46 protein-coding genes, 1 tRNA gene and 1 pseudogene (1 of these 48 running past the window's edge) are annotated in these 57,671 nt (G+C 36.5%); 28 read left to right on the forward strand and 20 right to left on the reverse strand.

From position 1 onward, the window contains the following. The 17 genes from HCJ50_RS05620 to dnaA all read right to left on the reverse strand — a co-directional run. Nucleotides 1–323 (reverse strand): helix-turn-helix domain-containing protein (locus HCJ50_RS05620; RefSeq protein ID WP_185395638.1); only part of this gene is annotated, 323 nt, incomplete at its 3' end. A gap of 87 nt (nt 324–410) precedes the next feature. Then, nucleotides 411–743 carry a cytochrome aa3 quinol oxidase subunit IV gene (qoxD, locus tag HCJ50_RS05625; protein WP_014091592.1) on the reverse strand — a complete coding sequence of 111 codons (333 nt, stop codon included), beginning with the start codon at nt 741–743 and terminating at the stop codon, nt 411–413. A 1-nt stretch (nt 744) separates the two neighbouring features. Further along, nucleotides 745–1,356 carry a cytochrome aa3 quinol oxidase subunit III gene (qoxC, locus tag HCJ50_RS05630; protein ID WP_185344328.1) on the reverse strand — a complete coding sequence of 204 codons (612 nt, stop codon included), beginning with the start codon at nt 1,354–1,356 and terminating at the stop codon, nt 745–747. Further along, nucleotides 1,344–3,323: a cytochrome aa3 quinol oxidase subunit I gene (gene qoxB, locus HCJ50_RS05635; protein ID WP_185380432.1), complete on the reverse strand. Its 1,980-nt coding sequence runs from the start codon at nt 3,321–3,323 to the stop codon at nt 1,344–1,346. The genes qoxC and qoxB overlap by 13 nt, the downstream gene beginning before the upstream one ends. Nucleotides 3,324–3,340: 17 nt before the next feature. Beyond that, nucleotides 3,341–4,447, reverse strand: a complete 1,107-nt coding sequence (gene qoxA / locus HCJ50_RS05640; protein WP_185344324.1) for a cytochrome aa3 quinol oxidase subunit II — start codon at nt 4,445–4,447, stop codon at nt 3,341–3,343. A 342-nt stretch (nt 4,448–4,789) separates the two neighbouring features. Further along, nucleotides 4,790–5,869, reverse strand: coding sequence for a phosphomevalonate kinase (locus tag HCJ50_RS05645; RefSeq protein WP_185380431.1), 1,080 nt, complete (start codon nt 5,867–5,869; stop codon nt 4,790–4,792). Further along, nucleotides 5,850–6,821, reverse strand: a complete 972-nt coding sequence (mvaD, locus tag HCJ50_RS05650) for a diphosphomevalonate decarboxylase (protein ID WP_185344320.1) — start codon at nt 6,819–6,821, stop codon at nt 5,850–5,852. Before mvaD ends, HCJ50_RS05645 begins: the two co-directional genes overlap by 20 nt. Beyond that, nucleotides 6,778–7,746, reverse strand: coding sequence for a mevalonate kinase (mvk, locus tag HCJ50_RS05655; RefSeq protein WP_185380492.1), 969 nt, complete (start codon nt 7,744–7,746; stop codon nt 6,778–6,780). The genes mvaD and mvk overlap by 44 nt, the downstream gene beginning before the upstream one ends. Before the next feature lie 143 nt (nt 7,747–7,889). Next, the gene (speG, locus tag HCJ50_RS05660; protein ID WP_185344318.1) at nt 7,890–8,408 is read right to left on the reverse strand and encodes a spermidine N1-acetyltransferase; all 519 of its coding nucleotides are present in this window, start codon (nt 8,406–8,408) and stop codon (nt 7,890–7,892) included. A 15-nt stretch (nt 8,409–8,423) separates the two neighbouring features. Continuing rightward, entirely contained in the window at nt 8,424–9,938 is a 1,515-nt protein-coding gene (gene cls / locus HCJ50_RS05665; protein WP_185380430.1) for a cardiolipin synthase, read from the reverse strand. Between the two features lie 132 nt (nt 9,939–10,070). After that, the gene (gyrA, locus tag HCJ50_RS05670; RefSeq protein ID WP_185344314.1) at nt 10,071–12,596 is read right to left on the reverse strand and encodes a DNA gyrase subunit A; all 2,526 of its coding nucleotides are present in this window, start codon (nt 12,594–12,596) and stop codon (nt 10,071–10,073) included. A gap of 95 nt (nt 12,597–12,691) precedes the next feature. Next, a complete protein-coding gene (gene gyrB / locus HCJ50_RS05675; protein ID WP_185344312.1) occupies nt 12,692–14,632 on the reverse strand; it encodes a DNA topoisomerase (ATP-hydrolyzing) subunit B in 1,941 nt (646 codons plus the stop codon). 48 nt (nt 14,633–14,680) lie between these two features. Further along, the gene (recF, locus tag HCJ50_RS05680) at nt 14,681–15,793 is read right to left on the reverse strand and encodes a DNA replication/repair protein RecF (RefSeq protein WP_185344310.1); all 1,113 of its coding nucleotides are present in this window, start codon (nt 15,791–15,793) and stop codon (nt 14,681–14,683) included. Nucleotides 15,794–15,796: 3 nt separating this feature from the next. Further along, nucleotides 15,797–16,018, reverse strand: coding sequence for a S4 domain-containing protein YaaA (gene yaaA, locus HCJ50_RS05685; RefSeq protein ID WP_185380429.1), 222 nt, complete (start codon nt 16,016–16,018; stop codon nt 15,797–15,799). Between the two features lie 179 nt (nt 16,019–16,197). After that, the gene (locus HCJ50_RS05690; RefSeq protein ID WP_185344308.1) at nt 16,198–17,541 is read right to left on the reverse strand and encodes an MATE family efflux transporter; all 1,344 of its coding nucleotides are present in this window, start codon (nt 17,539–17,541) and stop codon (nt 16,198–16,200) included. Between the two features lie 107 nt (nt 17,542–17,648). After that, nucleotides 17,649–18,794, reverse strand: coding sequence for a DNA polymerase III subunit beta (gene dnaN / locus HCJ50_RS05695; RefSeq protein WP_185344306.1), 1,146 nt, complete (start codon nt 18,792–18,794; stop codon nt 17,649–17,651). 193 nt (nt 18,795–18,987) lie between these two features. Continuing rightward, on the reverse strand, nt 18,988–20,343 hold the full coding sequence (gene dnaA / locus HCJ50_RS05700; protein WP_012984572.1) for a chromosomal replication initiator protein DnaA: 1,356 nt from the start codon (nt 20,341–20,343) through the stop codon (nt 18,988–18,990). A gap of 506 nt (nt 20,344–20,849) precedes the next feature. Here dnaA and HCJ50_RS05705 point away from each other — a divergent pair. The 8 genes and pseudogenes from HCJ50_RS05705 (at nt 20,850) to HCJ50_RS05740 (ending at nt 26,906) form a co-directional block, all read left to right on the forward strand. Then, complete coding sequence (locus HCJ50_RS05705) at nt 20,850–21,320, forward strand: hypothetical protein (protein ID WP_185344304.1); 471 nt, start codon at nt 20,850–20,852, stop codon at nt 21,318–21,320. 167 nt (nt 21,321–21,487) lie between these two features. Then, on the forward strand, nt 21,488–21,622 hold the full coding sequence (gene rpmH / locus HCJ50_RS05710) for a 50S ribosomal protein L34 (RefSeq protein ID WP_003718062.1): 135 nt from the start codon (nt 21,488–21,490) through the stop codon (nt 21,620–21,622). A gap of 97 nt (nt 21,623–21,719) precedes the next feature. Next, a complete protein-coding gene (gene rnpA, locus HCJ50_RS05715) occupies nt 21,720–22,079 on the forward strand; it encodes a ribonuclease P protein component (protein WP_185344302.1) in 360 nt (119 codons plus the stop codon). Between the two features lie 40 nt (nt 22,080–22,119). Continuing rightward, nucleotides 22,120–22,983, forward strand: a complete 864-nt coding sequence (gene yidC / locus HCJ50_RS05720) for a membrane protein insertase YidC (protein WP_185344300.1) — start codon at nt 22,120–22,122, stop codon at nt 22,981–22,983. Beyond that, nucleotides 22,980–23,600 carry an RNA-binding cell elongation regulator Jag/EloR gene (jag, locus tag HCJ50_RS05725; protein ID WP_185344298.1) on the forward strand — a complete coding sequence of 207 codons (621 nt, stop codon included), beginning with the start codon at nt 22,980–22,982 and terminating at the stop codon, nt 23,598–23,600. The genes yidC and jag overlap by 4 nt, the downstream gene beginning before the upstream one ends. A gap of 54 nt (nt 23,601–23,654) precedes the next feature. After that, complete coding sequence (locus HCJ50_RS05730; RefSeq protein WP_185344296.1) at nt 23,655–24,116, forward strand: ASCH domain-containing protein; 462 nt, start codon at nt 23,655–23,657, stop codon at nt 24,114–24,116. Nucleotides 24,117–24,193: 77 nt separating this feature from the next. After that, a pseudogene (locus HCJ50_RS05735) lies at nt 24,194–24,729 on the forward strand (GNAT family N-acetyltransferase). Nucleotides 24,730–24,911: 182 nt separating this feature from the next. Next, on the forward strand, nt 24,912–26,906 hold the full coding sequence (locus HCJ50_RS05740) for a transglutaminase family protein (RefSeq protein ID WP_185380428.1): 1,995 nt from the start codon (nt 24,912–24,914) through the stop codon (nt 26,904–26,906). A 55-nt stretch (nt 26,907–26,961) separates the two neighbouring features. On the opposite strand, the gene HCJ50_RS05745 is transcribed toward HCJ50_RS05740, so the two are convergent. Together HCJ50_RS05745 and HCJ50_RS05750 are read right to left on the reverse strand one after the other, a co-directional pair. Beyond that, nucleotides 26,962–27,034 (reverse strand) — tRNA-Val (locus HCJ50_RS05745). 24 nt (nt 27,035–27,058) lie between these two features. Next, nucleotides 27,059–28,084, reverse strand: coding sequence for a LacI family DNA-binding transcriptional regulator (locus HCJ50_RS05750; RefSeq protein ID WP_185380491.1), 1,026 nt, complete (start codon nt 28,082–28,084; stop codon nt 27,059–27,061). 225 nt (nt 28,085–28,309) lie between these two features. Between HCJ50_RS05750 and HCJ50_RS05755 the strand changes: the two genes are divergently transcribed. The 11 genes from HCJ50_RS05755 (at nt 28,310) to HCJ50_RS05805 (ending at nt 40,473) form a co-directional block, all read left to right on the forward strand. Further along, nucleotides 28,310–30,010, forward strand: coding sequence for a sugar phosphorylase (locus HCJ50_RS05755; protein WP_185380427.1), 1,701 nt, complete (start codon nt 28,310–28,312; stop codon nt 30,008–30,010). Then, nucleotides 30,007–31,308: an ABC transporter substrate-binding protein gene (locus tag HCJ50_RS05760; protein ID WP_185344288.1), complete on the forward strand. Its 1,302-nt coding sequence runs from the start codon at nt 30,007–30,009 to the stop codon at nt 31,306–31,308. The genes HCJ50_RS05755 and HCJ50_RS05760 overlap by 4 nt, the downstream gene beginning before the upstream one ends. 80 nt (nt 31,309–31,388) lie before the next feature. After that, on the forward strand, nt 31,389–32,270 hold the full coding sequence (locus HCJ50_RS05765) for a carbohydrate ABC transporter permease (protein WP_185344286.1): 882 nt from the start codon (nt 31,389–31,391) through the stop codon (nt 32,268–32,270). Next, on the forward strand, nt 32,257–33,108 hold the full coding sequence (locus tag HCJ50_RS05770) for a carbohydrate ABC transporter permease (RefSeq protein WP_185344284.1): 852 nt from the start codon (nt 32,257–32,259) through the stop codon (nt 33,106–33,108). The genes HCJ50_RS05765 and HCJ50_RS05770 overlap by 14 nt, the downstream gene beginning before the upstream one ends. Before the next feature lie 18 nt (nt 33,109–33,126). Then, a complete protein-coding gene (locus HCJ50_RS05775) occupies nt 33,127–34,179 on the forward strand; it encodes a zinc-dependent alcohol dehydrogenase (RefSeq protein WP_185344282.1) in 1,053 nt (350 codons plus the stop codon). A gap of 12 nt (nt 34,180–34,191) precedes the next feature. Further along, the gene (locus tag HCJ50_RS05780; protein WP_185344280.1) at nt 34,192–34,986 is read left to right on the forward strand and encodes a sugar phosphate isomerase/epimerase family protein; all 795 of its coding nucleotides are present in this window, start codon (nt 34,192–34,194) and stop codon (nt 34,984–34,986) included. A gap of 56 nt (nt 34,987–35,042) precedes the next feature. Then, nucleotides 35,043–36,074: a Gfo/Idh/MocA family protein gene (locus HCJ50_RS05785; protein WP_185344278.1), complete on the forward strand. Its 1,032-nt coding sequence runs from the start codon at nt 35,043–35,045 to the stop codon at nt 36,072–36,074. After that, nucleotides 36,071–38,248 carry a glycoside hydrolase family 65 protein gene (locus tag HCJ50_RS05790; protein WP_185344276.1) on the forward strand — a complete coding sequence of 726 codons (2,178 nt, stop codon included), beginning with the start codon at nt 36,071–36,073 and terminating at the stop codon, nt 38,246–38,248. Before HCJ50_RS05785 ends, HCJ50_RS05790 begins: the two co-directional genes overlap by 4 nt. Then, entirely contained in the window at nt 38,245–39,363 is a 1,119-nt protein-coding gene (locus tag HCJ50_RS05795) for a glycerate kinase (RefSeq protein ID WP_185344274.1), read from the forward strand. Before HCJ50_RS05790 ends, HCJ50_RS05795 begins: the two co-directional genes overlap by 4 nt. Then, nucleotides 39,363–40,025, forward strand: a complete 663-nt coding sequence (gene pgmB / locus HCJ50_RS05800) for a beta-phosphoglucomutase (protein ID WP_185344272.1) — start codon at nt 39,363–39,365, stop codon at nt 40,023–40,025. The genes HCJ50_RS05795 and pgmB overlap by 1 nt, the downstream gene beginning before the upstream one ends. A gap of 127 nt (nt 40,026–40,152) precedes the next feature. Further along, entirely contained in the window at nt 40,153–40,473 is a 321-nt protein-coding gene (locus HCJ50_RS05805; protein WP_185344270.1) for a thioredoxin family protein, read from the forward strand. A gap of 58 nt (nt 40,474–40,531) precedes the next feature. Here the strand turns inward: HCJ50_RS05805 and HCJ50_RS05810 are convergent, their stop codons facing one another. Next, complete coding sequence (locus HCJ50_RS05810; protein ID WP_185344268.1) at nt 40,532–41,131, reverse strand: nitroreductase family protein; 600 nt, start codon at nt 41,129–41,131, stop codon at nt 40,532–40,534. Nucleotides 41,132–41,323: 192 nt separating this feature from the next. Here HCJ50_RS05810 and HCJ50_RS05815 point away from each other — a divergent pair, with 192 nt between their 5' ends. From HCJ50_RS05815 to mnmE, 9 genes are all read left to right on the forward strand, one after another. Next, on the forward strand, nt 41,324–41,677 hold the full coding sequence (locus HCJ50_RS05815; RefSeq protein WP_003721123.1) for a hypothetical protein: 354 nt from the start codon (nt 41,324–41,326) through the stop codon (nt 41,675–41,677). A 106-nt stretch (nt 41,678–41,783) separates the two neighbouring features. After that, nucleotides 41,784–42,206 carry a MarR family winged helix-turn-helix transcriptional regulator gene (locus tag HCJ50_RS05820; RefSeq protein ID WP_038406312.1) on the forward strand — a complete coding sequence of 141 codons (423 nt, stop codon included), beginning with the start codon at nt 41,784–41,786 and terminating at the stop codon, nt 42,204–42,206. A gap of 14 nt (nt 42,207–42,220) precedes the next feature. Beyond that, a complete protein-coding gene (locus tag HCJ50_RS05825) occupies nt 42,221–43,369 on the forward strand; it encodes a lmo2826 family MFS transporter (protein ID WP_185344266.1) in 1,149 nt (382 codons plus the stop codon). 381 nt (nt 43,370–43,750) lie between these two features. Further along, nucleotides 43,751–44,842, forward strand: coding sequence for a 3-phosphoserine/phosphohydroxythreonine transaminase (gene serC / locus HCJ50_RS05830; RefSeq protein ID WP_185380419.1), 1,092 nt, complete (start codon nt 43,751–43,753; stop codon nt 44,840–44,842). Further along, nucleotides 44,835–46,022, forward strand: coding sequence for a phosphoglycerate dehydrogenase (locus tag HCJ50_RS05835; protein ID WP_185380418.1), 1,188 nt, complete (start codon nt 44,835–44,837; stop codon nt 46,020–46,022). Before serC ends, HCJ50_RS05835 begins: the two co-directional genes overlap by 8 nt. An 87-nt stretch (nt 46,023–46,109) precedes the next feature. After that, complete coding sequence (locus HCJ50_RS05840; protein ID WP_185380417.1) at nt 46,110–47,351, forward strand: DUF1015 domain-containing protein; 1,242 nt, start codon at nt 46,110–46,112, stop codon at nt 47,349–47,351. A 133-nt stretch (nt 47,352–47,484) separates the two neighbouring features. Further along, complete coding sequence (locus HCJ50_RS05845) at nt 47,485–52,128, forward strand: collagen binding domain-containing protein (protein WP_185380416.1); 4,644 nt, start codon at nt 47,485–47,487, stop codon at nt 52,126–52,128. A 313-nt stretch (nt 52,129–52,441) separates the two neighbouring features. Beyond that, complete coding sequence (locus HCJ50_RS05850; protein WP_185380415.1) at nt 52,442–56,263, forward strand: immunoglobulin-like domain-containing protein; 3,822 nt, start codon at nt 52,442–52,444, stop codon at nt 56,261–56,263. Between the two features lie 388 nt (nt 56,264–56,651). Beyond that, on the forward strand, nt 56,652–57,671 hold the 5' portion of the coding sequence (mnmE, locus tag HCJ50_RS05855; protein WP_185344254.1) for a tRNA uridine-5-carboxymethylaminomethyl(34) synthesis GTPase MnmE. 354 nt of this gene lie beyond the right edge of the window; 1,020 of the gene's 1,374 nt are visible here — the first part of the coding sequence; the start codon lies at nt 56,652–56,654; the stop codon falls past the right edge of the window.

Raw genomic sequence — 57,671 nt, forward strand, 5'->3', positions numbered from 1 at the left:
ATGCCTTCTCGCAGAAATTTTTGGTGCCAACTTTGAAGTAAATCCCCTGAAGGCAAACCATACTGCAAGGCAACATCTAGGTAAGAGTCACCGCTATTTAAGTAATAGTGTAGGATATTTTGCTTGAATTGGGAAGTGTAATGTTGTTTGGTTCTTCGCCTTTGTAATGCTTCAAACCCCCATGCCTCTACAATCTTCACCCATTTTCTAACCAGAGAAAAATGTGATATACCAAAGCGTTGAGCGAATGTGCCATAACCACCTTCGCCGTTTTGGTAAGCTTCCACTACTTTCCTCTTAAATCCATCATCATATTTAGCCAATTAAAATACGCCTCTAAAGTTAGATTTTTTGGTCTAACTTTAGGGGCGCACTACATGGACTTGGTTTTTTCCTCTTATTTAATTTTCCTACATTAAATGATTCATATGACCAATTTCCATTACCCAATAAGAACCAATAACAACGACAATTGCAATAAATGCTGCGAATAAAATATTTCCAATTTGAATTTTTCCATCGCGGCCTTCTGTCATATGCATGAACATTAGGAGCTGTAGAGCGGCCTGAATGAACGCAAAGATGAAAATGATTACTACCTTTACATTGGTGGTTAGTGTAGAGTAAAGAGCTACCCAGACAGCTAGTAGCGTTAAAATAATTGATAACGCAAAGCCAACAATGTGTTTCCACGGAATGCCACCTTCAGCATGAGCTGCATTTGATTTATTATTTTGCGCCATATTAATTCACCATCCCAAACAAGTAGACACCGGTGAAAATGAAAATCCACACAACATCAAGGAAATGCCAGTATAAACTGGAAATAAATACTTTTGATGCTGTTTTTGGCGTCAAACCATGCATTTTAATTTGAATTAAAATAAAACTAATCCAGAAAATCCCAACAGTTACGTGAAGTCCGTGTGTCCCTAGTAGAACGAAAAATGCTGACCAGTAAGAACCGATTTGCATTGTTACGCCTTCCGTTACATAGTGTGCAAATTCATAAAGTTCAAAACCAACAAAGCCTGCACCTAGAATCAGCGTAATAATTGAGTAAATCGTCAACATTTTCACATTGCCTTTACGCATCTCACCAATCGCGAGACCACAAGTAAAACTACTTGTTAAAAGTAAAAATGTCATAATTAATACTAACCACAGCTCAAACATTTCAGCTGGCGGATGACCCGCATTAGAACCAGCTTTTCTCATAACAAAGTAAGTAGCAAAAAGAGTGGCAAACAAAGCAATTTCGGCGCCAAGGAAAATCCAGAAACCAAGAATATTTAATCGACCTTGTTCTGACCTATATTCAATGGGCAGATTTTTATTTGTTTCTACAGATTCCATGGATTACCCTCCTTTACACCAGTCGCAAGTTCGCGCGCATTATGTTCTTCTGTTGCTTTAATTTCATCCACTTCAACGTGGTAACCATCATTATTTTGGAATGAACGATAAACCATACAACCTAAAATTCCAATCAGACCAATAATTGCTAACCAATACCAGTAGAATACTAAACCAAAGCCAGCAATGAAGAAGAAGACGGACATTACAAACCCGACCATTGTGTTGCTCGGCATATGAATTGGTTTATAATTTTTATCATTCACATATGGATCGCCTTTTTGTTTTCTATTCCAGAAATCATCCAAATCATTCCATTCTGGTAAAACAGCGAAGTTATATTTTGGCGGAACAGCAGAACTTGTAGCCCATTCAAGTGTACGTGCATTCCAAGGGTCACCAGTAACTTCTCGTTTCGAATTTTTATAACTGTAATAAATGTTATAACAAAGAACCAAGAATGCTACACCCATTAAGAAGCCACCGACTGTGGAAATAAAGTTAAGTGTTGTCCAGCCATCACCTTGTACGTAAGTGTAGATACGACGAGGCATACCATCAAGTCCTAGGAAATATTGCGGGAAGAAACAAACATTAAATCCAACAACGAAAATCCAGAAGAACCATTTACCAATTTTTTCATTTAATCTGTAACCGACCATTTTTGGATACCAGTATGTAAGCCCAGCAAAACAGGAGAACACGGTTCCAGCAATTAATACATAATGGAAATGCGAAACTAAGAAATACGTATTGTGATATTGATAGTCGGCCGCAGCCATCGCAAGCATAACCCCAGTTACCCCACCAACAACAAAGTTAGGGATAAAAGCAAGCGACCAAAGCATTGGGGTTGTGAAGGTTATTCGTCCTTTATACATCGTAAATAACCAGTTGAATATCTTAATCCCGGTTGGTATCGCAATCATCATCGTGGTAATAGAGAAGAAGGAGTTAACAAGCGCTCCTGATCCCATCGTGAAGAAGTGATGGACCCAAACCAGGAAACTTAGTAAAGAAATAACAGCCATCGCAGCAACCATCGCCGGATAACCAAATAGTTTTTTCCTGGAGAACGTAGAAATGATTTCGGAAAAAATACCAAATGCCGGTAAAATTACGATATACACTTCTGGATGCCCCCAAACCCAGAATAAATTGGCCCACATCATCGGGAGCCCTCCGTTCGTGAGTGTGAAGAATGCAGTCCCAAACAATCGGTCAAATGACATTAATGCAAGTGCCACTGTTAAAACTGGGAAAGCGAAAATAATAATTAAACTTGTAATTAATGAAGACCAAGTAAACATTGGCATTTTCATTAAAGTCATACCTTTTGTACGCATTCGTAAAATCGTAACGAAAAAGTTAATCCCCGTCATTAGTGTCCCAATACCCGCGATTTGAACCCCTAGAAGGTAGAAGTTAATTCCATATCCAGCACTAAAATCTGTGGCTAGTGGCGCATAGTTTGTCCAACCAGCGTCTGGCGAACCACCAATTACAAATGATAAGTTAAATAGCATCGCACCCATAAAGAATGTCCAAAAACTTAAGTTATTTAAAAACGGAAATGCCACATCACGTGCACCAATTTGAAGTGGTACTGCAATGTTCATAAGACCAATAATAAACGGCATTGCCATAAATAAAATCATAATAGTTCCGTGCGTAGAAAACACTTCATTGTAATGCTGTGCATCTAAAAATTTCATATCCGGTAAAGCGAGCTGGGTACGCATCATCAGCGCATCCACACCACCGCGGAAAAACATTAAAACCGCAGCAAGTAAATACATAATACCAATTTTTTTATGATCAACAGAGGAAATCCACTCTTTCATGAGCCATTTCCATTTTTTAGTGTAAGTTAGTAACACAACGATACCAACACTAGCAAGCACAATAGATATCTGTGCACCTAGGATCATCGGGTCGCCGGTTACGATAAACTCATTCCATTTCATGCCTTATGTCCCCCCTTTTAGTTCCCTGCGTCATCCGATTCTTTTTTATTGAATTCATTTGTTTGGATGTCTTCTTCCATTTTCTTCATTTCGTCCTCACGGTGTTTATCCTCGTGGTAACCCTCACCATTTTTAATAATTTGTGGCTCCATATCGTGGCGCTCAAATTGAGGATTAGTCACGGTAACAGGACGAACAGGTAGAAGCGGCTCATCAGAAATGGTTGATTTTGTATTTGGATTATGTGGATTTGTCATTTCATATCCAAAACGTTTATAAGCATAGAAAACGTACTCTGGATCAGCAGCAACATCAACAAATGCTAAATGCGTGCCAGAATAAGTTTTTTTCTTAGAGCTTTCAGGCATTAAAAGACGGTCATAGATGTCTTGTGTGATAACTGGTGAATTTGCTTTTGTTTCTTTTGCCCATTTTTTAAAGTCTGATTCAGATTGCGCCACTACATCAAAGCGCTGATCTGCAAAACCTTCACCATTGAAATTGGCATTACGCCCTTTGTATGTACCAACTTCATCCGCTTGTAAATATAAATTCATCGTCATTCCAGACATTGCATATTTTTGACCACCCAATTGAGGCACCCAAAAACTTGTCATTGTATCTGCGGAAGTTAATTTGAACAGTACTGGACGATCTGTTGGAATATTTACGTAGTTAACCGTTTCGATGGACTCATCTGGATAACTAAAAATCCATTTCCAGTCTGCACTTGTTGCATAAATAACAATTGGATCTTTATGCGAAGTCACTTTTGGCGCTTCTTCCCCTGCATAAATTGTTTTTACAGTCGGAATAGCCAGTGCAATAACGATAGCAACTGGAATTAATGTCCAAAAAATTTCCAGTTTTTTACTACCATGCATATCCGGCTCATAGTTTGAAATGTCTTTTCGTTCACGATATTTAACTAGCATAATCGTAAACAATACAAAAATCGTTAGTACAATAACCAGCATAAATATAATCGAATAAATAATTAAGTCCGACTGACCTTTTGCAACTGGTCCCTTTGGATTAAGTACTGTCAAATCGCCACAACCACTTATCAAGCCGGTAACCCCAAGCATTGCTGTGAGTAGCAAAGATTTAAGTAACTTTGACACTCGAATCCCCTCTTTTCCTTTTGATGTTTTCTAATGTGTATTTTTGCGCAAAAATACCATTCCTGGAGTGCTGAAAGAAGCTTTTTTACAACTCCTATGTAACTGAAAAAATGCTGTTATTTTATTGTTTCTTAAAAAAACTCACAAACTTTTTTAAAATTGGTTAGCATTTTTAGAATCACTATGTTCATACTCTAACTCATTATATCTGATTTAATACCTTAGTTCAAAAACTTGATATATTAAATATTTCACAAACTTTTATTCTATTCTCTATTCCCTTGATTGTGAAATTTAAAACAAAAAAACAGTAAACAAAATATCTTTGTCTACTGTCTTCATTTATTCCGTTATTTGCACTTTGCCTGTATGGAAAGGTAAATGCTTAATACCTAGTTTTTCCCAGTTATGAACGAGTTTTTCTGCTAATTCTGGTGTTTTTGAAAAAGCTATTCCGCAATCTCCGCCACCTGAACCAGAAGATTTTCCAGCTCCGCCATTTTTTTCAGCTGAATCGGCTAATTGTTCTAATAAGCTTGTTTCAATATTGACTCCTGCTTTTGTTCCCAAATCTTGAAGGATACGGCGATTTTCCTTTATAGCGGAATAAAGCAGTTCCTCATCTTTTGTATGAAAAGCTTGAATAATTTGTTTCATAATTTGGTTGTTTCTTGTTAAAAATTGCTGATAGTTTTTGTTATCTTCTTGTTTAAATGCATGAATTTGTGATACTAATTTTCCTGTGCTTACAGGTGTTCCAGTCCAACCAACTGAAAAAGTAGGTATTGGTTCTTCTAAAGTTTCAATTTCAAGAAGCGGCCAAGGTTCTTTCATAAACCATTCAAGTGATTTATAAGCTAACCGATGTTTCACCCATTCTTGATCAAAAGTTGTATAAGCAATCCATCCACCATACATACAGGAAGCAATATCACCACAAGAACCATTACCTTGAACAACTAAATGTGATAAGGCAGCTAATTTGAATTTTTTTAGCATGGATATTTCTGGGTGGAATTTTTTCATTAGTGCATTGATTACCGCCACGGTTGCTGCTGCACTTGAACCTAATCCATATTTAGCGCCTGACTTATCTATTAATTCTGTTTCAATCACCATTTTGACTGGTGTTAATTCTATTCCTTCTGATTTTAGAAAAGTAGTTGCAATATTGATGGCTTCCGCTGTAAAAGTCCAATGTTCTCCGTCTGGTTTAAGTTCCCCGCCAACTGGCCAAGAAACAGGATTTTCATAATGCGGAATCCATAATTCATTTCGCTCACTGTCCTCTAAAGTTAATGTTATATAACGATTAACAGCAGTCAAAATAGCCGTATGCCCCGATTCCACAACGGCATATTCGCCAGCAACATATAATTTTCCAGGTATTTTAACTTGTAGTTTAGTTTTCATCTGATACACCACTCGCTTCCTTACCGGCATGACAAATTAGAATGTTTTTGGCTAGTCCCGACAACTTTTCTGCAACGATTTTCTCATTTTGACGCTCACAAATAACCTTAACATTCGGCCCAGCATCCATAGTAAAATAGGCTGGTATACCTTCTGCTCGAAGTTCTCTAACAGCATCCATTACGTTAAGCGAAGACGGCTGAAAATAAGTGAATGGTGGTTCTGCTCCAAGTGTTGTCGCATGCATTTTCATCCCATTGCGCTCGGTAATTTCGCCTACTTTGATGAAGTCTTCGTCTAAAATAGCTTGTTTCATTTCTTTCAAATCTGTCTCAGCAGCGGCAACCCAATCATTAAAGAAAGGAGAAGTCTCAACAGTTAAGCGCATTCCGTCACGACTAGAAACTTTCTTCTCTTTGTCAGAAACTACAGCGATAACCATGGACATTTTATCACTTAATTTTTTTGTAAAAGGAACGGCAAAAGAATCACTACCATCTGCTAGTTCGCCTTTTTCCCAAATAACAAAATCGCCATAAACGGAGCGAGAAGCTGATCCAGAGCCGAAACGGGCTAATTTTGAAATATATTGTTGTGTGTCATTTCTGCCCGCAGCACTCGAACCAGCAAGCGCTAAAGCGGCAAATGCTGAAGCTGATGATGCAAGACCTGCTGCAGTTGGAACATGATTTTCAGAGGTTATCAATGCTTTTGCTGTCAAACCAAATTCTTCACGCATTTTATCAATAAAACGGGTTACTTTCGCGTCCGTTTTTTGTTCTCCATTTAAAATAAATCTATCTTGTTTTAAATTTTCGTCCCATTCTACTGTTGTTTTTGTATAAAATTTGTCTACAGTGAAGGATAAACTACTATTTGCAGGTAGAATCAGCTGTTCATCGCGTTTTCCCCAGTATTTAATTAGCGCCACATTCGTGTGTGCAATGGCTGTCGCTCTCATAACTACCTTCTCCTATCGTAAAAATCCATTCTTGTGCAGCACCAGCTTTATGAAGTGCTTTTGTTATTTTTTCAGCGATTTCTTGGTTTTTGGCTACAGCAATAATACAACCACCTCTGCCACCGCCAGTAAGTTTAGCTCCATCAGCTCCATTATTTCTAGCAACTTTAATTAAATTTTCTAAACTACTATCACTAACTGTTAAAGTCTCCAAATAATTTTGTGCTCGATTCATTGCATCACCAATTTTTATAGTATCCGCATTTCCTTCTAAATAAGTCTTTATTTCCCGGGAAATATTTCCGAGTGCACGAATTATTTGGCCAATCTCAGCTTGATTTTTTTGATATAGTTTCTGGACATCTGCAACAGCAGCTCTTGTTTCACTTGGAACTCCTGTATCAGCTACTACAAAGGTAATTTTTTTAGAAAAGTGCATAATTTCTAATTTTCTATCGCGTTCATACCAAACTGGCTTTTCACTAACAACAGTAATTGCATCTACACCACTTGCATTCCCGTGTGCAATTTTTTCCGCTGTGTTAACAATGGAAAGTAGTTTTTTACTTTCTAACTCTCTTTTGAAATATTTATATAGGCCACGTGCAATACTTGTTGCTACTGCTGCACTCGAACCTAAACCTCGACCAATTGGAACTCCCGAAGTCACATGAATAGATACATTTTCGCCTTGACCTATTTCTTTTAGAACATCCACAACTAGTGCTTTAATTCCCAATAAAAAATCAGGCATATCTTCTAAATCCCCTGAAAAAAATGCCGAAGAAAATTTAGTTTTTATAGAAGCTTCCACATTTGTAGTTACTACTGCTTGTGTAAATGGGACTGAAATCGCCGGTTCTCCGTATACAACTGCATGTTCTCCGCATAATATCATTTTAGCTGTCCCAATGCCTGTAGCCAATGTGCGCCAATCCTTTCTCCATCTAAATAATACTACTTTTAATACTTCATGATACCATAATTTTTTCACTAAAACCTTATTATAGAACTTTTTTAAAGCCAAAACAATGACTGGCACTAACTTTTCCAGTGCCAATCAATAATTTACTTATCCATTTCTTTATATTGGTGCTGAAACAGACACATCCGAATTGCATCATGGTAAGTTCCATCAACAAAAAATTCATCAATTAATTCGCCCTCACGAATAAAACCAACTTTTTCGTAAACATGAATTGCTTTTTCATTTACTTTATCGACAACTAAATATAATTTATGCATATTTAATACATAAAAAGCATATTTCATTGCAAGCTTTGTGGCGGATACTGCATAACCATGACCTTGAAACTTAGGATCAATAATAATTTGAAATTCCGTTCTTCGGTGAATATAATCAATTTCCATCAATTCGACTAATCCAACCATTTGACCATCTAATTCTAAAATAAAACGGCGCTCTGATTGATCGTGAATGTGCTTATCATATAGCTCTTGAAGTTCGACAAATGCTTCATATGGCTCTTCAAACCAGTAAGACATTATTTTCGCATCATTATTTAACCGATGAACAAATTTTAAATCTTCGCGTTCAAGCGGCCTAAGTTTTAAATCTCCACTCATTTTTCCACTCCTAAATTATAAAATTGGCGATAATAAACTGGAAAGCACTTCTTTTATTCGAGTTTTTAATGTTTTTTCTTCCATATCTTTCATTGTAAATAATCTACTATCATCAAAATCTTTCTTAAAATCACGTTTTAAATGATGAATTGCTTCACTTTCATCATATAAGAAAACCATTAATTCATGGTTTAATCTAAAACTCCGTACATCAAAATTGGCTGTTCCGACTGCTGCATGTGTTCCATCTACTAACATTGCTTTTGCATGAACAAAAGAGTCATCTTGATAAGCATACATTTTTGCCCCTGCTTCAATCATTGTTTTCACATATGCATTACTCCCGTGAAAAGATATTCCTCGATCACCTTTTCCTGGGATAATTACTCGTACATCAACACCACTCATTGCAACTCTACGAATAACTGCTAGCGACTCCTCGTCTGGTACAAAATAAGGCGATACTATCCAAACATATTCTTTTGCAGAGTCAATTAAATCAAGCATGGAATCACGAACCCATTTTTCTTTGTCATAAGGACCACCATAAATAACCTGAGCCCAATCATCTCCCATATCAACTGGTGAAAAATATTGCTTTAATCCTGTTTCACTAATAAATTTATCTGCTGCAGCTTTTTTATTTTCCATATAAACCCAGTCATTAAGGAAAGACTCTTGTAATTCAATAACTGCTTGTCCTGTAATTTTAATATGTGTATCACGCCAAACGCGAAAATCTGGTGTATTGGAGCGATATTCTTCTCCAATGTTAAGACCACCTGTAAAACCAATTTGTCCATCAATCACAACAATTTTTCGGTGATTTCTTAAATTCGCTGTCCGTACAATCCATGGTGAAGTAACTGGATCAAATGGATGTATCTCAACACCTGCATCTACTAAGGGTTTTAAAAAATCTTTTTTCAGTTTGCTTGAGCCCAGCCCATCAAACATAAACCGAACTTCAACGCCGGCTTTTGCTCTTTCTACTAAAATATCACGAATCTCTGTAGAAATCTCATCTGTTTTAAAAATATAGTATTGAATATGAATATGATCTTCTGCTTTTTTTAGTGCATCTAAAAGCACGGGAAAAGTTTCTTCACCATTTGTTAAGATTTCTATTTTATTTCCTTTGATTGGTTCAATAGATGTTAAATGTGCAATTCTTTTTGATAATCTCGGTAATTTCTCATCGATATTATTTGGAATTGCATGAATCGCTTCAATTAGTTTTTCTGTTTCTGTTATTTGAGCTGTGGTAAATATTCGTGTCGCAGGATTTCGACCAAATACTAGATAACTAATCGTTCCAAGCACTGGCAATACAAAAATAACAGCTATCCAAGCAACTTTTGAGCTAGTATTTCGTTGGTCAAATAACAACAATCTAATAGCAATAACAACCCCACACAATTGAATAAGTATACTCGAAATTAAAAATAGAGTAGCCGCTTGAGTAATTAAAAGATATTCCACTAATGTTAAAACAACTACTATAACAAGAAATTGAATCAGTTTGCGCATAGTTACAACTCTTCCTTTTTTAGACGTAATACAGATATTATACATAATTTATAATTAAATTGCGCTTTTAACCACTAAAAAAGCTGGAAAATCATTCTAATTCAAAAATTAGATTGTTTTCCAGCCTTATTTCTATTCTTCTATGTCACTTCCAGGAGCATCTTCAAAACTTTCATCAGGTACTTGTGTGATAAGTGTTTCGTCGATTTCTTCCTCATGTTCTAATTCTTCTTCTTTTGGTACTTTCGCTACAGTAGCAACTTTTTCATTTTCATCCAAACGAATTAGTTTTACGCCCATTGCGCTACGGCCAGTTTGTGATACGGTATCAATTTCAAAACGAATTAATACACCACTTACTGTCATCAGCATTAAATCTTCTTCACCTGTAACTGTCTTCATTGCTACAAGGTTTCCGTTTTTCTCTGTGATTGTAACGGTTTTAACACCCATACCACCACGATTACGAAGCGGATACTGAGAAGCTGGTGTTTGTTTTCCGTAACCTTTTTCAGTTACAACTAACACTTTTTCATTATCTTCTAGTACTTCCATACCGATAACTTCATCGTCTTCACGAAGTCTAATACCACGTACTCCGGCAGCTGTACGACCCATTACACGAATGTTTTCTTCTGAGAAATAGATTGATTGGCCATGTTTCGTTGCGATAATCATGTTTTTAGAGCCATCAGTCATTTGAACAGAAATCAATTCGTCATTTTCACGGAGTTCTACAGCACGCAGACCACTTTGACGAATTTTCGCAAATTGAGAAAGGGTTGTACGTTTCACGACACCATGTTTCGTTGTAAAGAAAAGGTAGCTATCATCTGTGAATTCAGATAGGTTAATAACTGCATTTACTTGTTCTTGACTTTCTATTCCAAGTAAGTTAATGATTGGAATACCTTTCGCTGTACGTCCATATTCAGGTACTTCATAACCTTTCGAACGGTAAACTTTCCCTGTATTTGTAAAGAATAGTAGTGTATCATGTGTGCTCGTTGCAACAAGATGTTCTACAAAATCATCTTCATGTGTAGACATACCTTGAATACCACGACCACCACGACGTTGACTACGATAAGTTGATAATGGTAAACGCTTGATATAACCACGTTTTGTCAAAGTAATCGCTACTTCTTCTTCTGGGATTAAATCTTCGTCTTCCAAGCTGACTAAATCTCCAGCTAAAATTTCTGTACGACGTTTATCCGCATATTTAAGTTTAATTTCTTCTAACTCTTCACGAATAATTTCAAGAATACGTTCATCATCAGCCAAAATAGCTTTTAAATCATTAATTAATGCTACTAAGTTTTGATATTCTTCTTCAATTTTTTCGCGTTCTAAACCAGTTAAACGTTGCAAACGCATATCTAAAATAGCTTGAGCTTGTTTATCTGAAAGCTTAAATTGTGTCATCAAACCTTCTTTTGCAATATCTGATGTTTTTGATCCACGAATTAATTTAATAATCGCATCAATGTTGTCAAGCGCAATTCGTAACCCTTCCAGGATATGAGCACGCGCTTCTGCTTTACGAAGTTCAAATTCCGTACGGCGACGTATAACTACTTTTTGATGTTCTAAATAATAATAAAGAATTTCTTTTAAATTCAGCACTTTTGGATGATTATCTACTAGTGCAAGCATATTAATCCCAAAAGTTGTTTGTAGTGCAGTCATTTTAAATAAATTATTGACGATAACACTAGCACTAATATCACGTCGAACTTCGATAGCAATACGCATTCCCGAACGGTCAGACTCGTCATTTAAAGATGTAATTCCATCAATTTTTTTCTCACGTGCAAGTTCTGCAATACGCTCAACTAGACGTGCTTTATTTACTTGATAGGGGATTTCTGTAATAACAATTGTTTCTTTACCATTTTTCTTTTCTTCAATATCCACACGACCACGAACTGTAATGGAACCACGTCCGCTTTCATAAGCTCGACGAATTCCGCTACGTCCCATAATCATTCCAGCAGTAGGGAAATCAGGTCCTGGAATATACTCCATTAATTCACGAATGCTTATATCTGGATCATTACTAAGTGCCAAAACACCGTCAATTACTTCACCAAGATGATGGGTAGGGATGTTTGTTGCCATACCAACTGCAATACCTGAAGATCCATTGACAAGTAAGTTTGGGAAACGTGCTGGTAAAATAATTGGCTCACGTTCTGAACCGTCATAGTTATCCGCATAGTCAATTGTATCTTTATTAATATCACGAAGTAGTTCCATTGAAATTTTAGACATCCGTGCTTCTGTATAACGCATTGCTGCTGCCATATCGCCATCGACCGAACCAAAGTTACCATGTCCGTCAACAAGCATATTCCGATAACTAAAATCTTGTGCCATCCGTACCATTGTAAAATAAACAGCTGTATCGCCGTGGGGGTGATACTTACCAATAACTTCCCCTACAATACGTGCTGATTTCTTATACGCTTTATCAGAAGTCATACCTAAGTCATTCATCGCATATAAAATACGACGATGAACTGGTTTTAATCCGTCACGAACATCTGGTAGAGCACGGGCAACAATTACACTCATCGCATAGTCTAAAAATGAAGTCCGCATTTCTTTATTTAAGTTTATCTCTGTTATTCGTTGATTTGGTGTTTCTGCCATTGTTAGAGAAACCTCCCTTTCAAAAGTAAGGCTGAAGCTAGTTCAAACCTTTTAAAAACAATCAATAACTAAATTTATTACCCGGGAAATATTTATTAAACATCCAAGTTTTTAACATATTGCGCATTTTCTTCAATGAACTTACGACGAGGTTCCACGCGGTCACCCATCAACATTTCAAAAGTTTCATCGGCATCAATAGCGTCTTTAATGTTTACCTGAAGCAATGTCCGATGCTCTGGATTCATTGTTGTATCCCAAAGTTGTTCTGGATTCATTTCTCCAAGACCTTTATAACGTTGAATGCTGAATTTAGTGTCTTTATCAAGCGATGCAAGATAATCTTCTAGCTGTCCATCACTATAGACATACTCCACTTGTTTACCATGTTTAATTTGATAAAGTGGTGGTTGAGCAATGTAAATATAACCAGCATCAAGAAGTGGACGCATATACCGATAAAATAATGTTAACAGCAATGTACGAATATGCGCACCATCAACATCAGCATCTGTCATAATAATTAGTTTGTGATAACGTGCTTTTGAAACATCAAAATCTCCACCAAAACCAGTACCCATAGCAGTAAAAATAGTTCGAATTTCTTCGTTAGCTAAAATACGGTCTAAACGTGCTTTTTCCACATTTAAAATCTTACCACGAATCGGCAAAATCGCTTGGAATAAACGATCACGACCTTGTTTAGCAGAACCACCGGCTGAGTCACCCTCAACAATGTAAAGTTCACTAATTTCAGGATTACGTGATGAACAATCTGCTAACTTACCAGGTAAACTAGAAATTTCAAGGCCACTACTTTTACGAGCAACTTCACGGGCACGCTTAGCAGCTAGACGCGCACGAGAAGCCACCACGCCTTTCTCAACGATTTTTCTAGCAACATCTGGGTTTTCCATCATAAATTTATTTAAAGCCTCAGAAAATAGCTTATCTGTGATAGAACGAGCTTCTGAATTTCCAAGTTTTGTTTTTGTTTGTCCTTCAAACTGTGGATCTGGATGTTTAATCGAAATAATTGCTGTTAGTCCTTCACGAACATCTTCACCTGAAAGATTATCATCACTATCTTTAAATACTTTATTACGACGTGCATAATCATTGATAACTCGAGTCAATGCTGTTTTAAAGCCAGATTCATGTGTTCCACCTTCATAGGTGTGAATATTGTTAGCAAATGAAATGATATTGCTTGAGAATCCAGTGTTATATTGCATTGAAATTTCAACCATAATGTCATCACGTTCACCTTCCAAATAAATAGGTGGCTCATGAATAACATCTTTTGCTTTATTTAAATGCTCGACGTATGAACGAATTCCGCCTTCATAATGAAATTCTTTACGAACTTTGTGTTCTTCACGTTTGTCCTCAATTGAAATAGTTAAACCACGATTTAGAAAAGCAAGTTCTCTAGTCCGCGTGCGAAGTGTATCAAAATCGAATTCCGTTGTTTCTGTGAAAATTTGTGGATCAGGAGTAAAATGCACTATTGTTCCACGGTAGTCTGTTTCACCTTGTTCTTCCATATCCATAGCAACATCACCACGTTCAAAACGTTGGTAATATTTTTGACCTTCACGGTGAACATATACTTCAAGCGATGTTGAAAGGGCATTAACTACTGATGCACCAACCCCGTGAAGCCCACCAGATACTTTATATCCGCCGCCACCAAATTTACCACCAGCGTGTAAAACTGTAAAAATAACTTCAACAGTTGGACGACCAATTTTTTCATTAATCCCAGTTGGAATTCCGCGTCCGTTATCGCGAACGGTAATGCTGTTATCAGCTTCAATAGTAATTTCAATTTCTGTACAAAAACCAGCAAGCGCTTCATCAATTGCATTATCTACAATTTCCCATACAAGGTGATGGAGTCCACGTTGACTAGTAGAACCAATGTACATACCAGGTCTTTTTCTAACAGCCTCTAAGCCTTCGAGTACTTGGATTTGATCTTCGTTATAATCTGAAGCATTTTCATGTACATTCGTAATATTTTCTTCTGACATTAATTATTCCACCGCACTTTCTTTTTCATCAAATTATATTAACCTAGTTTAGGATTTTTTTACTGTACCTTTTTCCACCTGAAAAGTGGTTGCTTGTTTAAGCGTATCATGATCAATTCCGCTGATACTTGTTGTTGTTACAAAGGTTTGTACTTTTCCTTCGATTGCTCCAAGTAAATGCGATTGACGATAATCATCTAGTTCACTTAAGACATCATCAAGAAGTAAGACTGGATATTCACCAGTTTCTTCATGAATAAGATCAATTTCAGCTAATTTTATTGAAAGAGCTGTCGTACGCTGCTGTCCTTGTGAACCGAAATCTTGCACATTTTGTCCATTAATATAAAACAGAGAATCATCCCGATGTGGTCCAATAAGCGTGACACCACGGTCGATTTCTCTTTGTTTAATTGATTCCATTTTTTGGAGTAGGTCAGCTTTCCATACTTCAGGATCATCACCATTAAGCGAAACGGAAGCTTTATACTCGATTTTAAGTGTTTCTAATCCTCGCGAAATTTTGGTATGAATAGGTGCCGCATAAGCTTCTAATTTTTTAATGAAATCAGCTCTTCTTTTTGTTAAATTAATAGCAACATCCGCAAATTGCTCCGTTAAAATATCAAGCAAAATTGGATCTACTTTACGTTTCATTTGTAACATCTTTAAATATTGATTTCGTTGTTGTAAAATCCGCTGATATTCACTTAGATTATGCAAATAAATTGGCTGCATTTGCCCTATTTCCATATTCAAAAAACGTCGTCTGACTCCTGGAGCACCTTTTACAAGAGATAAATCTTCTGGAGCGAAAATAACCACATTTAAATTACCAACATACTGGCTAAGTTTCTTTTGTTCCAAATGATTTACTTTTGCTCGCTTACCTTTTTGAGTAATGGCAAGTTCTAGTGGCACTGTCTGTCCGCGTTTCACTATCCGACCTTCCATCTTAGCTTCTTCTTTTTCCCACATAATAAAGTCTTTATCATTAGTTGTCCGATGTGATTTTGCAAGAGCTAACATTAACACAGCTTCTAAAAGGTTCGTCTTACCTTGTGCATTCTCTCCAAGAAAAACATTTACAGATGGGGAAAATTCTAGTTCTAAGTTTTCATAATTACGGAAATTTCTTAAAACAATGCTTTCTAAATGCATCAGCTATTTCCCTTGTTCAATTTTTACTTTGCCAATTCCAGGAACCAGGACTACATCGCCATTACGAAGCTTTTTCCCCCGACGATTATCTTGCTCTCCATTGACATAAATTGTATTTTCACTTAGGTACACTTTCGCCATTCCGCCAGTTGAAACTACATCAATCATTTGTAAAAGTTGACCAAGCGTTACGAACTCACTATTTATCTTTACTGTTTCAGCCAAAAATTTCACGCCCAATCTTTTTTTATCACTACCTTTTATTTTACTAAAGTTTTGCCAATAATACAAAGAATATTTTCATATATTCGTTTTTCAGCTTTTTTTAATAAAACTAATAGGGGGATATTATTTATTAAAAAAAATAAAATATGAGCTTCTGAGACGTTTTTGACTAAAATCAGCTATTTTCGCCGAATAACTGCTTTTTTCTTCCAAGCACCTGTTCTATATCTCCAAACACCAAGCATTGTTGCTGTAATCCACGCAACTGGTGTAGCCCACCAAAGACCAATATAACCAATATAAAGGGATAATATAAAACCAATGACCAATCTAGAAACAAGTTCAAAAATCCCCATGGCTAAAGGAACCATAGCATCTCCAGTACCGCGTAAAGTTTCCCGCACAACAAATAATACACCCACAACCACATAGAAAAGGGAGACTATTAACAGATAACTCACACCAATATCAATTACTTCTGTTTCTCCTGCATCCACAAACAACAATAAAAACTGCCGTGCAAAAAGTTGAACTAAAATAGTAATTACCACACTAATTATCGTTACAACCTTAATTCCTGACCAAAAACCTTCACGAACTCGGTCTATTTTTCCTGCTCCAATATTTTGACCAGCAAAAGTAGAGGAAGCCGCGCCAAAAGCAATTCCAGGTTGATATGTAAGAGAATCAATTCGACTTGCTGCAGTATAGGCTGCTACAACAGAAGAACCAAAACCATTAATTAAGCTTTGAAGTGCCATATTTCCAATAGATATAAATGATCCTTGCAAGCCAGAAGGAAGTCCAATTCGAACCATCTCTTTTAAAAGTGGCGGAGAAAGTTTGAATTTTTCTCGTTCTATTCGCATAAACGGCACATGACGATAGGCGTAATAAATAACTAAAACTGCGGCAACGGATTGGGATAGAACAGTAGCAATAGCAGCTCCCTGAACACCCATATGCATATGTACTACAAAAAGAAAATCAAGTGCAATATTCATTAAAGAAGATAAAATCAAAAAAAGCAGTGGGGTAATCGAATTTCCAAGTGCCCGAAGAATTGCTGCCATTCCGTTATATAAGCTCATTGGTAAAATGCCGATAAATAATGTAGTCAAAAATATAGAAGAATCATCCAAAATATTTGCTGGTGTTCTAAGTAAAATAAGTAGTGGTTTTGCTAAAAAAACACCCGCAATCGTTAAAATAATTGCCGAAAAAACCACCGCATAGGTTGCAGTAGCTATAACATCTTTTAAGCGATTGTAATCTTTAAAACCAAAATATTGAGCAACTACAACAGAAATTCCGCTCATAAGTCCAATTATCAAAGAAACCATAAAAAAATTGACTGAGTTTGTCGCTCCAACAGCTGCTAGTGCATCAACACTAACAAATTTACCAACAATAACCGCATCAATCATCGTATAAAATTGTTGGAATAAGTTTCCAATCAACATGGGCATCGCAAATAAAAAGATTAATTTTGTTGGATTACCTGTTGTCATATCCTTCATCATGTTAAGTACTACCTCCATTTGCATAAATATACATTGTTATTCAAAACCTGTACTATAACAAAAAAATCCGCCTTGAAACCAAGACGGATTTGCTTCTTTTTGCAAGATTAGTAAGTTCTAACCGGCGTGATTAGTTGTAAAATTTCATTTGGATTAGTAGCATCTTTCGGTCGAAGTACAAATGGTCTCATTGTACCTGAGAAGGAAATTTGAATATCATCACCTTCGAAAGCACGTAAAGCATCCATCATATATTTACCGTTAAAAGATATTTTAATTTCTTCTCCTGTGAAACTTTGACTGAAAACATTTTCTGAAACATTTCCAACTTCAGGGGAATTAGAAGAAACTTCCACTTGACCATTTTCAAGGGTCATTAATTTGATTACATTATTACGATTTTCGCGAGCAAGTAGGGAAGCACGATCAATCGCTTGTAAAAATGCTTTGGAATTAATAACTAATTCAGATTTCGTATCTGTAGGAATTAAACGCGATGTATCTGGATAACTACCTTCAAGTAAACGAGAATAGAATAATAAATCTTTTAATTTAAAAAGGATTTGATTATTAGCTAGTGTCATTTCAATAGATTCACTTGCATCATCTAAAATTTTATTTAGTTCTGCTAAGCTTTTTCCTGGAATAACAATGTTATATTCTTCATCAATGTCTGTTTCTAGAGGAATTTCACGTAATGCAAGGCGGTGACTATCTGTTGCAACTGCACTAAGTTTATTTTCTTTAATAATCCAGTTCACACCAGTAAGAACAGGGCGAACTTCAATAGCAGAAACTGCAAATACAGTTTGTCTAATAATATTTTTAAGTACATTAATTGGAATTTTAATATTTTTACCATCTGTTACTTCTGGTAACTTAGGATATTCCATTGGATCCAAACCATTTAGTGTAAAGGATGCTTGACCAGAACTAATGTTGGTTTGATAATTTGTTGTAACTTCAATTTCTACATTTTCTTCTGGCAAACGACGAACAATATCACCAAAGTATTTGGATTGAAGAACAATTCCTCCAAAACTTTCTACTTCTACAATTACTTCATCATTTTCAATTAATGGAATAAATGCTTCGATGGAAATATCGGAATCACTACCTGTTAATGTAACTCCTTCATCATTTACAACTATTTTTATCCCCGTTAGAATTGGAATCGTTGTTCTTGCAGAGATGGCACGAGTAACTTCATTGACTGCTTGGACAAGACGATCACGCTCAATAACAAATTTCATGAGTATCCCCCATTTTTATATATTTTGTAAATCCTCAAAAACCTTTAATTAATTAATAAAAAATCGTAGTAATAGTAATAGGCGCTGTGGATTTGTGGATAAGTAGGTTTTAAGCCATGCAACATAAAGTTTTCCACATGTTGATAACTTGTGGGTAAGTATGTTTCAGTTATCCACATTGTACACAGGTCTATTAAAACATATTTTGTGCTTTTCTTAAATTTTTTTCAATTTCAGCAAGGTCATTTTTCAACACTTGGTCGGTTTTTAGTAGTTGTGATATTTTTTCGTGTGCATGGATGACGGTTGTATGATCGCGCCCTCCAAATTCATCACCAATTTTTGGTAAAGAAGCATCGGTAAGCTCTCTGGAAAGATACATAGCAATTTGGCGCGGGAAAGCAATACTTTTCGTCCGTTTTTTTGCTTTAAAATCTTCCAAACGAACATGGAAATATTCGCCCACTGTTTCTTGTATACCACTAATTGTAATAACTTGTGATTTAGAAGAGGGAATAATATCTTTTAGTGCTTCCGCTGCAAGACCAGCAGTGATGTCTTTATTAACAAGTGAAGAATAAGCAACTACTCGAATAAGTGCGCCTTCTAGCTCGCGAATATTTGAATCAATTTGGTTTGCAATGTAAAGCATGACTTCATTTGGAATATCAAGGCCATCTGCTTTTGCTTTTTTACGCAAAATAGCAATCCGCGTTTCTAAGTCTGGTGGCGTAATATCAGTGATTAAGCCCCATTCAAAGCGAGATCTAAGTCGATCTTCCAATGTTGGAATTTCTTTTGGTGGTCGATCACTGGAGATAATAATTTGTTTTTGTTCATCATAAAGTGTATTAAAAGTATGGAAAAATTCTTCCTGTGTTCCTTCTTTACCAGCTAAAAATTGAATATCATCAATAAGTAAAACATCGACATTACGATATTTTGTACGAAATTCTTCGGTTTTATTATCTCGAATTGAGCTAATAAACTCATTGGTAAATTTTTCACTAGAAAGGTACATTACTTTAGCATTATCTTTATGTTGTTGAACATAGTGACCAACTGCGTGCATTAAATGTGTTTTTCCAAGACCTACTCCTCCATAAATGAAGAGTGGATTATATGCTTTTGCTGGTGCTTCGGCTACGGCAAGTGATGCTGCATGTGCAAACCTATTTCCAGAACCAATGACAAAAGTATCAAAAACATAACGCGGATTAAGCATATGTTTACCAATTTCAATACCATCTTCATCAAGTGCTGGACTCGGTTTTATCACAGTGTATTCAAAGTTCTCTTCCTGCTCCCCATCAATAAAGCGGACATCAAATAAGCGACCAGTTATTTCTTGTAAAATGTTAGCGATAAATTGTGTATAGCTTTTTTCTAGCCAATCGCGAACAAAATTATTGGGCGCTGAAATAATAAACGTGTTACCTTCTAATGAATGAGCCGTTGTTGATTTCATCCATGTATCGTAACTTGGTTTACTCATATTTTTTTTGACAATTTGCAGTGTTTCCTGCCAGATGTCTTCAATTGATTGCACCAGTATCCCCCCTTTGTTATGTAATGTAAATGGATGTTTTAAAGTTATCCACAGATAGAAAAAGCCGTGGATAAGGTTATCCAATGACTGTTAAAAAATTATCCACAAAGCGAAAATGTATTGTGGATAACTTTATTTTTCCCCAGCTAAATTTCTATTCGACAGGAATTATAATATCAGAAAATCACTCTGATAGCAAGGACTTACCAAATTTATCCACAAAATTGTCCAGATGTGAAAAACGGTTGTCCACAGCCAGTTAACTTGTGTATAACTTGTGTGTAAAGAAAACTGTAACGAAATTGTTAGATTTAATTATCCACAAGTCATTGTGTGTAAGTTACCACTTATTGTGTATAAAGTAGCACTCAAATATAGTGTTATCCACAATAAAAAGCCTAAAACAGGTAGTTATCCACACCTTCTAGGAAAAGATTTCATTGTGACAATGTGTTAAACTATGTAACAGAAAAGAAAAAAATGAGAAAAAGATGAGGTTGTGTAAAATGATATTTCAACGACTTTTGAAAACAAGAGATATAGAATTTTATCGTGTCATTCAAAACGACAATATTGAAGATGTATTTGGTTATTTGTTAATTTATGATAAACGCGGGCCAGCCAAAATTGATGATTTTACAGTATTTGCAAGAAGTAATATTGATAAAGAAGCTTTTGCAGTAAATATTAAGAAAAATCATATTCATACAATGTTTTTTCATTTTACAGATCTGGAAGAAGAAAGTGAGATTCCGAAATTCACCAAAGTAATTCGTTTTATAGAAGGGTTATTATCTTTTCAACCAGAAACAAGTCATTATGTAGATAACTATTTAATTGATAAAAAGTTAAAATTTGAATATCCAGCTGAGTTTGAGAAAATAGGGGAGTTTGCAAGGTATTTAGTAGAGGTTTCCGGAAGAAAAATTGTTATTCCGGATACTAGTAGAGAAAAATATCTTTATTTAACACAATAAATTTTGAAAAATAGTGTTTCTCGCTTTAAAAATATGATATGATAATGAGCGGAGTCTAAATAGCAATTCGTCTAAGTAGTATTGACAAAAAAGACTAGTTCACGTACAATATCTAAGACTGTCTAATAGATAAATTCGATTGGACCCTTTTATGGGAGGTGTAATTAATGAAAAGAACATATCAACCAAGTAAACGTAAAAGAAAAAAAGTACATGGTTTCCGTACGCGTATGAGTACTAAAAACGGACGTAGAGTTTTAGCAAGTCGTCGTCGTAAAGGAAGAAAAGTTTTATCTGCGTAGACCACTGAAAACGACTCAGTGGTTTTTTTTTTGAGATAGTAAGAAACGACTGAGTCAAACAGCCTGATATTAAGATATGTTAGAAGATGGAGAATATATGAAAAAAAAATATAGAATTAAAAAAAATGACGATTTTCAAAAAGTATTCCGAAGAGGAAAATCTTTTGCTAACCGTCAATTTGTTGTTTATACTTTAAAGCAAGAAGGCAAGGATCATTTTCGGATTGGTCTATCGGTTAGTAAAAAAATTGGAAACGCTGTCTGTCGCAATAGAATAAAACGTTACATAAGACAATCTTTTCATGAACTAGAAGAGCAGATTAACCCTGAAAATGAATATATTATCATCGCCAGAAAACCGGCGGCCAATATGGATTTTCATGAAGTAAAGAAAAGTTTGATACATGTTTTAAAAGTAGGACGTGTTTTAAAACAAAAAACAAACAATTCAAAATGAGTGGAAATTTGAAAAAGGCGAAATGGGAGGTTACATCAATTTGAAGAAGAAAAAGCGATTCAAACAGAAATTGCTCATCGCAAGTCTGGTAATTGGATTAATGGCTGTACTTTCGGGTTGTGGCTATTCAACGGATCCTATTACAAAAGATTCAACAGGATTTTGGAGTCATTATATTGTCTTTCCATTATCTTGGGTTATTACTTGGTTCTCTGATTTATTTGGGGGAAGTTATGCTGTCGGAATTATCGTTGTTACGATTTTAATTCGACTACTAATCATGCCTTTAATGGTGAAACAACTGAAGAGCCAAAAAGCCATGACCAACTTACAACCAAAAATCAAAGAGTTACAAACGAAATATGCATCTAAAGATAATGAAACAAAACAAAAATTACAACAAGAAACAATGCGTCTATATCAAGAAAATAGCGTAAATCCAATGATGGGTTGTTTACCATTACTAATTCAAATGCCTATTTTATTAGGTTTTTATCAAGCAATTAGTAGAACAGCAGAAATTAAGACAGATACCTTCTTATGGATGCAATTAGGTAGCCCGGATCCGTACTATATTTTACCAATTATCGCAGCATTAACAACCTTTGCATCATCAAAAATTTCAATGATGGGACAAACACAGCAAAATAAATCAATGGCAATGATTATTTACATTATGCCAGTAATGATTCTATTTATGGGTATCACTTTACCATCTGCACTTGCACTTTACTGGATTATCGGTAACATATTCACCGTATTCCAAACACTTTTAATTAATAATCCTTTTAAAAATAAACGCGAACAGGAGGCACTTGCTGCTGCTCAACTAGAAGAAGAACGTTTAAAGAAAAAAGCGGCGAACATGAAAGCTTCCAAAAAAGGAGGTAAGAAAAGAAAGTGAGAGATTTAACAGCACAAGGTTCAACGGTCGAAGAAGCCATTCAAAATGCCCTTACTAGTCTAGAAACGACACGTGATAAAGTGGAAGTAGAGATTCTTGATGAAGGTAAAAAAGGTATTTTCGGAATTGGCTCCAGATTAGCCATGGTAAAAGTAATTGAAAAAGAAGATGGAATTCAAGTAGCAATTGATTATCTTTTAGATGTTGCAACAAAAATGGGCGCTGAAATTACCATTGATGTAGAAGAAGCTGGTAAAGATGTGAAGTTACAAATTAAAGGAGAAAGCTTAGGTATGTTGATTGGGAAACACGGTCAAACACTTAATGCGCTTCAATATTTAACCCAATTAATTGCAAATAAAACTACTAGTCAATACAAAAATATTATTGTTAATGTTGGTGATTACCGAGAACGACGTCATGAAACTTTAGCACTTTTAGCTAATAAAATGGCAGATAAAGCTGTTAAAACGAAGCGTGCGGTTCATTTGGAGCCAATGCCTTCTTTTGAAAGAAAAATAATTCATGCTATTTTAAGTGAAAATGAACAAATTGAAACACATTCTGAAGGTCGAGATCCTTATCGTTATATTGTGATTAAACCCGTAAGAAAATAAAGTTTTAGACTGGGGTTTTCAGGAACCTCGGTCTTTTTTTAGGAGGAAATTTAGGTGGAAAAGTATAAAGATTCAGTAAATAAAATGTGGCAAGACTATCGAGCAAAAAATCGGGAAGTTTCAAATAAATTTGAGGCATGGGCATTTGGAGATTCAGCTGAAATGGCAAATGAACTTGGGGAACTTGTAATGGCGGGCACAAAAACAGGAACTAGCAGCTTGTTTTATTGGTATGACCAAGGTGGAGAAACAATGCCATCTGTTGGTTCTTATGTTGTTATTTTAGATGGCGAAGAAGAGGCGATGGGGATAATAAAACTAGTGGATGTAACAATTATGCCATTTAATGAAGTTTCTGAGAGATTTGCTTATTTAGAAGGTGAAGGGGACAGAACACTTGAATATTGGCGAAAAGTACATACTGATTTTTTCACAAATGAGTCGGTTGAACTTGGAATAGATTTTAACGAAGATGTTCTTGTTGTTTGTGAAGAGTTTGAGGTTGTTTATAAATAAAATGTTTCACGTGAAACATTTTACTTTAGCGATGGGATTTGATAAGCTCTTTTTATTAATTGGTCGGAGGTTATCCTATGGAAAATCGAAAGCAAATGGTAAAAACAGAACGACTTTTTTTAAGTGAAATGACTTTAGCAGATACGGAAATTTTATTTGGTTATTGGTCCGATGATTCAGTGACTAGATATATGAATATTGAGCCTTTCCAAAGTTTACAGCCAGTGGAAGAAATGATACGGATGCTTAGACAGTTAGAAATAGAAGGTAAAGCACTCCGTTGTTTATTATTTTACAAGCAACGGGAGAAATTATTGGTACTTGTGGTTTTAATTATATTGATCATGAGAACCAGCGTGCAGAAATTGCTTATGATTTGGGAATGCGTTTTTGGAAGCATGGTTATGCAACAGAAGCGGTACAATCCTTGATGAAATGGGGAATAGAATCATTTAATTTGCATCGAATGGAAGCAAAAGTGGACCCCCGAAATGAAGCATCCATTAGTTTGCTTGAAAAACTGGGTTTTCAAGAAGAAGGGCTACTTCAAGATTATGAGAAAATTGGGACTGAATACCAAGATGTAAAATTATTTTCTTGGTTAAATAAATAGCCTGAAAAAAGTAATCCTAGTTGAAAGGGATTGCTTTTTTAAAATGTGGCGAAATATTCACTAAAATATCAATAATTCAAGTAAGAAAACTATAAATTTGTCGTTATGTCCTTGTTTATGCCCCTTAATTATTGTTAAAATAAGAAGGTCAAAAGAAAAAATATCATATGAGGAGTCCTACTATGGAAAAAAATTATTATTTTGTGAATTCGGATTTAAGTTCTGATAAAACCAAACAAGAAAATATTGATGCTTGGTTAAAGACGCAACAAACAGATTTTTATCAAGCTCAAATTGCACAAGAACGAGATTATTGTTTTTGGTGTGATATGGTGGAAACAGCAAAACCAAATTCACGAACTAGCTATACATCAATGGCTTATACTTTAAATGATCCCAATATGTTAAATTCGGCAGCAAAATCTAATTTTATTTTAGCGGAAGATGAAGTGCTTTATATTCATACTTTATCTGTTGTTCGTGATGGGAAAGTAATTGATAAATTAAATGATATAAATGTGAAAGTGTTAGATTATGTACGCGATGAAAATCAAGCTAGTTTTAATGATGAAAAGAAAGTGACCGTTTTAATTCGCGATTTGCATTTAAATGATATTTTTATTATTGAAACATCAACCGAGCTGAAATATCAAGAAGATAGCATTCGTAATCAATTTTTCCGTTGGATTTATACGTATCCAAACTCGTACTGGGCGTATGGGAAATACCGTTTTGAGTTAAAAAATGAAACTGGGCAACAATTAGAGGTAAATTACAATTATTTCCGTGATGATGAAGGAAAAATTATAGAAAAAGAGCGAGAAATAGTTGAAAATCAAAAGTCATATGTTATTGAAAAAAATTCTTATATTGGAAAAGATCCAAATGAATTGGAACTTTTACCATTTATTGATTTTACGACACAAAAAACGTATCCAGAAATAACGAAAACTGTTAGTGATTTATATCAAAAATTCTATCAAGTGGATGTAACTGATTTTGCAGCTGATTTCATTGCTGAATTAGATGAATTACCTTCTTTACAACATAAAATCCGACATGCTATCGATTTTGTTCAAAAGGAAGTTTACTATTTATATAATGAAGCGGAAATGGATGGGCATGAACCTCAACCGGCAGAAGTTACTTACAATACGAAACAAGGTGATTGTAAGGCGAAAACCCTCTTATTAAAAGTATTATTAGATTATTTGGGAGTAGATTCAGAGTTTATTTTGGTTAGTTATGATAGAGATATCTTTTTACCTGTCTATGCGCCGTCCCCGTTCAATTTTAACCACGCGATTTTAAAAATTAATTATGAAAATCAAGTTTATTTTGTGGATGCGACAATCAATAATGACCAGGGATTTTTAGAAAACCGTCAGAAAAATAGCTTTATGTATTATTTAGAAATTAAAGAAGGTACGGAATTACAAAAACAAGAGCCATTTCAAGATCAAGTGCCATCTGTGGAAGAAATTGTTCGATGTGATGTCAAAGAAAACAAAGGGTATGTTACTTTTGAAAGAAAGTTACGCGGCAGAATGGCTAATGGCTCGCGTGAAATGTTTAAAAATGACTCAATTAAAGATATTATCAATCGTTATAATTTTGCCACATATAGCAATATGACTTTATACAAAAAATATGAAGAAAATGAGATTGATAAATATTTTAGCGATGAATCAATTAAAATAGTGGAAGATAATAAAGAATTAAATGAGCTTTCAATCATATATAAAGCGACTATTTCTGATCCTTATATTGTAGAAAATAAAAACCGTTTCTTACACTACTGGAATTGGGGTAATTTCATTGATGATGGAGCTGAAAAACATTTCCACAAAGATTTCCCGTACTGGGTGGATCGCAATGTTATTAAAATGGAGATTCATTTGACAACAGATAAGTCTATTGATCAGCAAGAATCATTTACGCGGCAAGAATGTGATATTAATTCTAAGTATCTGCAACATCGCGTTACGAAGAAAATCATGAAAAATGGTGCTTCTACTTATTTGGAGTATAAACCATATCATAACCTCACTATTTCAGGAGAAGTTTTGAAAGACTATGTGAAAGTGAATAAAGAGATTCTTAATAGCAATTGGGGTATTGGAATTGATATTATTGAGGATAGCATTTTTAAGAAAATTGGTAAGTTATTTAAATAAAAAAACCCGCATGATAATTGAATTTTTATCATGCGGGTTTTTTGCTGTTATAAAATGGTCCCGACTGGTCTCGAACCAGCGACCCCCACCATGTCAAGGTGATACTCTCCCAACTGAGCTACAGGACCACAAAGTAAATTCAGAAAATAACATTAGCTATTTATTTTCTGAATAGAGTCACGTTCTATCATTTCTGTTTTAATAATCGTTGTTTTTGGTACGTTTTTATCCTGATGAATAAGGCGGAATAGTAATGTAGTCGCTTTTTTTCCTAATTTATTTATGGGTATATCAATTGATGTAAGTGGCGGTGATAGAAATGATGACGCTACTTTATCATTATAACCGATAACAGAGAGATTTGTAGGAATTTGTAAGTCTCTGTCTGCAGCCATTTTGTAAATACTAAGCACTTTTAAATCATCTGTTGCAAAAACGGCGGTTGGTTTATCAGACCCTTCCATTAAGCGTAGTGCGGCGCTGTAACTGTCTTCAATACTATAACCACTATCAATAATCCAGTCATTACGAAGATCTAATTGATGATCAAAAAGACAACTGCGGAAACCAGCAAGGCGATCAATAGAAACATGATAGTTGAGCGGTGCATGAATACAAGCAATTTTTTTATGTCCTTGATTAATTAAATGTTTGGTTAGTGCATAGCTGTCACCAAAATTGTCGGTATCAACAGAGTAGATATTTTTATAACTCCCTTCTACTTTTCCAGTAACAACGATAGGAATGTTATAAGGATCTAATTGATGAAAAAAATCTTCGTCAGCGGGGGAACTAAGCATTATGATACCTTTAATCATTTTTTCTTGGATTTTAGAAAGGCATTTTTTAAGTTCATCTTCGCTATTTTTAGCTGTTTGAAGGATTAAATCAAAATTTTCCAACTCAGCTTGAGTGGAAATGGATTGAATTATTTCTGAAAAGAAAGGATTCCCAGTAGTTGTAGTAGTAGAGCGATTTGAAATAACCATAATAGCATCAAATCCAGAAGAAGTAAGGGCACGTGCCAATTTACTTGGTTGATAATTAAGTTCATCAATAGCTTCTAGTACTTTTCTTCGTGATTCTTTGGAAATGTTCGCTTGATTATTTAGTACTCTTGATACCGTTGATTTTGAAACTCCCGCGTGTTTTGCTATATCATAAATGGTTGCTGCCAAGGTCATCTTCCTTTCTCTATTTATCGTTCCGGTATCGGTTCCGGTCATTATTATCCCTGTTTATCTTACTCAATTTTTAAGAAAAAGTCCAACTAGAGGCTATAGTGCTTTCAAAACACTTCTATATCAACATATCAAAAAAACAATTTAAAATTGTGTTTGACAGAAAGCGCTTTCCATACTATAATTCTTTTTGTGGGAGCGCTCCCGGTTAGGAGGTATATAATGACAAATTTAAGAAAACGCCTTTCGCGATTATATCCGGAAGATGTGGTGGACAGTTTAGCAGTAAGAATCGAAGCGCGAGTAAATGAAACGAAAGAACAAAAGTTAACACGTAAAAACAAGTGGGATGAGAAAGATATTGTTTTAATTACATATGGAGACCAGTTTCAGGAAGAATCAAAAAAAACATTAACAAGTTTTAAGAAAATGTATGATGGTTATTTAAAATCTGTTTTTGAGTTAGTTCATTTTTTGCCATTTTACCCATACTCGTCGGATGATGGATTTTCAGTGATTGATTATAAGCAGGTAAATCCTAAACTTGGTGATTGGTCGGATATTCGTGAAATGGAAAAATCAGCGCGATTAATGTTTGATTTTGTTTGTAATCACATGTCAGCGAAAAGCGACTGGTTTAAGCGATATTTGGCAGATGATCCTGAATTTGCGAACTTTTTCGTGGAGATGGATCCAAAAACAGACCTTAGTTCGGTAACTCGGCCACGTGCCACGCCTGTACTTACTCCATTTAAGTTTGCATCTGGGGAAGAGAAGTACATTTGGACGACTTTTAGTGAAGATCAGATTGATTTAAATTTTGCAAATCCAGAAGTACTTTATAAGATGGTTGATGTGTTGTTGTTTTATTTGGAGCAGGGAGCAGAATATGTGCGGCTTGATGCAGTTGGTTTTATGTGGAAAGTGCCTGGAACTAGCTCGATTCATTTAGAAGAAACGCATGAAATTGTGAAATTATTTAGAGATTTGGTAGATATGGCGGCTCCCGGGACAATTATTATTACGGAAACCAATGTGCCACATGTAGATAATATTAGCTATTTTGGAAACGAAGAAAAAGAAGCGCACATGGTTTACCAATTTCCACTTCCGCCACTAGTATTACATGGGATTCATCATGGCAATGCAGAATTTTTAAGTAATTGGGCTAGAGAATTGGAATTGCCAGAGGGTAAGCGAACATTCTTTAATTTCCTTGCTTCTCATGATGGTATTGGTCTAAATCCAGTTCGCGGAATTATACCAGAAGCAGAAATTTTGGCATTAGTGAATGATCTTGAACAAGAAGGTGCATTAGTTTCATATAAACAGAATCCGGATGGTTCTAAAAGTCCTTATGAAATAAATGTGACATATATGGATGCGCTAAGTAAACAAACTGATAGTGATGCAACTAGATTACATCGTTTTGTAGTGGCACATGCAATATTAATGGCAATACCAGGTGTTCCAGCTGTTTATATTCAAAGTATTTTAGGTAGTAGAAATGATACTGCTGGAGCTTTAAAAACAGGTCAAAATCGTTCCATTAATAGAAAAAAATATGATTTAGCTGAAATTACAGCTGAATTAGAAGAGAATGGCTCTTTACGAAAAGAGACTTATGAAGCATTAACAAAACTGATTAATGTACGAAAAATGGAATCACTTTTCCATCCAGAAATTGAGATGGAAGTTATCGATTCTCCTGCAGAGTTGTTTGTTATCAAAAGATCGGCAGGAACAGAATCTCTTATATTGATTCATAATTTATCTGAGAAGGAAGTAGATTACTCACTAGACAGCGGCGTTTATACAAATATCTATACAAACTCCACTATAACTGGGAGCGATTCCATAAAACTTAGTGGCTACGAATTCTGCTGGCTAAAAACCAAAAATTACAGGGAGGAACAAAAATGAAGAAAAAGAGTCTTGGATTACTTGTTGTTGTGTTGGTTCTAAGTGCGATACTCGCTGCATGTGGAGGGAAAAGTTCTAGCGGTAGTAGTAGCGGTGAAGTAACGATTGAATTTATGCATTCATCTGTTGAAAAAGAACGTTTAGATGTTATTAAAAAATTAATTGCTGATTTTGAAAAAGAAAATCCAAAAATTAAAGTAAAACAAATTCCAGTAGAGGAAGATGCTTTTAATACAAAAGTAGTAACGCTTGCTCGTTCTGGTAAACTTCCAGCAGTAATGGAAGTAAGTCAAGATTTTGCTAAAGTAATGGATAAAGATGAACTAATTGATCAAGATGCAGTAAAAGATGTTATTAAATCCGTGGGAGAAGATAACTACTATGAAGGCGCAACTAACCTAGTTCGCTCTGAAGATGGTGACAGCTATATTGCAGTTCCTCTAAGTGGTTGGATTCAAGGTATTTGGTATAACAAAAAAGCACTTAGTGATGCTGGATTTGAAGAACCTAAAAGCTGGGCTGATGTTGAAAAAGTAGCAAAAAAATTCACAAACAAAGCAGATAAAAAATATGGCATTGCAATTCCAACTGCCGAAAGCACAATTAGTGAGCAAGCATTTTCACAGTTCGCCCTTTCTAACAAAGCAAACGTTTTAGATAAAAAAGGCGATATAACTATTGATACACCAGAAATGAAAGAAGCTTTGCAATACTATAAAGATCTATCAGCTTATACAATGCCCGGCTCTAATGACGTAACAGAAATTAAGGACGCGTTTATGAATGGAACGGTTCCAATGGCAATGTATTCTACGTATATTCTTCCGTCAGTCTATGAAGAAGGAGATCCATCTAATATTGGATTCGCCATTCCAGAAGAAAAAGAGAAAGCAGTTTATGGAACAGTTTCTGGCTTAACTATCTCAGCTGGTTTAGATGATGAACAGAAGAAAGCAACAAAGAAATTTATTGAATATCTATCAGAACCAAAAAATATGACAACTTGGGTACTTATGTCTCCAGGTGGCGCTCAACCAGTAAATAAAGAAGTAGTAGAACAAAAAGCTTACAAAGAAAATGAAGTAATTAAATCGTTTGGAGATCTTCCGAATGAAATTGCAGCTTCTTTCAATGACATCCAAGTTTTTGGGCTTGTTGACGGTAAAAACTTCACGAAAATGGGAGATATTACTAGTTCAGGAATTATTGCCCAAATGGTTAATAATGTAACTGTTGGCGGCGGGGATGTTTCAGATGATCTAAAAGCTGCGCAGAAAAAAGCCGAAGAAGGTAATTAATAAAATAGCGGGGAGAATATAGGTTTCTCCCCGTCTTTTTTGACAGTCTAGTACGTCGCTTTTTGATTTAAGGAGGCATTATGAAAACGAAAGTATATAAAAGATCAGACTTTAAGTTAGCAATGATTTTACTCGCACCAAGTTTTGTTTTACTGGCGGCACTGGTTTTATACCCGATGATTTCTAATATCCATATCAGTTTTTTAGATATGCCGCTTAACCCGAATATTAAATCAATCTTTATTGGTTTACAAAATTATATCGACATTTTAAAAGACCCAGAGTTTTATAAATCATTAGGATTGACAATAGCGTATACAGCGCTTGTAGTAGTCGGAAGCACTGGGATGGGACTGCTTGTGGCGATATTCTTTAACCGTGAATTTAGGTTTAGAAAGACAGCTCGATCGCTAATTATTTTATCTTATGTAACACCATCTATTTCCCTGATTTTTGCATGGAAATATATGTTTAACAATGGATATGGCGTGATTAATTTTATGACAGTGGACGTACTTCATCTATTTAAAGAAGCACCACTATGGTTTGATAATCCAGTTTCTAGTTTCTTTTTAGTAACATTTTTTGCGATATGGCGTTATTTTCCTTATGCATTTATTTCGTTTTTGGCAATTTTGCAAACGGTCGATAAGTCGCTTTATGAGGCGGCTGATATGGACGGAGCGAACATTTGGGATAAATTCAAAATCGTTACTTTGCCAGCAATTATGCCGGTTTTAGCAACAGTTATTACGCTTCGGGCGATTTGGATGTTCTATATGTTTACCGATGTATACTTACTCACGAATAAAGTAAATATCCTTGGAGTTTATTTATATAAAACAGCATTCGCATTCAATGATTTAGGAAAAGCAGCAGCGATTTCTGTGATATTATTTGTCATTATTTTTGTTGTGATTATTTTTGCAAGAAAGCGGGTGGATTTGAATGGCAGTAAGTAGTAAAAAGTCAAAAAGAACAAAGAAAATCGCCTTTTATGTGACGATGGTTGCATTTTTATGTATTACCTTGTTCCCATTTTTGATTATGTTAATGACTTCTTTTAAAAGCAGCAAAGAGGCCATTTCGACACATCCAACATTTTTTCCAAAGGATTTCACTTTCCAACACTATATAGATATTTTTAACCCGGATATTTTTCCGTTTGTAACCTATTTTAAAAACAGTTTAATCGTTTCGGTTTTTGCAGCCGGAATTGCGGTTGTTTTAGGGATTTTAGGCGCGTATGCCCTTTCAAAATTACGCTTTAAAGGGCGAATTACGATTAATGCAAGTTTTTATACAGTTTATATGTTTTCAGGGATTTTATTAATTGTTCCTTTATTTAAAATTATTTCAAGTTTAGGTTTATATGATACGGAAACAGCTTTAATTATCACGATGGTTGTACAAACACTTCCAACAGCAGTATTTATGTTGAAAAGTTATTTTGATACAATTCCAACTGATATTGAAGAAGCTGCAATGATGGACGGGCTGAACCGATTCCAGATAATTTTGCGGATTATTGTACCGCTAGCGATTTCAGGTATTGTATCAGTGTTTGTATATTGCTTTATGGTTGCTTGGAATGACTATCTGTTTGCTTCGATATTCTTATCAAGCTCAGAGAAATTCACATTACCAATTGGACTTAACACACTCTTTAGTACACCAGACTACATTTGGGGTAGAATGATGGCGGCATCGCTTGTTACGGCGCTACCAGTTGTTATTATGTACGCAATTTCAGAAAGATTTATTAAAGGAAACTTAACTGATGGCGGAGTTAAAGGATAAGAAAGGAAGTTTATATAAATGAAAAAATTAGTTGCAACTGCACCGCGCGTGGCAGAATTAGTAGAGTATTTTGACCGGGAAGTTTTAGAAGATGAAGTAAAAATTAAAGTGCAATTCGCTTCTCCAAAACATGGAACAGAAGTAGTGGATTTCCGTGGAATTAGTCCTTTTATTGATGAAGAGTTTTCACCAGAATGGAATCTATTTGTTCCACGTGAAACAAATAGCGCACGAGGTATTGTCTTTGGCGAGTTCCAGCTGGGGAATATGGTTGTTGGTGAAATTATAGAACTTGGTAGTAAAGTGACGGAATACGAGCTTGGAGATATTGTTTGTTCTTACGGGCCAATTATGGAAACGGTGATTGTAAAGGCAGTCGATAACTACAAACTACGTAAGTTGCCAGAAGGAGCGAATTGGAAAAATGCGGTTTGTTATGATCCGGCCCAATTTGCAATGAGCGGTGTACGTGATGCCCATGTTCGTGCGGGTGATTATGTTGTCGTTGTGGGGCTAGGAGCAATCGGGCAAATTGCGATTCAACTAGCAAAGAAAGCTGGAGCAAGTATTGTTATTGGCGTAGACCCACTTAGCCATCGCCGTGAAATTGCAGAGAAACACGGTGCAGACGCTACTTTTGATCCGATTAATACGGATGTTGGTTTAGAAGTGAAACGACTTACTGGTAAACTTGGTGCGGATTCTATTATCGAAACAAGTGGTAATTCTGCGGCACTTCAAGCAGCACTTCGCGGGATTGCTTATGGTGGGACGATTTCCTATGTCGCTTTTGCGAAACCTTTCCCAGATGGCTTTAATCTTGGTCGTGAAGCACATTTCAATAATGCAAAAATTGTCTTTTCACGTGCAGCAAGTGAACCTAACCCTGATTATCCGCGTTGGGACCGCAAGCGAATTGAAGAAACTTGTTGGGAACTGCTTATGAATGGTTACTTAGATTGTAGTGATTTAATTGATCCGGTAGTTCCATTTGCTGAATCAGCGGAAAGTTATATGAAATACGTGGATAGAGAACCCGATTTAAGTATTAAAATGGGTATTACTTTATAAGGAGTGGTGAAAATGAAATTAGGAACACAAAACCAAGCATTTTTCCCGGAAAATATTCAAGAAAAATTTGCTTATGTAAAAGAAATGGGCTTTGAAGGTTTTGAAATTGACGGTAAATTACTTGTTGAAAATTTGGAAGAAGTCAAAGCGGCAATTAAGAAAACCGGATTACCTGTTTCAACAGCGTGTGGCGGCTATGATGGTTGGATTGGTGACTTTATTGAAGAACGCCGATTGAATGGTTTGGAAGAAATTAAAACAATTCTTGAAGCTTTACAAGAGGTTGGCGGTCAAGGGATTGTTGTTCCAGCAGCGTGGGGGATGTTCACATATCGATTGCCACCAATGACTTCACCTCGATCTCAAGCAGGTGATTTTAAAGCAGTAAGTGAATCGCTTATGTACTTGGATAAAATTGCTTTAGAAACAGGGACAAAAGTTTATCTTGAACCACTTAATCGCTATCAAGATCATATGATTAATTTACTAAGTGATGCGCAGAAATATATTGATACAAACAAATTGAAGCATGTTGAAATCATTGCTGATTTTTATCATATGAATATTGAGGAAGACAGCATACCAGGAGCGCTTCGTACCTATAAAGATTCGATAGGTCACATTCATGTTGCGGATAATCATCGCTATCAACCAGGAAGCGGAAGCCTTGATTTTAAAACAAGTTTTGATCAATTGAAAAAGAATGGTTATAACGGATTTTTAACTTTTGAATGTCGAGTTCGTAGTGAGAATCCTGAGCAAGCTTATAAAGATGCATTAGCGCACTTAAAAAACTGTTTAATTTAAAATAGAAAATCCGCCCCAATTGAAGCGGGCGGATTTTTCTAAAAGGAGTTTCGAATATGAAAAAAAGAGTGGCAATTATCGGTGCAGGACAAGTCGCAGAGAAGGTTCATGCGGCATATTATAAAACAAGGGATGAGCTAGAACTAGTTGCTGTTTGCGACCCAAGTAAAGAACGTGCGGCAGAATTTCAAGTGAAAAATGGCTTTCAAAGTTATTATGCTACCGCAGAAGAAATGTTTGCTACCGAACAAGTAGATATTGTTAGTGTTTGTACGCCAAATCGGTTTCATTTTGATAATGTGATGTTGGCACTTGCGCATGGGGCGGCAGTTATGTGTGAAAAGCCACCCGCAATGAGTGCATCGGAAGCTAAAGCAATGTGGGATTTAGCAGAGCAGAAAAAAACTATTTTGGCCTATGATTTTCATCACCGTTTTTCAAGTGAAGCACGGTTTTTAAAGCAAAACGCGGCTCTTTTTGGAGAAATTTATTGTGTAAAAGCAACTGCGCTTAGACGTTCAGGGGTACCGGGATGGGGCACATTCACAAATAAAGAGATGCAAGGCGGCGGACCGTTGATTGATATGGGAATTCATATGCTCGATGCGGCGATGTTTGTACTTGGATTTCCAAAAGTAAAAAAAGTTACGGCAAAAAGTTTCCAAAAAATTGGCACGAAAAAAAGCCATGGCACATTTGGTTCATGGGATCCAACGAAGTATACAGTGGAAGATGCTTTATTTGGCTTTATTGAGCTGGAAAATGGTGGCTTAATTGAGTTAGATACTTCTTTTGCTTTACATATTAAGCCGGAGAGCATGCTGAATGTAGACTTTTTTGGCGACTTGGCGGGTGGTAGTTTTTATCCTGCTGAAATTTATACAGATAATGCAGGTGAGTTTCAGCTTTTGGAGCAACTAGGAGCACTTGAAGAGAATAAGCATGAAAATAGTATGAAGGCTTTTGTTGATAGCGTGCTCGGTTTGTCAGATGAACAACTTGCGGGTGCAGAACAAGGTTATAGAATTCAAAAAATTGTTGAAAGTTTATACGAATCGGCAGAAAAAGGTGAGAGTGTTTTTTTATGAAGAAAATAATCGAGAAGGAATTTGCAGTAGATTATCTAAATAAATATGGAAGCCAAATGACTATAGGGAATGGTTATTTGGGTATTCGCGGAGTATTGGAGGAAGACTATCCAGAGCAAGTTCGCGGGATGTATGTAGCAGGAATTTACAATCGACCAAGCGGATCAACAAGTTCTGAACTAGTGAACTTACCAGATATTATGCGGTTTCAGTTGACACTTGACGACGAGGTTTTCTCCATGCAAGCGGGAATAGTTCACCATTATGAACGTTATTTAGATATGAATACAGGAGAATTAGTCAGAAAGATCACATGGGAAAGTAGCTCACATAAAAAATATCAGATTAATTTTCGACGATTTGTTTCCAAAGTAGCGAAACACCTCATTGCAGCTAAAGTTGAAATTACCCCTTTAACGGATAATGCGGTAGTGAAAGTGCGAACTGGGATTGATGGGCAGCAAACAAATTTTGGCACACAACAGTTAGCAGAGTTGAGCATGCGGATTTTTGATGAAGAATTGATGGTTGGCGAATATGAGACGATAGAAAGTAAGCAACAAATTGTTGTGGCAACTAAAGTAAGTGCTAAAGGGATCTTCACTGCTAAAAACCGCCAGTTGATGACGGAAGTAAAACAACATGTGATGGCCAATGAAACATTTACTTTGGAAAAAATAAGTTCGGTTAATACAACACTTGGTAAATTGGATGAAGAAATTCCGAGTACCACTTATCATGAACTAAAAATGGCTTCAGATATAGCTTGGAACGATTTTTGGCAATCTGCTGGAGTTCAAGTGGACAGTGTAAATGTAGTGGATCAATTTGCGCTGGATTTTGCTACCTATCATTTAGAGATTATGACACCAAAAGATGACATTCGTTGTAGTGTCGGGGCGAAGGGGCTAACTGGAGAAGGTTATAAAGGTCATGTGTTCTGGGATACAGAAATATTTATTCTACCATTTTTCTTATATAATCAACCGAAAACTGCGAAACAATTGCTTCAATATCGTTATTTACATTTAAAAGAAGCAAAAGAAAAAGCAATTAAAAACGGCTACAAAGGGGCACTTTATCCATGGGAAAGCGCATTCTCTGGGGAAGAAGAAACGCCAGAATTTGCAGCAATTAATATTCGGACGGGAACACGCCAAAAGGTGGCTTCAGCAATTTCAGAGCATCATTTAGTAGCGGATATTGCCTTTGCAGTGTGTGAATATGAAGCAACAACAAAAGATGAGCAATTTATGCAAAATTATGGGGCCGAGATGCTCTTAGAAACAGCTGAATTTTGGATAAGTCGGGCTGTTAATCGTAATGGGCGCCTGGAAATACTCGATGTTATTGGACCTGATGAATACACAGAGCATATCGATAATAATACGTATACTAATTACATGGCGTACTATAATGTGAAAAAAGCTATGGACTGGAATAAAGCAAATAAAAACTTCCAAAAACGTGCGGAAGCGTTTTTAGCAAACTTGTATTTGCCAGTGGCGAGTGATACGGGGATAATTCCGCAAGATGATACATTTCTTCAAAAAGATTGGATAAATTTGGATAAATATAAGAAAAATCAAGGTACACAAGGAATTTTATTGGACTATTCTCGGCAAGAAGTGAATGAATTGCAAATCTTGAAGCAGGCTGATTTGGTCATGTTATTTTATCTTTTTCCAACAATTTTTAATATGGAAACAATGAAGAAAAACTTAGATTTTTATGAAAAGCGGACAATTCATGATTCTTCATTAAGTAAAGCAATCCATGCAATAGTAGCAAATCGGATAGGCGATAGACTACAGGCATATCAATTTTTCCAAGAGGCGTGTTTAATTGATCTTGGGCCAGAACCACATTCATCAGATGACGGACTCCACGCTGCCTCCCTTGGTGCTATTTGGCTGGCTGTGATTTTTGGATTTGCAGGTATTGATACAAGCGCTGAAATACTCCAAATTACGCCGAAATTACCAGATGCATGGAAATCGGTAGCCTTTGAATTTATCTGGAAAGGTGAAAAAATTAGTTTTAAAATTACATCAGAAACACTAGAACTTTCAAAAGCGACTAAAAGCGTGCTAGAATTAATTATCCTAGGGGAAAAGCAGCTATTAACGGATAAATTAATTATTAACTTTGAACAAAAGGACGTGTCTTTATGAAAATCGTTATCGCACCGGACTCTTTTAAAGAAAGTTTGACGGCGCAGGAGGTAGCAGAGTATATTAAAGAGGGCTTTCAAGAAGTTTATCCTGATGCAGATTATCATTTACTTCCAATTGGTGATGGTGGAGAAGGGACGTTAGCGATTTTAAGCGAGGCTTTCTTGGCAACAAAAATGAAAGTCAATGTTTCTGGTCCATTTGGAGATATTCTCCCGGCAGAAATTGCTTTTACTGATGGAAATAAAACCGCACTTATTGAAATGGCTGAAACTTGTGGTTTACATTTAGTTCCTTTAAGTCAAAGAAACCCGCTCCAAGTCAGTACTAGAGGAGTAGGTGAATTAATTCTCTATGCTATCCAAAAAGGCGCAACAGAGATTATTATTGGCATTGGTGGAAGCGCTTCAAATGATGGCGGAATTGGCATGGCAAGTGCGCTTGGCTATGAATTTCTGGATAAAGATGGGCAAAAGCTACAACCAATTGGCGCCAACCTAGCGAAAGTTGCAACAATCAACGCCAGAAACGTTCCAGCTGAGTTGCAAAACATCACCATTAATGTAGTTACTGATGTTGAAAACCCGTTATGTGGGGAAAAGGGAGCTACATTTGTTTTTGGTCCTCAAAAAGGTTTACCGAAATCTGATTTAGTAGAAGTGGATGCAGCAATGGCGCATTTTTATCAGCTGGCAAATCCAATGATGCTCACTATGCCTCGTGCTGGCGCTGGTGGCGGAATTGGCGCTGGTCTCATGACATTTTTACAAGCAAATTTACTCTCTGGAATCGATTTTGTTATTGAAGCTCTTCAAATGCAAGCGGTTTGTGAAGATGCTGATTTAGTTATCGTCGGGGAAGGAAAAATGGACGGGCAGACTGCGGAAGGAAAAGCACCAGTAGGCGTAGCAAAACAAGTGACATTAGGAACACCCGTTATTGCAATTTGTGGAAGCGTAGGGACAGGTTTAGATGCTGTTTATAAAGCTGGAATTACTGCTATTTTCCCATCTATTGCAGAACCAGCAACATTAGAAGAAATACTAAAAGAAACCCCTAATAATTTAAGAAGAACCGCGCGAAATGTGGCGGCAGTTTGGAAAGGAAGAGTTTAATGACAATAGCTTTAAAAGGAGTATTATTTGATTTAGATGGTGTTATCACAGATACTGCACATTATCATTACCTTGCTTGGAAAAAAACAGCAGAGAGTATTGGGATTGAATTTGATGAAGCATTTAATGAGAATTTAAAGGGAGTGAGTAGAATGGATTCGCTGCTACTCATTTTAAAGAAAGATAACCGTGAAAATGACTTTACAAAAGAAGAGCTCGAAACACTTGCTGCTGATAAAAATGAATTCTATGTTAGTTTACTTCAAGAAATTTCACCTGCAGATGTGCTACCAGGGATTAAAGAGTTGATTGCAGAACTAAAAATGCAAAACTTAAAATGTGCAATTGCTTCTGTATCTAAAAACGCACGTACAGTTTTAAGTGCATTAGGAATGGAACAAGATTTTGACTATATTGTTGATGCAGCAAAGATCACTAAATCAAAACCAAATCCTGAAATCTTTATTGAAGCAACTCGTGGGTTAGGACTTACTCCATCAGAAGTTGTTGGGATTGAAGATGCTCAAGCAGGCATTGAAGCAATAAATGCAGCAAATATTGTTAGTGTAGGTGTTGGTTCAGGTCTTCGTAATGCAGATATGACTGTAAAACACACTGGTTTGCTTGATTTACGTATTTTAGAAATATTACATAGTAAATAAAATGTTTCACGTGAAACATTTTAAATATGTCAAAAAATGAACAAAAAGCAAGATATATAGTTATTCTAGAACCCTTTACTTGACCACAATACAACTTTGGAATATTCTGAATGTGAGGTGGATATGAATGGCGATTATTTTTGCAAAAGAAGAGAATTTGGAAGAGATTGTTAGTAGCCATCCTAAAATATTGCTTAATTTTTGGGCAGAATGGTGTGCTCCTTGCCGTTGTTTTTGGCCTACACTTGAGCAGTTTTCTGAGGTGGAAGAAGGTAACATTCAAGTTGTAAAGATTAATGTAGATAGAGAACGAGCGTTAGCACAACAATTTGATGTAAAAGGAATACCTAATTCACTCGTTCTAGTGGATGGAGAAATCAAAGGTGCTATTGCTGGCATTGTTAGCTGTGAAGAGCTAAGAAGTAGATTTCGAAGTCTAGCAAAATAAAAATTCCGCGATACCAGTTAATGGTCGCGGAATTTTTTTGTTTCACGTGAAACATTTATTATTTGAAAACGCGGAAACGTTCTGCATCATCAATAAATTCTTTTTCCCCAGCTTCTTGAACGATATTACCAAACGGCATTTGAGCGCGTAAGTTCCAGCTTGCAGGAATATCCCATTCAGCTTTAACAGCATCGTCAATTAGAGGGTTATAATGTTGAAGAGAAGCACCAATACCAGCATTTGCAAGAGCAACCCATACAGAGTGTTGTGCAATACCTGTAGATTGTTCAGCCCAAACTGGGAAGTTATCTGCATATAAAGCAAAGTTTTCTTGTAAACCTTCAATAACAGCATTATCTTCAAAGAAAAGAACTGTTCCATATCCAGCGCGGAAAGAACCAACTTTTTCAGCAGTTGATGCAAAGTTTTCGGCAGGAACGATAGCGCGCAAAGTATCTTCTACAATGTTCCAAAGTTTATTGTGGTTTTCTCCTAAAAGAATAACCGCACGTGAACTTTGAGAATTGAAAGAAGAAGGGCTATATTTTACAGCATCTTTAACGATTTCTTCAATTTTGGAATCTTCTAATGAAACGTTTTTGTCTAGTGCATAAATGGAACGACGAACTTTAATGGAATCTAAAAATGTATTAGTCATAAAAATAAAACTCCTTTGTTAATGTTATTTACTTACATAAGTATAGCAACTATTTATTAATTTGCAAGTGTTTTTGTCGGAAATATTTTATGTAAGCGCTAAACCAGTTGCGACGCTTATTAAAAAACTTTTGAGTAAAATAATTGCTTTTTAGAACGTTTGTTCGTATAATAAATGTAAGAGGTGATTATTATGGTTACAGCCATTCGTAAAGAACAATTACCAATACAAAAGAATGCCGCATTTTTAACAAGTCGGCCAGAAGTAGATTATTTAGAACGAGAAAGTTTCTTTATCACATTAAATGATGCGAAAAAAAGAGCATGGCTTGTCCGACTAACCTATTTTCATGAAGCAGATGTTTCTTCTTTAAAGCTTGCATCTTTTGAATATCCTGCTGCATTTTTAGGTTTAGGAGAAATAGAAAAACTCGATTTGGTGCCAATAGAAATAGATATGTTAACAGAAGAAGTTATTTTAGAGGATGTAGTTGGGCGAGAGCATATTATTGAGTTTAGAGACATTCTTGCTGTGGAGCTATTATAGAAGGACAGTCATAAAAAAATGGTTGTTCTTCTTGCAATGTTGTAGATAATTATGTATAATAGTTGTTATGACAATTATTGTTATGACAATAGAAAAGAGGATAGAGATGCGCGGATACTATGACGAGGTTTCTTTTAGTGTAAATACTACGGCAAAGAAAATGCATTTATTTTTGATGAGAGCAATTGCAAGCTATGATGTAACACCAGAACAATGGTCTGTTTTGGAAGGAATTGAAGCTAATGAGCCAATTTCGCAAAAAGAGATAGCACTTTGGACGAAGAAAGATACACCAACCGTGAATCGGATTGTAGATGTACTCCTTAGGAAGGAACTTATTGTCCGAGAGGTAAGTACAGAAGACAGACGAATCTCGCTTTTGTCATTAACAGAAAAAGGGCGAATAGAAACGAATGAGCTGCGAGACATTGTGGAAGCTAGTTGTGAAAAAATATTTGCAGGCATTCCACAGAAAGATGTGGAGCAACTAACAGCTATTTTGAAAAGCGTTTCTGCTAATTTAGAGTAAAGAAGGAATATAATTTGGAAAACAAGACAAAACTTTGGACGAAGGACTATATATTTTTATTAATTGGAAGTGTAATGCTTTATATTGGGTTTATGGTTTTTATGCCCACATTACCTGCACGAATAATTGAACTTGGTGGAACTCAAATGGAAGCAAGCCTTGCAGTAGGGCTTTTTTCAGTTGTTGCATTGTTTATGCGTGCGATTGCAGGAAGTTGGAACGATAAATTTGGACCGAAAAAATTAATTATTATCGGATTTTTGATATTAATACTAACTACAGTGAATTTTTACTGGTCGACAGCGGTTGCCGCATTGCTAATATTGCGACTTTTCCATGGGGCTGGTTGGGGGATTGGAACAACGTCGATTGCGACTGGTGTTTCAAAGTTAGTACCACCTAGCAGAACAGGGGAAGGTATTGGTTTTTATGGGCTTACGACGGCACTTGGTATGTCGCTCGCACCGATTATTGCTATTTTAATTATGAATTACTTTTCTTTTAATGTACTTGTGACTTTTTCGCTTGTGTTGATGGTAATTATTTTGTTATTAATGATGCAATTAAAACTTCCAAAATCCGAAAATGTGGTTCATCAAAAAATGAAACTATTTGAAAAAACGGCTTTGCTACCTGCTGGACTTTGTTTACTTATGGCGATTCCGCTTGGTGGTATTCAAACATTTATGATGGTTTATGGTACAGAAATTGGTATTACTACAACTTGGGTTTATTTTATTGGACAAGCAATTATGGTACTTGTCAGCCGTATGTTTGCAGGAAGTCTATATGATACAAAGGGACACCGTTTTGTTATTATTCCGGGAGCGATTTCAATGATTGTGGGGATCTTAGTTCTTTCCTTTGCAACCGGAGCAATTAGTTTATTTATTGCTTCACTATTTTTTGGTTTAGGGTATGGGATGGCGCAACCGGCACTTCAAGCACTTGCTGTTGACCGAGCTGCACCACATAACAAAGGAACGGCAAATGGAACTTTTCTTTCAGGTATGGATATTGGCATGGCTGTCGGGAGTTTTGGTCTTAGTATTGTAGCTACTTATTATACCTATGCGATTATGTATCGAACTGCAATTATTGCGCTAGTAGTATTTTTTATAGTGTATTGGTTTACTTTAGGGAAAAAAGCACATAATAGCTAACATCTTTTGTGAACTGTTTTTCAAAAAAAGAAAGAGTGAGAATGGCTTTAAACAGCTGTTACTCACTCTTTTTTTATGTCAGAATCTTTAAACATCACATTTATTTAGAGTTTTAGTATAAATTTTCTGAAAAACAGTACTATTTCTGCTATAATATACAAAAGTACAAAAGGCAGTGTTTTCTTTTAAGTGCTGAAAAATCCGAATATTGTGTGGAATATCACAGATTCGCTTTTTTATTTCTTAAGAATAGAACTTCGAAAAAGCAACAAGTTTAACGAGGAAGGCTCATATCTGACTGGTAAAAATAGAATAATATCTATTGCTGGTGAAAATTTTTTGTAAGTATTGGGGAAATTTGATGGACAGGAGAGATGTTGAGTGGAACGTGTTTATAATTTTTCGGCAGGACCGGCTGTATTACCAGTATCGGTACTTGAAAAGGTTCAAAGAGAATTGCTCTCTTATAATGGGTCAGGAATGTCCGTTATGGAGCTGAGTCACAGATCAGAATTGTTTCAAAACATCATGGACGATGCGGAGCGCTTGATTCGAGAATTGATGGAGATTCCCGAGAATTACAAAGTGCTATTTTTGCAAGGTGGTGCAAGTTTACAATTTAATATGGTACCAATGAATCTAGCAAATGGGAAAAAAGCAGCTTATGTAAACTCTGGATCTTGGGCAAAAAAGGCCATTTCAGAAGCTAAAAAAATTCAAGGTGTTGAGGTGGAGGTGATTGCCTCTTCAGAAGATCGTAATTTTAGCTATATTCCTGAAATACCTGCTGTTTCTAGTGATGCAGCCTACTTACATGTAACTACAAACAACACCATTGAAGGAACAGCGATGTTTGATGTACCAGAATCAGCTGTACCAATTGTTGCCGACATGTCTTCAAACATTTTATCAAGTGTATATGATGTGAAAAAATTCGGTCTTATTTATGCAGGCGCTCAAAAAAATATTGGACCTGCTGGACTGACGCTAGTTATTGTTCGTGAAGATTTAATTGGACAAGTGGAAGGACTACCTTCAATGCTTGATTTAAAAGTGCAAGCGGACAATGAATCGATGTATAACACACCACCAACATTTGCTATATATGTGGCAAAACTTGTATTTGAATGGATAAAAGAGCAGGGTGGAGTTGCTGGAATAGAAGCATTGAATCGTAAAAAAGCAGCTTTATTATATGATTATATTGATGGATCAGATTTCTTTTCTTCACCAGTTGACCCTGTTGCTAGATCGCTTACGAATATTCCGTTTGTAACAGGCTCGGTAGATTTTGATAAAGCCTTTGTTAAAGAAGCAGAAGCAAATGGTTTTGTTAATTTAAAAGGTCATCGCTCAGTTGGCGGAATGCGTGCTAGCCTTTATAACGCATTTCCAATTGAAGGAGTTGAAGCACTAATTACCTTTATGGAAAAATTTGCGAATGCGCGAAAAGGGGGAGAAGTACGTGTTTAATATCCAAACGTTTAATGCGATTGCTAAAGAAGGATTAAAAACTTTCGATCTTGAAAAGTATGTGATTGATGCGAATCAAGCGGCAGACGGGATTTTACTACGTAGTTATAACCTACACGATTTTGACTTTCCAGATTCAGTGAAAGCAGTAGCAAGAGCGGGGGCTGGAGTAAATAACATTCCAGTAGAAAGTTGTTCGGAAAGAGGAGTTGTGGTATTTAATACACCTGGTGCAAATGCGAATGCAGTAAAAGAATTAGTGCTCGCTAGCTTGTTTGTTTCTGCAAGACCGATTTTGGAAGGTACTGAGTGGGTGAAAGAATTGCCTGCTGCAGACGATGTGGAGCAAAAAGTAGAAGCTGGCAAAAAAGCTTTTGCAGGAACAGAACTTGCGGGAAAAAAACTTGGAATTATCGGGTTAGGAGCAATTGGCGCATTGGTTGCGAATGACGCTTTAGCACTAGGAATGGATGTTGTAGGTTATGATCCTTTCGTTTCGGTGGATACAGCATGGAGAATATCTAAGGAAGTAGAACGAGCGATGACGATAGAAGAAGTACTTGCGACGTGTGATTATTTAACTGTTCATGTACCTTTAACTGATAAAACTCGTGGCATGTTTAATGCAGACACATTACAACTAGTGAAAGATAATGCAGTTTTATTAAATTTTTCTCGTGGTGAGTTAGTTGATACAACAGCAATCAAAGACGCTTTGAATATTGGACTTTTACGTTTATATATTACTGATTTTGCAACAAAAGAGCTGTTAGGGCATAAGAAAGTGCATGTTTTTCCTCACTTAGGCGCATCTACAGAAGAAGCAGAAACAAACTGTGCTAAAATGGCTGCGAAAGAGTTGCAAGCTTATCTAGAGACGGGAAGTATCAAGAACTCTGTCAATTATCCTAATGTGGAGATGCCATATAACGGGCATCCTCGAATTGGTATTTGTCACCAAAATATTCCTAATATGGTTGGGCAAATTACAACCGAATTAGGGAAATACTCCTTAAATATTTTGGATATGACTAATCGCAGCAAAAATGAATATGCTTATACATTAATTGATATTGATAAAGAAACACCAGCTAATTTAGAACAATTAAAAAACGATTTATTAGCAGTTCAAGGTGTTTTGCGTGTTCGTGTAATCGAACCTCTAGGCGTGACAGTCTAAAATTATTACCCGGGAAATAATAAGAGTATGAAACTTCATGGTGACGACCAGATGATTCATACTCTTTTACTAAAAAGGAGGATAATTATGGTAAAGATAAGACCATTTAAAGCAATTCGTCCGATTAAAAATTTGGCAGAAAAAGTGGCTTCACTACCTTATGATGTGCTAAATTCAGACGAAGCGCGTGAACTGGGAAATAACAACCAATATTCATTTTTACATATTGATAAGGCGGAAATTGATTTAAGTAAGGATATTTCCCCTTATGATCCAGCTGTTTATCAAAAAGCAGCTGATAATCTGGAACAATTTGAGCTGGACGGCTGGCTTGGAAGAGAAGCAAATCCAGCATTTTATATTTATCAATTAACAATGAACGGGCGACCGCAAACGGGACTTGTTGTTTGTACTTCGATTGATGATTATACAGAAGGAAAAATTAAAAAACATGAATTAACCCGTGAAGAAAAGGAGCTGGATCGAATTCGTCATGTTGATACATGTGATGCGAATACAAGTCCAATTTTCTTAACCTATCGTGGAAAAGAAGCGATTAATACGCTCATTAACTCTTGGGTGAAAGAAAATGAGCCTGAATACGATTTTAAGAGTTTTCATGGCGTGGAACATAAAGTTTGGGCTATTACAGATGCCTACATTCTAGAAGACCTATCAGCGGCGTTTTCAGAAGTACCAGCATTTTATATTGCTGATGGACATCACCGGACAGAATCAGCCGTAAAAGTCGGTTTAAAGCGCCGTGCGGAGTTTCCTGATGCTGGCCCGGAAGCAGAATTTAATTTCTTCTTATCTGTTGTTTTTCCAGAAGAGCAGTTGGAAATTTTAGATTATAATCGGGTTGTAAATGTGCCAGTAGAAGCAGATTTTCTAGATAAAGTGAAAGCGAGTTTTAATGTAGAAGAAATGGGCAAAGCGACTTTTAAACCAGAGAGTCCAAAACAAATTGGTATGTATCTAGATGGGGATTGGTATAAATTAGTTGCCAAAAGCGATGTGATTCCAAGCGATGTGATTGGAAAACTAGATGTTTCTATCTTGCAGGAACAAATTTTAACACCTATTTTTGGAATTGAAGATATTCGCCGTGATAATCGAATTGATTTTGTTGGTGGAATTCGTGGGCTTGGTGAACTAGAACGTCTAGTGAATAAGGGAAGCCATTCTGTTGCGTTTGCGATGTACCCGCCGACAATGGATGATTTACTTAGTGTCGCTGATGCATCAGAAATTATGCCTCCAAAATCAACCTGGTTTGAGCCGAAATTACTAAGTGGATTGTTTGTGCATGACCTAGAAAGTAAATAAGAATTAGGAACTTCTCTAAATAAACAGGGAAGTTCCTTTTTATATAGAAAATAGTGTTTGGTTATAGTGCAAAAGGGAAAAAGTAACTACTGACAATTGTAACAAATGCAAATGTTAATTTGGGGGGATTAATTTGAAAAAAACGTTGTACTTATTGTTTGTTGGCTTATTAATAGCACAAGTATTTTTCCCGTATCTTGCAAAAGCAGATGATTCTGCGGGGGGAACAGCTAGTGTAAAGCTTACTAAGGTAGAGAAAAAAGAGGAACAAGTAACAAAGGACAATCAATTTCGGTTTAAAGTGACAGCACAAGTCAAAAATGAAACATTAGAACCGCAAAAAACAAGTATTACTGTATCTAATAATGTTTCTCTACAGCTTGAAAATGAAGGAGAGATTTTAGACGAACAAAATAAGGAAGTTGGGAAATATAAGATTAATGGGAATGAGATCCAATTCGATGTTCCGGCAGGGCAGGATGGTACGATTAGCCTTGAAATCGCAACAACTTACTTAGAACAATCGAGCAAACTTGAAAAAGATAAGGTGGAATTTTCAACAGAGACAAATCAGTTAACTAGTGAAGTGACACTTTATCAAGAACCACAAGAACCACAAGAACCAAAAGAAACAGAGCCTCCTAAAGCTGACACTCCAACAGAATCAACTCCAACAGAATCAACAGAGGCAAACGGAGATAAACCAGTAGCTGATCAAAAAGAAGTCCAAAAAGCACCAGAAGAAAGAGCGGTCGCTGCAGATGAACCACAAGATGTAAAAGATATTTTTGCAAGCTTGGGATATTCAGAGGAAGACTCTACGATTTTAACTGGAATGGAATTAACTTATTTTGATGCAGACGGTAATCCGGTTGAGAATCCTACAGTGGACGATTATGTGCATTTCAAATTCACTTGGGCGATACCAAATGATGTTGGTGCAGAAATTCAAGCAGGTGATTATTATACTTTTAAATTGCCTGATACAGTGAAAGTTTCTCAAAATCAAACTATTCCACTTGATCCGTATGCAAATGTGGAAGTTAGTACAGACGGAACTGTAAAATTCATTTTTACAGATGAGGTTCAAACGCATTCCAATGTCCATGGGACGCTAGAATTTGATACACAACTTAATGCAGAGGACATTGACGGTCCAGGAGAAATTACTATTAAAATACCATTTGAAGATAATATTCCACCGGTAGATATTAATGTCAAGCCTGCTGTGGATAGTACTATCGAAAAAAGTGGGCATTTTGATAAAGAATTTAACCCGGATTATATTTATTGGCAAGTGGATATTAACAAATCATTAGATACGATTGACAATGCAGTCGTAAATGAGACTTTTCCACCTGGGACGACTTATCAATCAGTGGAAGTTTATAAGGTGAAGGTAGATTTATACGGCGAAGTGTATCCCGGAAGTGAGGAATTAGTGACTTCTGGCTATACGGTTGACGCAGCAGGGAACGTCACTTTTACAACACCTATTAGTGATGCTTATCGTTTAAAATATACGACTAAAATCGATGAAGATGCTAAACCAGAAGCAGGTGGAAGTAAAACTTTTGAAAATACAGCCGTTCTTAATGCCGATGGGACAGAGCTACCGGCAAAAGCTTCGGTAGTGGCTTCTTATGGGACACTTTTAAATAAACAATCTAGTAATTATGATCCGACTACTCAAACCTCAGAATGGACTATCAAATACAACTACGGAGAGAAATCGATTGCTGAGGAAGATGCAACACTTCATGATGTATTTGGAGATAGTAGCATGCAATTAGTTGATGGTTCAGTGCAAATGAATATTATTACTTTTGATGAGGATGGATCAGAAGTTCAAGGTAGGAAATTAATTGAGGGTGTAGATTATAAGATAGAGATGACAGAAAATGGCTTTGATATTGTCTTTTTACACGATATTGATTATGCAGTTAAGATAACATATAAGACTACTATTACGGGTACGGTTGATGACAATGTCACAATTAATAATACGGTCACAACTGATACAGGAGATAGTAGTAATTCTTCAGGAGGTATTGTTCAGCAAAATGTAGTTAAGACGGTCGGAGCAGCGGATTATGACGCTAAAGAAGTTTCTTGGCAAATTGACATTAATAAAAATCATTATATGATGACAAATTGGCAACTAACTGATCAACTGAGTCCGGGGCTAACTTTATTACCAGAAACTTTTGTTATGAAAGATATGGTAACTGGAGCAACCTTAGTGAAAGAACAGGATTATTCTTTAGTCTATGATGAAGCAAGTCGTCAATTTACAGTTCGATTTTTAAATACGTATGCAGCAGGGACAGACCATGACTTCCGTATCACTTATAAAACTACTTTTGATACAAGGGTAGATGGAGTAGATGATCCAGACCGAATTTTTCCAAACAATGCTTCTACTACATGGACAGATGAAAATGGAGATTCACATTCAAGCAGTGACGGAGCTACGTTCGATCCGAATGATGCGGCGAAATATAACGGATTTAAAAATGGTAGCTATAATGCAACTACTTCCAGAATCACATGGTCTATCGGTGTAAACTACGATTCAAAAGAACTAGAAGATGCAACATTAGTTGATCCAATACAAGGAAATCAACAATATGTTCCAAATTCCGTTAAGATTTACCATTATACTGTTAATCCAGATGGTAGCATTGAAAAAGGCGATGAAGTGAGCAATTATGGTGATTTCACGATAATTGAACCTTCTGAGGCTAACAATCAAACATTGACAGTTCGTTTTCCAGATGATCAATCAGCTGCTTATATTGTAGAATTTAAAACTACATTAAATGGTCAAGTTATCGAACCGACATATGATAATGATGCCACGTTTACAAATGGAGATACCCAACCGCATCATTTGACGGCCGAGGTATCTATTGATAATGGTGGCGATTTTGTTAACAAAAGTGGTTACCAGGATGAAGACGGCTTTGCCAATTGGTCCATCACCGTCAATCCTAGTGGTTCTACTTTAAATGACGTGGTTGTAACGGACCATCCTTCTTCCAATCAAGCAATAGATGAGAGCTCGATTGTCGTTTACCGGACAATAGTAAAACCAGATGGCAGTATAGTGAAAAACCCTTATTTGCCGCTCAAAGAAGGAACGGATTACTCAGTTTCTTTAACAACTAATGCTACAACAGGAGAGCAAGAATTAAAAATTGAATTTCTTCATCAAATCAAAGCTCCTTACATTATTGAGTATCGTTCATTTGTTTTTGTAAATAGTGAGCCTAATCAGAAATTGACAAATGATGTAACGGTATCTGGGAATAATGAAGTAGCGGTAAACGATGGGGACAATACAACGGTAGATGTGGTTGTCCTAAATGGCTCAGGTACTGCTGTTGGAGAAACAGGTGGTATTGTTTTCCAAAAAGTAAATGGCGATAATGAACCTCTTACAGGCGCCGAATTTAGGCTTTGGAATAAAGATAAGACGATTGTTCTCAGAGAAGCTACCGTTGATGCAAATGGAGAACTTTCTTTCGGAAACTTGCCTTATGGAGATTATATACTCCAAGAAACAAAGGCGCCAACTGGGTATACGATAAGTGATGAGTTGGCAGCTGGGAAACAAGTTACTATAAGTGAAGAAACTACTAATGCAACAGAACCAATCCCAGTTGTAAACAATCCCAATAAGGTTACGCTTAAAAAAGCAAACGAGTCAGGAGATCCTTTATCTGGTGCTGAATTCCAATTGGAACAAAATATTGGTGGTTCGTGGAATAAAATAAGAACGGACGAAACTTTTGCAACAGATTTAAATGGTGAAATCGAAATTGATGGTCTTTTACCGGGCGATTATCGATTAACGGAAGTCTTTGCTCCAGCTGGCTATATATTGAACACCGAGCCAATTCCATTTACAGTTTCTGAAGCAGAGGATGGCCAAATTCCAGATATTGTATTGGGACCATTTATTAACTACACTGGAAGCATTGAGGCTGTAAAACAGAGTGAATCTGGTGAAAAATTAGCGGGCGCTGTGTTTGAAGTAAGGGATGCAGACCAAAATGTGGTTAAACGTGTTATTTCAGGCAGAGAAGGACATATAGCTGTGAATAATTTGGCTCCGGGGACGTATAGTTTAGTAGAAATACGCGCACCTCGAGGATATATATTGAATACGAAGCCGGTTGAATTCACTATAGCTGATACAAATGAAGGCGATCCAGGAACGATTCAATTAGATTCACTTATTAATTATAAAGGCAGTGTAGAGCTCATTAAGAACAGTGATTCCGGCGCTACTCTTTCCGGTGTGTATTTTGACCTCTATACCGAAGATGGTACGCTAGTGAAACAAAATCTAACAACAAATAAAGCGGGAGAAATCCAAGTTGATAATTTGGCTCCAGGAAAATACTACTTTGTTGAAACAAAAGCAAAAGATGGTTATCAATTAAATTCGGCTAAGATTGAATTTGAAGTAACAACGGAATTTGCTGGAAAACCAACCCGCATTACAGTAACAGCTATAAATTATGAAAAAGATCACCCTAACACTCCGGGGACGGATGGAAAGAACGGAACAGATGGGACAAATGGGGGAAATGGGACAAACAACACAAATAATTCTAAGGTAAAAGAACAACCAAATGTGCGAATGGAACAATCGAACTTGCCAGAAACAGGCGATACAGATAATGCAATATGGTGGGCAAGCTTAGGCTTAATACTAATTGGTTTTGCAAGTGTGACGCTTATCCGTCAAGCAAGAAGACATCGTTAAGAAGCCAATAAGTCTTAAAATTAGAAAACGGAAATGAAAATCATCTACATGGATTTTCATTTCCGTTTTTTTGTTTAAAAAAACTTATTTTGCCATTTTTTAGTAATATATTTTTCCCCTTTATATGGATAATAAAAAAGACTTATACATAAAAATGTACATTAACATTCTAATCATCCAATTAATTTTGCACAGGGAGTTAGTCTAAAATTTGTCATACATATTACGAAAAAGTGTGTAATTATCACACGATGAAGGTTGGCAAAACAAGTATCCTTAAGTTAAGTAAACGAGGGAAAAGGAGCTAAAATGAATGAGCAAAAAAACAAAGGTAAAAAAAAGCATTCGACTTACATCCATGGCAGTTCTTGTAACGGGCCTAGTAGTATCTCCAGTGAATATAAATACATCTATAGAAAAAGTAAATGCGGCAACAAATCTGACAGTAAGTAATGTTCAAGCGGATTCTCCGGTTATCTCTTTAGAAAATGGGGATTTTGAAACCCCTCTCGTAATGTCTTCAAGCAACTATCAATTATTTGATGCTGGTATAGTACCTGGCTGGGAAACTACAGGTAGCGATAATTTGATTGAATTACAAAGTAATAACGCCTCAACTACAGCGCAGAGTGGAAATCAGTGGGCAGAATTAAATGCGAATCAAGTTGCAGCATTATATCAAGATATTCCTACCACTCCGGGAGTTAAAGTCCATTGGCAAGTTTATCATAAAGGTAGAAAAGGCACTGATGTAGCGCTAGTAGAATTTGGTGCGCCAGGGGGAACGCTTGTTCAGCAAGCAGAAATGTCGGATGGAACGGCAACTTGGGGGCTTTATAAGGGTACTTATACGATTCCAGAAGGGCAAACCACGACTCGCTTTCAATTCAGAGCGGTGAGTAGTACAGGTGGAGCAAGTGTTGGGAACCTCTTAGATAATGTCCAATTTGCGACAGGATCGATACTAACTGTGGACGGAACTTTTTCAGAATCCAGTATTCAAGCAAAGAACCAAGTGGATTATCAAATTCAAGCAGTGAACTCTGGTGGAATGCCTGCCGCAAACAACCATTTTTCTGTACAAATACCTAACGAATTGACTTATACTCCGGGAACACTTTCTTCTAGTGATACAACTATTACGGAAGAAAATTATGATGAAGCAACTCGGACATTGACATTTACAACGGATAGTATAAAAAAAGATGCATCTGTCCAGATTACCATTCCTTTAACCGGACAAATCGAGACAAGTTCGGCTACTCCAGATACAACCGTTACCTACAATGATGAAAATTTTGATGAGGAAATTACGACAGTAGAAGCAACAGACACTTCTGTAGAAATCACTAGTAATGAAGTACCAACTATTGCAGGAGATACGACAACCACACTTCAACCGGGAGACACCTTTGATCCAACTAGTTCCATGACCGCGACGGATAAAGAAGACGGTGATATTACTAGCAACATTCAAGTGATAGATAATCCTGTTGATACGTCGAAATCAGGTACTTACACAGTAACCTATGAAGTGACCGACAGTGATGGAAATAAAGCGACCTTCACTCGTACGGTAGTCGTGACGGAAGCTCCTATTATTACTGGCGATACGGAAACACGGTTAAATCCAAATGAAACGTTCGATGACCCAATGAGCACGATTCAAGCAACAGACAAAGAAGATGGCGATTTAACTGACCAAGTGAAAATTATTAGTAATAATGTAGATACTAGTACGCCGGGGAGCTATGAGGTTGTTTATGAAGTCACCGATAGCGACGGAAACAAAACGACCTTTACACGTAGCGTCATTGTAACCGAAGCACCAACGATTTCAGGTGATACACAAACGGATATTAATCCAAACAGCACCTTTGATCCAACGAGTACCATGACCGCAACAGACAAAGAAGACGGTGATATTACAGGAAATATTCAAGTGGTAGATAATCCGGTTGATACATCAAAACCGGGAAGCTATGAAGTGACGTATGAAGTAACCGACAGCGATGGCAATAAAGCTACCTTTACACGTACAATTATTGTCACCGAAGCTCCAACCATTACTGGTGAGAGCGAAACTATTTTAAATCCGAATGCTACGTTTGATCCAATGAGTACCATGGCAGCAACAGATAAAGAAGATGGTGACATCACTAAAGATATTCAAGTCATTAGCGACCCTATTGATACATCGAAACCAGGAAGCTACGAAGTGACCTATGAAGTAACTGACAGCGATGGGAATAAATCCACTTTCACCCGTACAGTTACTATAACAGAGCCACCTCAAATTTCCGGTGATAGCGAAACGTATCTAAGTCCCGGCACTACTTTTGACCCAATGAGTACCATGACGGCAACAGATAAAGAGGACGGCGATGTTACAAGCGAGATAAAAGTAACAAACAACCCGGTTGATACTTCAAAACCTGGCAACTACGAGGTAACGTATGAAGTAACCGACAGTGATGGGAATAAATCTACTTTCACCCGTACTGTTATTGTGACAGAGGCACCAATCATCACGGGAGATAGCGAAACACGATTAAATCCAAACACAGACTTCGACCCAATGAGTACCATCCAAGCAACGGATAAAGAAGATGGGGATGTCACCAGCGAAGTAAAAATAACAAACAACACGGTAGATACGTCGAAACCCGGTACCTACGAAGTGACGTATGAAGTAACTGACAGCGATGGTAATAAATCTACTTTTACCCGAACTGTAACCGTGACGGAAGCGCCAATCATCACAGGAGATAGTGAAACACAATTAAATCCAAATGCAAATTTCGACCCAATGAGTACGATTCAGGCAACGGATAAAGAAGATGGTGACATCACAAGCACAGTAAAAATAACAAACAATACTGTAGATACATCGAAACCCGGCAACTACGAAGTGACGTATGAAGTAACTGACAGCGATGGCAATAAAGCAACCTTCACCCGAACTGTAACCGTGACGGAAGCACCAACCATTACCGGAGATAGCGAAACCATCTTAAATCCTAGTGCGATATTCGACCCAATGAGCACAATTCAAGCAACGGATAAAGAAGATGGTGATATCACAAGCAATGTTAAGGTGATAGACAACCCAGTGGATACATTAACACCGGGAAGTTATGAAGTGACGTATGAAGTAACTGACAGCGATGGCAATAAAGCAACCTTTACCCGAACCGTTATCGTCACTGCAGCACCGATTATCACTGGTGAAAGTGAAACCATTTTAAATCTAAACGCGGACTTTGATCCAATGAGCACCATGAAAGCAACAGATAAAGAAGATGGCGATATTACACAAAATATCCAAGTAACCAATAACACGGTCGACACGTCGAAACCAGGAAGCTACCTAGTAACCTATGAAGTGACAGATAGCGATGGCAATATTTCAGACACCTTTATTCGTACCGTAACCGTGACGGAAGCGCCAACTATCACCGGAGACAGCGAAACCCGATTAAATCCAAACGCAGACTTCGACCCAATGAGTACGATTCAGGCAACGGATAAAGAAGACGGCGACATCACAAGCGCAGTAAAAATAACAAACAACACTGTAGATACATCGAAACCCGGCAACTACGAAGTGACGTATGAAGTGACCGACAGCGATGGCAATAAAGCAACGTTTACCCGTACCGTGACTGTAACCGAAGCGCCCGTGATTTCTGGAGATAACGAAACACATATCACATCAGAAGATTCCTTTGATCCAATGGAGGGCATTACCGCAACAGATGAAGAGAATGGGGACTTAACGAAACAAATAAAAATTCTTTCTAATAATGTGGATATTAATATTCCAGGGACCTATCAAATAGTATATGAAGTGACAGATAGCGATGGAAACACTACAACTTTTACCCGTACAGTTGTGGTAGATTCAATCAAACAACCTTCTGAACAACCAAAAGATACAACTAATCCGCCGTCAGATAGACTATCTGGAAAAAATGAAATCAAAGAAAATACAGCAGAAAAACAACTTGATGTGAAGCCAGAAGAAAAAGCTGCTCTTCCAAAAACAGGGGATCAATCAAATGCTTCAACTGGTCTAGCAGGACTCGGATTATTTGCAGTAGGATTACTTGCTTTCTTCCGTAGAAAAAAATAATTTTAATCAAAAAATACCTATAAGCCAACAAACTTATGGGTATTTTTTTGTTTAGTAGTTGTACCTCATCGTATTTTATTCGTAATTGAACAAGTGAATAGGACAAAATTTGGACAAATCATAGAAACATTTTAAAATAGCAAAGATAAAACTATTGTTATTCACATGTGGATAAGTTAAAATAGTAGGGATGAAATTTTATTATTGGTTTTTCTGTGGATATGTGTATAAAGTCTATGGATAACCTTCCAAATACTAACAATTTAATTGCTTTGGTCAAAGCGGAGCGTAAGTTGTTGATAATGCACAAAATCATGTGCCAAAATTTATTCAAAGTAGGATGAGGCTTATTTGAGCTGGAATTCTAATGAGAAAGGATGAGTAAAGAATGGAATTTGATACAATTGCTGCAATCTCAACACCGCCGGGAGAAGGGGCCATTGCTATTATTAGATTAAGCGGTCCAGAGGCGATTCAGATAGCGGATCGTATTTTTTATGCCAAAAATAGCTTAAGTGAAGCCGAGAGCCACACAATTCACTACGGTCATATAAAAGAAGATGGCGAAGTGATTGAGGAAGTAATGGTCACAGTAATGCGTGCCCCGCGAACCTTTACACGTGAGGATGTAGTTGAGATAAATGCACATGGCGGCATTGTCTCGGTTAATCGAGTGCTACAACTATTACTGCGAAATGGTGCTAATTTAGCAGAACCGGGTGAATTTACAAAACGCGCTTTCCTAAATGGAAGAATTGATTTATCTCAAGCAGAAGCAGTGATGGATTTAATTCGTGCTAAGACTGATCGTGCGATGGGTGTTGCAATTAGGCAAATGGATGGCAACTTATCAAGGCTAATTCGTAATTTGCGCCAAGAAATTTTAGATGCATTAGCGCAAGTCGAAGTAAATATTGACTATCCTGAGTACGATGACGTAGAGGAAATGACTCAGCGAATGTTATTAGAGAAAACAGAGCTAGTGCGCGCTTCCGTCGAGCAACTTTTGCAAACTGCTAGCCAGGGGAAAATTCTTCGCGAAGGTCTAGCAACAGCTATTATTGGTCGACCAAATGTTGGAAAATCGTCCTTGCTTAACCAGCTAATTCAAGAAGAAAAAGCGATTGTTACAGATATCGCTGGAACGACAAGAGATATTATAGAAGAATATGTCAATGTTCGTGGCGTTCCCTTACGATTAATTGATACAGCCGGAATCCGTGAAACAGAAGATATAGTCGAAAAAATTGGCGTAGAACGTTCAAGAAAAGCGCTGGCGGATGCTGATTTTATCCTTTTAGTATTAAACCAAAATGAAGAGCTAACAGTGGAAGATGAAGCATTATTTGAAGCGGCAGCAGGTCATAACTATGTTGTTGTTTTAAATAAAACCGATTTGGAAACAAAG

It is taken from the genome of Listeria immobilis (genome assembly GCF_014322765.1).
Lineage (GTDB): Bacteria > Bacillota > Bacilli > Lactobacillales > Listeriaceae > Listeria > Listeria immobilis.

Coding starts and splice junctions, on each gene's coding strand:
- HCJ50_RS05850 (WP_185380415.1), top strand. CDS start 52,442: ATGAGCAAAAAAACAAAGGTAAAAAAAAGCATTCGACTTACATCCATG.
- HCJ50_RS05795 (WP_185344274.1), top strand. CDS start 38,245: ATGAAAATCGTTATCGCACCGGACTCTTTTAAAGAAAGTTTGACGGCG.
- qoxC (WP_185344328.1), bottom strand. CDS start 1,356: ATGGAATCTGTAGAAACAAATAAAAATCTGCCCATTGAATATAGGTCA.
- rnpA (WP_185344302.1), top strand. CDS start 21,720: ATGAAAAAAAAATATAGAATTAAAAAAAATGACGATTTTCAAAAAGTA.
- recF (WP_185344310.1), bottom strand. CDS start 15,793: ATGCATTTAGAAAGCATTGTTTTAAGAAATTTCCGTAATTATGAAAAC.
- HCJ50_RS05815 (WP_003721123.1), top strand. CDS start 41,324: ATGGTTACAGCCATTCGTAAAGAACAATTACCAATACAAAAGAATGCC.
- HCJ50_RS05740 (WP_185380428.1), top strand. CDS start 24,912: ATGGAAAAAAATTATTATTTTGTGAATTCGGATTTAAGTTCTGATAAA.
- HCJ50_RS05705 (WP_185344304.1), top strand. CDS start 20,850: ATGATATTTCAACGACTTTTGAAAACAAGAGATATAGAATTTTATCGT.
- rpmH (WP_003718062.1), top strand. CDS start 21,488: ATGAAAAGAACATATCAACCAAGTAAACGTAAAAGAAAAAAAGTACAT.
- HCJ50_RS05770 (WP_185344284.1), top strand. CDS start 32,257: ATGGCAGTAAGTAGTAAAAAGTCAAAAAGAACAAAGAAAATCGCCTTT.
- HCJ50_RS05840 (WP_185380417.1), top strand. CDS start 46,110: ATGGTAAAGATAAGACCATTTAAAGCAATTCGTCCGATTAAAAATTTG.
- HCJ50_RS05790 (WP_185344276.1), top strand. CDS start 36,071: ATGAAGAAAATAATCGAGAAGGAATTTGCAGTAGATTATCTAAATAAA.
- speG (WP_185344318.1), bottom strand. CDS start 8,408: ATGAGTGGAGATTTAAAACTTAGGCCGCTTGAACGCGAAGATTTAAAA.
- HCJ50_RS05820 (WP_038406312.1), top strand. CDS start 41,784: ATGCGCGGATACTATGACGAGGTTTCTTTTAGTGTAAATACTACGGCA.
- dnaN (WP_185344306.1), bottom strand. CDS start 18,794: ATGAAATTTGTTATTGAGCGTGATCGTCTTGTCCAAGCAGTCAATGAA.
- HCJ50_RS05805 (WP_185344270.1), top strand. CDS start 40,153: ATGGCGATTATTTTTGCAAAAGAAGAGAATTTGGAAGAGATTGTTAGT.
- pgmB (WP_185344272.1), top strand. CDS start 39,363: ATGACAATAGCTTTAAAAGGAGTATTATTTGATTTAGATGGTGTTATC.
- gyrB (WP_185344312.1), bottom strand. CDS start 14,632: ATGTCAGAAGAAAATATTACGAATGTACATGAAAATGCTTCAGATTAT.
- qoxD (WP_014091592.1), bottom strand. CDS start 743: ATGGCGCAAAATAATAAATCAAATGCAGCTCATGCTGAAGGTGGCATT.
- HCJ50_RS05785 (WP_185344278.1), top strand. CDS start 35,043: ATGAAAAAAAGAGTGGCAATTATCGGTGCAGGACAAGTCGCAGAGAAG.
- HCJ50_RS05755 (WP_185380427.1), top strand. CDS start 28,310: ATGACAAATTTAAGAAAACGCCTTTCGCGATTATATCCGGAAGATGTG.
- HCJ50_RS05775 (WP_185344282.1), top strand. CDS start 33,127: ATGAAAAAATTAGTTGCAACTGCACCGCGCGTGGCAGAATTAGTAGAG.
- HCJ50_RS05780 (WP_185344280.1), top strand. CDS start 34,192: ATGAAATTAGGAACACAAAACCAAGCATTTTTCCCGGAAAATATTCAA.
- cls (WP_185380430.1), bottom strand. CDS start 9,938: ATGCGCAAACTGATTCAATTTCTTGTTATAGTAGTTGTTTTAACATTA.
- HCJ50_RS05690 (WP_185344308.1), bottom strand. CDS start 17,541: ATGATGAAGGATATGACAACAGGTAATCCAACAAAATTAATCTTTTTA.
- mvaD (WP_185344320.1), bottom strand. CDS start 6,821: ATGAGAGCGACAGCCATTGCACACACGAATGTGGCGCTAATTAAATAC.
- HCJ50_RS05810 (WP_185344268.1), bottom strand. CDS start 41,131: ATGACTAATACATTTTTAGATTCCATTAAAGTTCGTCGTTCCATTTAT.
- HCJ50_RS05765 (WP_185344286.1), top strand. CDS start 31,389: ATGAAAACGAAAGTATATAAAAGATCAGACTTTAAGTTAGCAATGATT.
- gyrA (WP_185344314.1), bottom strand. CDS start 12,596: ATGGCAGAAACACCAAATCAACGAATAACAGAGATAAACTTAAATAAA.
- HCJ50_RS05760 (WP_185344288.1), top strand. CDS start 30,007: ATGAAGAAAAAGAGTCTTGGATTACTTGTTGTTGTGTTGGTTCTAAGT.
- qoxB (WP_185380432.1), bottom strand. CDS start 3,323: ATGAAATGGAATGAGTTTATCGTAACCGGCGACCCGATGATCCTAGGT.